This window comes from Endomicrobiales bacterium (genome assembly GCA_023228045.1).
Classification (GTDB): domain Bacteria; phylum Elusimicrobiota; class Endomicrobiia; order Endomicrobiales; family JALOBY01; genus JALOBY01.
The window spans coordinates 1-45,650 of sequence record JALOBY010000012.1 but is presented as its reverse complement, the minus strand read 5'-3'; the positions used below and the strand labels follow the sequence as shown (position 1 = coordinate 45,650).

Genomic DNA, 45,650 nt, shown 5'->3' with positions numbered 1-45,650 from the left:
CCCTATGGTTTTTATAAATCCTAAAATAGAAAAACGCGAAGGGGTATCGCACGCAGAAGAGGGTTGTCTTTCTTTTCCCGGAATTTACAGAAAAATAAAACGTGCTAAATTTGTGCGTGTTCGCGCTTTAGACGAAAACGGCAAAGTTTTTGTAGTAGATGCCCAAGATATGTTGCTCAGCAGGGCATTGCAACACGAAATAGATCATTTAAATGGCAAAGTGCTTTTAGACAATTTGCCACCGCTTCAAAGGCAGGAAGTTAAAAAAGAAATAGAAATAAGAAAGCAAGAGAATAAATGGTAAATAAAAAACTTAGAATTATTTTTTTTGGAACACCTGAAGTAGCCGCAAACTTTTTAAAAGATGCTACAAAAACTGAAGCCGTTCTTTGTGTTTTCACACAGAGCGATAAACCCAAAGGAAGAAAGCTTATGCTTACCGCTTCGGCCGTTAAAACCGCCGCTTTAAAGCTTTCTTTGCCTGTTTATCAGCCGGAAAAATTGTCGAATGAAGATGTAAAAATAATTAAAAATTTCAAGCCTGATGTCGGTGTGGTTGTGGCTTATGGTAAGTTAATACCTCAGAGTGTTTTTAGCATTCCGTTATATGGTTGCTTTAACATACATTTTTCGCTGTTGCCAAAATACCGCGGAGCGGCTCCGGTTCAGTGGGCATTAATAAATGGGGAAAGTAAAACAGGAGTTTCTTCTTTCTGGCTTGAAAAAACATTAGACAGCGGGCCAGTTTTAGTGCAAAAGGAAATGTCAGTTTTACCTCAAGATAGTGCAAAAGAACTTTTTGAAAAATTAACAACACTTGGCATAGAAGTTATGCATGAAACATTAGATAAAATAAAGAAAGGCGACTGTGCGGGCATAAAGCAAGAGGGCACTGTAACGGTTGCCCACTCGCTAAAAAAATCTGATGGTTTTATAAAGTGGCAAAAAAATGCTCAAGATATTTTAAACCTAATCCGTGGCACGAACCCTTGGCCTAGTGCTCACACTGCAATGGTGCTAAACGCTCAAACAACTACATTTAAAGTTATTGGCGCAAAAATATTTACCGGGCCAATTGGCGAAAATTTTGTTTGCGGCCAGCTTATCAGTATTTTGCCTAAAAAGGGGATTGTTATTGCTTGTGGTCTTGGCGCATTGCTTATAGAAACAGTGCACCCTGCAAACAAAGTTGTTGTCGGCGCGGACATTTTTGCAATTAACAACAAAATTCCATTGGGTTTTATTTTTGAACAATATGAAAGCGTAGAAAAGATTTTCGGAGGTATGAAATGAATATTTTTAGAACAGTTTTTTTGATGATGTTAATGACCATATTGCTAGTTGCAATTGGTATGCTTGTCGGCGGAAGAAGTGGCATGGTTATAGCATTCCTTTTTGCCGCTGTTATGAACTTTGTGTCTTATTGGTTTTCAGATAAAATTGTGCTTGCAATGTACAGGGCAAAACCGCTGGAGGAAAGCCAGATGCCATGGCTTTTTGAAGGTGTAAGAAAACTCACTCAAAATGCAGGTATACCAATGCCGAAGCTCTATATAGTAGAAAACCCTATGCCAAACGCTTTTGCAACAGGCAGAAACCCACAAAATGCGTCGGTTGCAGTTACAAACTCAATTGTAGAAATGCTAACAAAAGACGAGCTTCTTGGTGTGCTTGCGCATGAGCTTTCCCATGTTAAAAATCGCGACATACTAATTGGCTCTATAGCTGCAACATTGGCAGGCGCGATTTTTATGCTTGCTCGCTTTGCACAGTGGGGAGCAATGTTTGGAGGCAATAACCGTCAAAGTGGTAATTTCCGTTTGATTATGTTGCTTTTTGTTGGAATTATCGCTCCAATTGCTGCAATGCTTATTCAGGCGGCTGTATCTCGTTCAAGAGAGTTTGAGGCCGATGCAACAGGTGCCAGAATTTCACATAAACCTTTGGCACTTGCCAGTGCGTTAAGAAAAATTTCTGCTCCTGCCGCTCGCTATGGGGAGAATATAAACCCGACAACAGCGCATATGTTTATTGTAAGTCCTTTTAATTCACGCACATTAATGTCGTTATTTTCTACGCATCCACCAGTAGAAAAAAGAATAGAGCACTTAGAAACAATTAAATTAGATGAAATTTAATGCACGCAATTAAATTAAAACAAAATTCACGACTTCAAGCGGCGCAAATTCTTACAAAGTTTAAACCTGCAAAAGCAAATCTTTCTGCATTGCTATCAAAAGAGTTAAACTCAGATAGAAATATTTCCGATAAAGGTTTTGTCCGTTTTCTTGTTTGGGGTGTGGTTCGGCATTTAAATACACTTGACTGGTTTGCAAACAAACTGCTTAATAATCCGCAAAAAACGCCTAAGTTACTTAAAAACATTATTCTTGTTGGTTTGTCTCAATTGATTTATGCATCGCAACGAGTTGCACCTTACGCCGCCATATTTGAGAGTGTTGAGGCCGCAAAAATAGGCGTGTCAGAAACATCGGGCAAGTTAGTAAATGCGTTACTTCGCAAATATCTAAGAGAAAAAGATACGATTAAATTGCCCGATGATGCGCTTCTTAAAGCTTCTATTGAGTATTCATTTCCAGAATGGTTAATTGAGCGCTGGTTTGAAAGGTTTTCAAAAGAAGAAGCAATTAAACTTATAAACGCTTGCAATATATCGCCAGATCTAACTTTAAGGATAAATCAGCATAAGTCAACACCTGAGTTTGTATTACAAGAACTAAATAGTCAAGGCTACAATGCTACGCTATGCAAATACAGTCCGTATGGTTTAAATGTTGAAAAGCCGCCAGAGCTTGCATCAATAACTGGCATTGACCAAAAAAATATTTTTGTTCAAGACGAAGCTTCTCAGTTAGTTTGTCTTTTACTTCAAGCTAACGATAGTGATTTTATAGTTGATGTTTGTTGCGGGAGTGGCACTAAAAGTATATTTTTATCACAACTTTCAAAGGCAAAAATAATCGCTATAGATTCATCTGCGCAAAAAATTGCTAAGGCAAGAGAAACGGCAAAAATAGTTTTGGCAAATAATATTGAGTTTAAAATTGCTGATGCTCTAAGTGTTGAAATTCAAAATGCTGATAAGGTTTTGTTAGATGCTCCCTGTAGCGGTCTTGGAACCTTGAGAAGGAAACCCGACATTAAGTGGAATAAAACACAAGATGACATTATTGTAAAATTTCCGAAATTGCAAAAAGAACTTATTGAAAGTGCGGCAAAGATGCTTAAAGTTGGCGGGCAGTTACTTTATGTAACCTGTTCAACGGAACCGGAAGAAAATGAAGCCGTGGTTTCGCACTTTTTGAATAAAAATAAAAACTTTGTTGTCCAAAACATAGGTGAAAATAAAATGTTTGCTCAGTTTGTTACCAAAGAAGGTTATTTTAGGTCATACCCACACATACACAATATGGATGGTTTTTTTGCAGCATCGCTTAGGAGAGTATTGTAAATGAGGAAGTTGATATTAGATTACGACAAATTTGCATTAGAAGAATTTCTTTTGCATGGTAATTTTGAAACTTACCGTGTAAGACAATTATTACAATGGATATATGATAAAAAAGCGAATTCATTTGCAGATTTTAAAAATATACCTTTGGAGTTAAGGCACGCATTAGAAGGTAATTTTTTGCTGCGTTCAATGGGCATCGCTAAAGTATCCAATTCAAAAATAGATGCGACTAAACGCTTTGATTTCCTTCTTTCAGATGGTAATTGCGTTTCTGCAGTTTTTTTGCCAGCAAAGGATAAGTTTTCAGTTTGTATTTCTACGCAGGTTGGTTGTGCTATGGGTTGTGCTTTCTGCGCATCCGGTAAAGATGGTTTTGTAAGAAATCTTTCAAGCGGTGAAATTTTGGAACAAGTTTTGCAGATAGAAGAATACACAGGGCATCACATATCTGGAGTTTTGTTTATGGGCAGCGGCGAGCCGTTAATGAACTATACAAACTTGCTGATTGCTATAAAAACTTTAACTGACCCAAAAGGTTTTAATTTAGGCAGAAAGCATATTACAGTTTCCACAGTTGGAATAGTTGAAAAAATAAAGTCGTTTGAAAATGCATTGCCTGGCGTGCGCTTGGCCATATCACTTCACAGTGCCGATGACCGCAAAAGGCATTGCATTATTCCTTCCGCAATAAACAATGATATAGAAGATATTATGTCGTCTAGTATTTCGTACTGTGAAGAAAATAAAGTTCCATTGACTATTGAGTATATTCTTATAAAAAATATTAATGATGCAAAACAAGATGCAGTAAAACTTGCCGATCTTTTAAGAAAATATCAAACAGAAAAAGTTGAAGTTAAGGTGAACTTAATACCGTATAACAAAACACTTGGTAGAACTTATGAAGCACCGGACCTAAGCACAGTGGAAAACTTTTATAATTATTTAACGGAACGAAATATATTTACCGCTGTGCGCTTACCAAAAGGGGCAGATATTGGTGCCGCTTGCGGACAATTGGGTTATTAAATCTTTTGAGGATTAATTTATATGAAAAAAATTGGTCTTGCTCTTGGTAGTGGTGGTGCAAGGGGGCTTTCTCACATTGGCGTACTAAAGGTATTTGAACAAGAAAAGGTTCCAATATCTTATTTAGCAGGCGCGTCTATGGGTGCGATAGTTAGCGCGTGTTATGCAACAGATCCAAACATCGCAAATGTTGAGCAAAAAATTAAAACGGTGCTATCAAAATACATACCTCAGGCAAAAATGCGTATATTTTCCGATAAGCAAAACAATCAAAAGTCGTTTGTATCAAACGCGAAAGAGTTTATTAAGCAGGGTTATCTGCACTATGTTGAAGAAACTCAATACTCGTTATTTTCTTTAGAAAAACTAAAAGAACCAGTATATGAGTTAATACCCGATATAGATATATTACAAACTCAAATACCTTTGTGCATAGTTGTAACAGATTTGGAAAATGCTTTGCCGGTGTATCTAACTTGCGGCCGTTTGCGCGATGCAGTTTTGGCATCCTCCTCCATAGCCGGTATATTTCCTCCAGTGCGTATAAACGGATTTCTTTGCAACGATGGCGGCTATGTTGGTTCAACTCCTGTGCCTGCTATAAAAAGAATGGGTGCGCAATTGATAGTTGGTATTGATGTAAAAGGCAAGGTAACCAAAAACGCAAATTTGGAAAAGGCAGGGGAAACATTAGCTCGTTCAAAATACATATCTGCTATCTTACTTAACAACTTATTGCTTAAAGAGGCAAATGTAGTAATCTCTGCTGATGTGAAAAACTATAAATGGACTTCTTTTGATAAAATTGATTTGTTAATTTCTAAGGGTGAAGCATCCGCAAAAGAGAAAATAAAATTGATAAAAGAGTTGGCAAATGAGTCGGTTTTAAGCACCGCAGTTAAAAAGTTCTTGCGACTTAAAAATTGACAATTGACGGGGTATTTTAATATCATCTTTTTTTATATCGGCGTGGTACCCAAGTGGTTAAGGGAGAGGTCTGCAAAACCTTTATTCGTCGGTTCAACTCCGACCCACGCCTTAAATATTTATTAATAATGCCCGGTTAGCTCAGTTGGTTAGAGTACTTCCTTGACATGGAAGGGGTCAGAGGTTCGAGTCCTCTACCGGGCACCAAACTAAAATTATGTCAGAAAAAAAACCTATAGAACTCTCCACACTCAGACACTCCACTGCACATTTAATGGCAGCCGCGGTTGTAGAGTTATTTCCTGAAACAAAAGTCGCAATTGGCCCGTCAATTGACGATGGTTTTTACTACGATTTTGACCGTCCAACCAAATTTACTCCTGATGACTTAGAAAAAATTGAAGTTCAAATGCGTAAGCTGGCAAAAAATAATGACAAGTTTGTCTGTACTCCTATAAGCAAAAAAGAGGCAGAGGAGTATTTTTCTTCTCGTGGGGAAAAATATAAACTTGAGATATTAAATGATATAGCGGACGGCGAAATAACTTTTTATAAATCTGGCAATTTTGTAGACCTGTGTCGCGGCCCTCATGTACCTTATACATCAGGCATTAAGCACTTTAAACTACTCTCACTTGCGGGCGCTTATTGGCGCGGCGACGAAAAACGCGAACAGCTTCAACGCATATACGGTACTGCTTTTAGCACAAAAGAAGAACTTGAAGCATATGTATTTACGCTTGAAGAAGCAAAAAAACGCGATCACCGTAAAATTGGCAGGGAACTTAACCTCTACTCCACAGCTGAAGAAGTTGGTCCTGGCCTTATTCTCTGGCATCCAAAGGGTGCCAAAATCCGTATGATAATTGAAGATTTCTGGCGTGCCCAACATATAGAAAATGGTTATGATATAGTTTATACGCCACACATTGGCCGAGCAAACCTTTGGCAGACCAGCGGCCACCTTGATTTCTATAAAGAGAGCATGTATGCCCCTATGGAAGTTGATGGAGATGATTATTTCGCCAGGCCCATGAACTGCCCATTCCACATAATGATTTATAAAAGTTCGCTCCACTCCTATCGCGACCTGCCTCTGCGTTGGGCTGAGCTCGGCACTGTTTATCGCTATGAGAAAAGCGGAGTGCTGCACGGTCTTATGCGTGTCCGCGGATTTACGCAGGATGATGCACACATTATATGTCGCCCGGACCAGATGCCAGATGAAATTCGCCGGGTACTGAGATTTTGTTTGAGCATGCTCAACGCGTTCGGGTTCAAAGAATTTGCCGTTTATCTTGCCACAAAACCTAAAGAAAAATCAGTCGGCGATGTAGCACTTTGGAACGATGCTACCAAAGCGCTTGAAGAAGCTGTTAAAGCTGAAGGCCTTACCTGTACGCTTGACGAAGGCGGCGGCGCTTTCTACGGCCCTAAAATAGATATTAAGATAAAAGATGCTCTTAATCGCGAATGGCAATGCTCCACTATCCAATTTGATTTTAACGAGCCTGACCGTTTTGATATGACATATGTAGACCAGACCAGTAAAAAAGTACGCCCGTATATGATTCACCGCGCGCTTCTGGGCTCGCTGGAGCGCTTCTTCGGTATCCTTATTGAACACTATGCAGGTGCTTTTCCATTGTGGCTTGCTCCGGTTCAGGTTTCAATTTTAACAATAACTACCGATCAAAGTGCCTATGCAACATCTATATTAGACAAACTTAATAAGTCAGGTTTTAGAGCTGAAGTTGACGATAGAAATGAGAAAATCGGTTTTAAAATTAGAGAAGCAACACTTAGTAAAACCCCATATCTTTTAGTTGTAGGATATAAAGAAATGGAAGCAAATACAGTAGCCATTCGTGCCCGCAATGGCGAAGACCTTGGTGTTAAATCAATAGAAGAATTTATAGAATTTGCGAATAAAATTATAGAAGAAAGAAAGTAGTTTTGATAAGTAATTTTGACAAATATCACAGACATATTGGATAAGATGGACAAGAAAGAAGGATAATTCAAAAAATAAGCATGGTAAAAGCTAAACCAAGCGGTTTATCAATGATAATAGATTCACAGAAGGAATCATGGAACTATTATCAATGGGTTTTCTCAACAGTTAAGAAATATATAGGAAGAATCAAATGAGTGTTGTAAAGTCAAAAGTATCGGTTATCATACCCGTATATAACGAAGAAAAATTCATTGAAATGATATTGCTTAAGGTCTGTGATCGTCCGGAAATATCTGAGATCATAGTCGTTGATGATGGTTCCAGTGATGAAACCTATGAAAAAGCTGAAGGCATTCTAAGGGATCATCAAAAAATATTACTCAAGCGGTTGCCGTCAAATAGAGGAAAAGGAGTGGCAATCAGAGAGGGGTTAAAGTTTGTAACGGGAGATATCGTTATCATACAAGATGCGGATTTAGAATATGATCCGAATGATTACGAGGGGTTATTACAGCCGTTTAATGATAATGGCATACAGGTAGTTTATGGTTCAAGAATGTTGAAAAAGCAACATAAAATTTCGTATTTATCGTATGCTATTGGCGGTATTTTCCTTACCTTTCTTACGAATATGTTGTATTTTTCAAAATTAACAGATGAAGCAACGGGCTACAAGGTTTTCAGAACGGCTGTGCTTCGTGGTATTGATCTGCAAAGCAAACGATTTGAATTTTGCCCGGAGATAACCGCAAAATTATTGCGAAAAAAAATACATATAGTTGAAGTGCCTATTTCATACAATCCGAGGAAATTTGAGGAAGGAAAGAAAATCAGGCTCAGAGATGGGCTTATGGCGGTTTGGATATTGCTTAAGTATAGAATTTTTCTATGAAAAATGATGTGTTGCTTATTAATCCTCCATGGATAATTGAATCAAAAAGTAATTTCTGGAAAAACATCGGCAGTTGTCTTCCGAGTTTAGGAATTGCCTATATTGCAAGTTGTCTTGAAAAACATGGGTATGCGGTTTCTATTCTTGATTGTACGGCTGAAAAGCTTGGACTGTTCGCTATTGAAAAAAGACTATTTGACATTCAGTCATTTCCCGCATTTATTGGCATAACATCTACAACCCCACTCATCACACATGCGCTTAAGGTTGCAGAGATATGTAAAAAAATATCTCCTAAAACAACAATTATTTTCGGGGGTGTGCATCCAACTGTTTTGCCCGATGATGTGTTGTCTAATGCGTGTGTTGATATAGTTGTGCGTGGAGAAGGTGAAATGACGATGTTGGAGCTGGTATCGGGTAAAGCGATAGAAACAATTCTCGGGGTATCTTACAAGAAAGATGGTCGCATTGTTCATAATGCCGAACGGCCATTGATAGCAGATATTAACGAAATCCCTCCGCCTGCGTATCATTTGCTTCCAATGAAAAAGTATTTTCCCGCGGTTGGATCTTATAGGCAGCTTCCAGCCATGAGTATTTTTGCAACGCGCGGATGTCCCGGGAGATGTACATTCTGTTATCGAACATTCCAAGGTAAGGTACGGAAGCGTTCTCCTGAAAATATTTTTAATGAGATAAAACTGCTGCATCGGGAATATGGTATTATGGAAATTGCTTTCTATGACGATGCTTTTACGGCATTTCATGATACAGTTACCGGTTTGTGCGATCAATTGATCAAAAGTAAACTAAATATCAGTTGGTCCTGTTTTACTCGTGTTGATTTGATTAATGAAGATATGATGAGAATTATGAAAAAAGCTGGATGTCATTTGATTCTATTCGGCGTGGAAAGTGCGGACCCGACAATTTTAAAAAACATACGGAAAAATATTGACTTGGCAAAAGTAATTGAAATGGTAAAAAAAGCGAGGAGAGTCGGCATAAATACCAGAGCATCGTTTATGTTAGGAAATCCCGGAGAGAATGAAGAAACGATCAGAAAGACAATTGATTTTGCTTTCAAACTTGACCCTGACCAGGTCCATTTTAATATTACGACCGCATATCCAGGGACAGAACTTTTTTGTTGGGCAAAAGATAATGGATATCTCTCAGATCTTGATTGGTCAAAATATAATATGTCCGAATTGAATCTTAATTTGCCGACTATTAGCCAAGAACGATTGCAGTATTATTATAATATCGTACATAAAAATTTTTATATGCGGCCCCGTATCATATTGCGGAGGTTGTTGCAGATTCGCACCTATCATCAGTTTATGGAAGAAATAAAGGGGTTTTTTGGCATTCTTAAAGTACACCATAACAAATCATGAAAAGCACTCTGATACAATACTTTAAAAAAACACACATTATTCTTGTGGCAATTATCCTAGTTGGGTTTTTATTGCGGCTTTCATTTTTTATGGCTGCGAAACCTTGGGACCCAATCATTGAAAAAGAAAAAATTATTGTTAGTGACGCTATTACATATCATGAATATGCGGTTAATATTGTGCAAAACAAAATAATCGCGTCTCCTGACGAATTTTATGATGCGTTCAGAACTCCAGGATACCCTCTTTTTATTGCTAGTGTATATAGTGTTTTCGGCGTAAAACCGTGGGTAGTCCTTTTATTTCAGATAGTGCTTAATATATTAGGTCTGCTATTGGTTTTTATGCTGGGGAACATTATTTTTAAAAGTTCCAAAATATCCCTCATTGCAACTTTTATGTGCGCGATTGACCCCCATATGATTATGTATTGTTCTTATTTGCTTGCAGATATTTTGTTTACTGTTGTGTTTCTGGCCTCAATTACCAGTTTTGTCTATTGGCTTAAAGAACGGAAGCTGTGGTATGTGCTTTTTGCTGGTTTATTTCTTGGGATAGCTGTTTTGGTCAGACCAATTGCCCAGTATTTTATTTTTGTATACATTATTATCATGCTTCTGGATAGAAAAATCATGTTTCGAATTAAATCAAAGGCGATAATATGTATAACTGTGGCATTTTTTTTCATAATATCTTTTTGGATGGTTAGAAATTATCACGATTATGGGGTTTTTGCCGTTTCGCATATAACCGGATACAATCTCCATTTCAACACGATATATACTGAGGTTGCAAGGACGGGCAAAACATATGAGGAAGTCTCCGATGAATTCTATAAGCGAGCACAGGATAGAGGGATAGAAAAAATAGAAAACCCTATGATGCAATCGCAGATATATAAAGAGCTTGCCGTAGAGTATATTCACAAATATCCATGGACATATTTTAAACGCCATTGTGTGGGTATCGTTAATATGTTTGCCAATCTGACGGCATCTCAGACCTGTGATATGTTAGGAATAAAGAAAACAGAAAAGAAATATGATTTTTGTTCATTTAATAATTATTTCGAAATGATTAGATGGTTTTTCGCGAATAAAAATATCTATGAAATTGGAATAGGACTGGTTATAGCGTTGTATCTTTTTTTCGTATATTTATTTGCGGTTGTAGGGTCATTGAAAATGATCAGAAAGGATTTTTTTTCATGGGCTGTTTTAATGGCAATAATTGTATATTTTAGTCTTTGCACAGGCGTGATAGGAGTTTCCCGTTACAAAATACCAATAATTCCGTTCTATGTTCTTATAAGTGCATATGGGCTCGTCAATTTTTCTGAGTGGATGAAGAATATGAAGGTGCGGGTTCCGCCACATAAACAATGATAATGTTTAGAGGAATATCTGGTTAATTGCCTTATAATTCTTTTGAAAGTTATTGCCACATATTGTACATAGTTTTGACAATACTGGCGGCTTTTGCTACACTGCACCTGTCTAAATTCATTACCAATAAAAGAAGTGGCCAACTTGGCTCACCTTCACCCGATAATTGTGGAAAAAGGTAAAAGCGTATATCAAGGATGGCGTTATTATGCCATCCTTTTTTTATTAAACTGTCCGTTTGGACAATAGGGGGATTACCGTAGATAGAAAACTTAGAATCAATCATCAAATTAGAGTGCCGCAAGTGCGCTTAGTGGATTTTGATGGAAGTTTAATTGGTGTTAAAACTATTAACGAGGCTTTGGCATTAGCACAAGAAAGAGGGCTTGATTTAATTGAAATTGCCCCAGCGGCAACACCTCCAGTTTGCAAAGTAGATGACTTTACGAAGTTTCGATATGAAATGGATAAGAAAGCCAAAGAAGCAAAAAAGAAACAAAAAATTGTACATCTAAAGGAAATAAGAGTTCGCTTAAAAATTGGTGAACATGATTTGGCAATAAAAATTAAACATGCCAGAGAGTTTCTTGAAAAGAAAGACAAAGTGCAAATCAGCGTAATATTTATGGGCAGAGAAATGCAACACAGGGAGTTAGGTACTGCCTTAATAGAAAAGATAAAAGCATCACTTTTAGATATAGCGGTTGTAGAACGGTCGCCGTTAATGTTTGGTACAAGATTAATAATGCACCTTGCACCTAAAAAATAATCAAACCCGAACTTTGCAATAGGTTTGAGAACCAATGCAAAATCCGGGTTAAATGGAGGGCTTTAAATGCCTAAAATAAAATCACACAGTGGAGCAAAAAAACGTTTTAAAGTAACAAAAAGTGGTAAAGTTGCACACAAAAAACAAGGTTTGAGACATTTAATGACAGGTATGAAGTCAAGCAATGGCAGAAAACTTCGTCGTCAAACAATAGTAAACAAAATGAATGAAAAACTAATAAAAGCACTTATTCCATACGCTTAAACTTATCCAATTAAAAATGTTGTTTCAAACCGAAGTGAAATACAATGTCTCGCCGCAGGCGGACTAAGTCCGCAGACAGGCGAGACGCAATAAAATGATCTTTTTACAACTTAAGAAAGGGTTCAGCGCAGTCCCGCCGTTGGCGGGACAAGCGACGACGAAACGGGAAAACCATAGGTTTTCCCTTGTAGAGCGGTTTGGCGAAATCATATTAGCCAAACCAAGTATGAACGAAGTGAATACTAAGTCCCGCCGATGGGCGGGACGCGAAATTAGGAGAAAAAAGATGAGAGCAAAAAGTGTAGTTGCAACCAGGCAAAGCAAAAAAAAGTACTTTAGAATGGCAAAGGGCTATTACGCCACAAAGAAAAATCGCTGGAGAATGGTAATTCAGCAGATAGAAAAATCTTTGGTTTTTGCCTATGAACATAGAAAAGACAGAAAAGGCGATTTTAGGTCTTTATGGATAGTGCGCTTAAACGCGGCTGCCCGTGAAAATGGTTTGTCATACAGCCGCTTAATATCAGGCCTTAAAAAAGCTAATGTATTAGTAGATAGAAAAATGCTTGCAGAACTTGCAGTAAATGACCCAGCGGCATTTACAAACATTGCACAAATAGCAAAAGATGCAAATGTAAAAGTAGTTGCCTAAAAATTACAATGACAGTAATAAAAACTATTAGAAACAATGTCTTAGAAGCGTTAAAAACCGCATCCACCCACGCAGAGCTTGAAAGAATCAAGATTTCTTACTTGGGTAGAAGTGGTTTTATAACGGAACTTCTTCGTACGCTTTCAACAATACCCGTGCAAGAAAGAAAGGTTTTTGGTGAGAGTGCAAATCAACTAAAAGAAGAGATTGCGTTACTAATTCAGTCAAAAATAAATGAAATTGAAGTTGTTAAACTTAAAGAAAAGCTTGCGGCCGAAAAAATTGATGTCGGCTTGCCAGGTTTTCCTTTTTTAAAGGGAATAACTCATCCGTTAAGAAAAACACTTCAGGATATATCATCAATTTTTGAAGCTATGGGTTTTGAGGTCGCGCTTGGCCCGGAAATTGAAAATGAATGGTATAATTTTGAGGCGCTAAACATTCCTAAAAACCATCCGGCGCGGGACACTCAAGATACATTTTACCTTTCTGGTGAGCTTGAAGGTCAAAAACGCCTTCTAAGAACACACACATCACCAGTTCAAATTCGTGTAATGAAAGAAAAAAAGACTCCGCCAATTAAAATTATTGCGCCAGGCAGGGTTTACAGAAACGAAGCAACCGATGCAACCCATAGCGCTATTTTTCATCAGGTGGAAGGTCTATTGGTTGATGAAAATGTAACCTTTGCCGACTTAAAAGGTGTACTTACCTCTTTTGTAAGGCAGTTTTTTTCTGTTTCTGGGTATAATGTTCGCTTTAGGCCATCTCATTTTCAATTTACGGAACCATCTGCGGAACTTGATGTACAGTGTATTATGTGCGGTGGCAAAGGTTGCAGAATTTGTAAAAATGAAGGTTGGCTTGAAGTGCTTGGTTGTGGAATGGTACACCCAAATGTGCTTAAGGCAGTTAATATAGACCCCGAAAAATATTCTGGTTTTGCGTTTGGTATAGGTGTTGAAAGGTTTTGTATGTTAAAGTATTCAATAGACGATATGCGCCTGCTTTATGAAAATAACTATCAGTTCTTAAAACAATTTAACAAACTATGAAAATATCCTACAACTGGCTAAAAGGCCATGTTAATTTTGATTACCAGCCAAAAGCGCTTGCCGAAATGCTAATGTTGCAAGGTATAGAGTCAAAGGTTTTAATGGATAGCCCAAAATGGGTTGGTGTTGTAACTGCTAAGGTTTTAGAGGTTATTGCTCATCCAAATGCCGATAAATTAACTTTGTGTCGTTTAACAGATGGAACAAGTGAATATTCGGTTGTTTGCGGCGCAAAAAATGTGGCACAAGGCCAAGTTGTTGCCGTAGCTTTAATTGGTGCTGTTTTGCCTGGTGATTTTAAAATTGAAAAAGTAAAAATTCGTTCAATAGAATCTCAGGGTATGATTTGTTCCGAAAAGGAACTTGCATTAAAGTCGGAATCTGAAGGCATAATGGTTTTAGACCCAAATCAACCTCTTGGGGTTGATATAAACAATGTTATTGAAAAAGATGCGATACTAGAAGTTGAAATAGCAACAAACAGGCCGGATTGTTTAAGCCATAGCGGTATAGCAAGAGAAATTGCTGCAAAGTTAAAGAAAAAAATAGACAAACCAGATGTTAAAGAATTTAAATTCTCGTCTAAAAAACTCTCCGTTAAAATAAATGATTCTGCCATCTGTTCAAGGTACATGGGTGTTAGCATAGACAATGTTTGCGTTGCAAAATCACCTAAATGGCTTTCTGATAGAGTTGAAAAATGTGGAGTTAGAAGCATAAACAACATTGTGGATATAACAAACTATGTTATGTTTGAGCTTGGCCACCACTCCATGCCTTTGATGCTTCGGTTGTAAGTAACGAAAATATAATTGTTAGAAATGCGCTTGATGGTGAAAGCATATCTGCATTGGATGGTAAAAAGTACTTATTAACTAAGGAAGATATTATAATAGCAGATAGTTTAAAACCACTTGCGATAGCTGGTGTTATGGGCGGGGAAAGTTCCGGAGTCACAAATTCAACAAAAAAAATAATTCTTGAAAGTGCGGTCTTTAATTCTGGTATGGTGCGTAAAACATCTAAAAAAAATGCACTTTCAACTGATGCTTCTTACAGGTTTGAAAGAGGTGTTTCTTTTGAAGTTTGCGAGCTTGCTTTAAGGCGTGCGGCAAAATTGATAGTGGATATAGCAGGTGGCGTAATAACTGACAGTGTTGACTGCATAAAAAATAAATTTACTCCAGTAACTTTAACACTTAGGCCACAAAGAATTACAAAACTCCTTGGAGTTGACATACCTATAAAAGATAGTGTAGAAATTCTTAATGCCTTTGGTATTAAGGCCAAAATAGATGGTGGTGTAATTAGTGTTGTTGTCCCATCGTGGAGAAATGATATATCGCAAGAAGCAGACCTAATTGAAGAAATAGCCAGAATTTATGGTTACGATAAAATACCAACTAACAATGCACTGATAAGCTTTAGCGGTTTGCCTATTGTTACAACAGAAGTTTTGCTTAGAAATAAACTTCTCTCTTTTGGTTTTTCTGAGGCAATGAACTACAGCTTTACTACTCAAAAAAGACTAAACGACATCGGAGCTGATGCATTTGAGTTTGTACCAAACCCTTTATCAAAAGAAAATGAAGTTCTAAGGTCAACTCTTTTAGAGGGTCTTTTAAGAAACTTTTCGCTGAATATTTCTGAAGGTCTCTCGTCATTTAGATATTTTGAGTTTGGAAAAGTTTTCTTAAAAGATAGTGAGAGAAATCATCTTGGAATACTTTTAAGTGGAAAAGTATTTGATGAGTGGTGGGGTTTTGAAAAAAATAGAGTCACATTAAATATGGATTTTTATTATTTATCTGGTTTGATTTCAGAACTATTGGGCAATGTTAGTAACTCTGCGATTACATTCACCAACTCAAATTTACCATCTAATTTCCACCCTGGAAAAGCCGCCTCTATATTTGTTGATAATACTTTAATTGGAAGTTTTGGTGTTTTAAGGCCGGATTTAATTACTCAAACAAAAAATGAAGTTCTTTATGCTCAAATAGATTTGGACATATTAAAAAATTTTGTAAAAGATTCAGCGATAAAGTATGTAGGTATCAAACGTTTCCCTTGCGTAAAACGCGACATTTCAATTGTTGTAAATAAGAATGTAGCGTTTTCAGAAATAAATTCGGCTATCGTGCAGAAGTTTCAAGGTCAAAGTAATTTTGATTCCCTTGACCTTTTTTCTGTTTATACAGATGAAAAGCTTGGGCAAGATAAAATAAGTTATTCATTTAGAATTTCTTTTAGAAGTGCTGAAAAAACTCTTACAGACCAGGAAATCAACACACAGGTTTCATCCCTCATAGATATGCTTTCCAAAAAGTTTGGCGCTTCTTTAAGATAAAATTTATATATGTAATTTTTTAGGCAAGTCATACAATTACAAAATTGATTAAAACCGCGGGGCTATCCTGCCCCTGCATCCCTGTGATACTTTTCTTTTATTGCCAATAGAAAAGTAACCAAAAGAAATGCACCCACGATGGCTATTCATTCGCATTTTTTTGGCGGCTGTGGAACTCGCCACTTTGTTGGCGGGCTAAGACAGTCCTCGCCGAAACCTCCACAAAATGCTCATTCATTATCAGCCAAAGTGGGAGAGTATAGTTAGCAAAATAAAAGGTCCGTCATTCCCGAATGTCCCCCGATTAAAACACTCGAGGGCAAGCTTAAGCGGGAATCCATTCACAATGATTCAAGAAACTTTTGATACCCGTTTTCACGGGCATGACAACTAATTTTGACCGCAATAATGCAATTTAATAAGGGAAATATAAATGATTTATAAAAAAGACAAAGACATAATAAAATCTTATTTTTCAGATTATTCCGGCATAACAAATGGTTTCGCCGATGCAGTTGTTTTAGTTGAGTCGGAAAAAGATGTAATTTATTTTTTAATTGAAGCAAGCAAATCTAAAACACCTGTTACCATTTCAGGTGCCGGTACAGGAGTGACAGGTGGGAGAGTTCCTTTTGGTGGTTTTGTGCTTTCAATGGAGTTGCTTAATAAAATATTAAACATTGATATAATTCGCCATACAATAACTGTTCAGTCAGGAGTAAGTGTTAAAACAATAAAAGAAACAGCCGCAGCTATTGGTTGTATTTTTGCGCCAGACCCAACCGAACAAAACTCAAGCATCGGTGGTAATTTAGCCACAAATGCTTCTGGTAGCAGGGGTTTAAAGTATGGTCCTACGCGAAATCATGTGCTTAGAGTTAGAGTTGTTTTATCAAATGGGGAAGTTCTTAATTTAACCAGGGGTCAGTATATATCCGATAAGAATGGTCAGCTTAAATTGTCAACACTTTCAGGTAAAACAATAAGTGTTACGCTTCCAAAGTACACCTTGCCTCAAATTAAAAACGCCGCTGGTTATTACAATAACAATCCTGTAGACGCTGTAGATATTTTTATAGGTCAAGAGGGGACTCTTGGTGTTATAACAGAGGTAGAGCTAAAGCTTTTGCCACAAAAAAACAAACTCATTGGCGGTGTTGTTTTTTTTAAAGATATGCGCCAATCATGGAAGTTTGTTGAGAATGCTAAAAACACTTCAAAGAGTTCGGATAAAAACCAAATTGAGCCTATGTCTTTAGAGTATTACGATAAAAATGCCCTTGGTTTGCTAATAAGTTCATATCCCTTAATACCTACCTATGCCGATGCCGCAATCTTTTTTGAACAGGAAATAGATACACAAATACAAGACGAAGCGCTTATAAGTGTGCAGTGGGCAAAATTAATTGAAGAATCGGGCGCATCTATAGATGATGTATGGTTTTCTTCATCAACATCGTCTGTACAGGAAACATTCAGGCAAATGCGCCATAGCTTGCCTGAAAAAGTAAATGAGATAGTTGCAAAAAATAAACTTCCAAAAGTCGGCACAGATATAGCGGTTCCAGATAAGTCATTTGCTGAAATGTTAGAGTTTTATTATGCTCAATTTGGTTCTTGTGCTATGCAATGGTTAGTATTTGGGCACATAGGTGAAAGCCACCTGCATGCAAACATTTTGCCAAAAACACAAGGTGAGTATTTAAAAAGTAAAGAGCTTTATTTACGCCTGGTAAAAAAAGCCATATCTCTTGGCGGCACTGTTTCCGCGGAGCATGGTGTTGGTAAATTAAAACACTTATTTTTATCAGAAATGATTGGCGAAAATGGCATGAAAGAACTATCAATTTTTAAAAAACAACTTGACCCTGCCTCTATTCTTTGCCTGGATAATATATTTCCTAAAGAACTTCTTTAACTCTATCCTTTTCCCATTCTGTTTTTTCATGTCTTATTAAATTTGACACCTATTGGCATTTGTTATAAAATTAAACTACAAATGAATAAAATAGATATGTTAGAAACAAAAGTAAAACTAGCTGTAGGAAAGATTAACCAGTTAAATGCAGAAAAAGAGAAATTATACGCTGAACTTCGTTTCCAACAGGAGGATAACGAAAGGAACAGGTTGGTTTTTGCTCAAAGTGCTTCTTGGAAAGAAGAAAAAAGAAATTTAATTTTAAAAGTAGAAAAGGTTTTAAAAAAGATTGATGTACTTAAGCTTTAAACTATGGAAAAAGTTATTGTTAAAATTTTAGGTTTTGAGTATGAGGTTGACACCCTTCCGGGTGATGAGCTTTTTATTGCCCCAATAGCACGGTATGTTGAAGATAAGATTAATGAGCTAAAAAGAGACACCAACATCGTAGACACCCAGAAACTTGCGGTTATGGCGGCGTTAAGTATTGCAGAAGAGCTGTTCCGCTTAAAGAACACAAAAGAAGTAACCTCTGGAATAATGGATAAAAAAACCGAAGAGTTAATTACAATGCTTGATAGGGCAATTTCAACATAAAAGCATTGCTTTGTGTGTATTTATCCCTGCGTTGTTGGTGTATGTTTAATTAGTTTGAGGCCACAGGTTCCTTAAAGGGGAGCAAAATGGTAGCTACGGCTTTATTGCCGCTGCTCCAAGCACCCACTAAATAACGGGACTTCAAACTATTAAATATTACGGCAACGTGGGGTTTTTTATTTTTATGGACCAAATTGATTTTTTTTCTACTTCTAAAAAAAATTCAGACAAGATTTTTGCGCCGCTTGCTTTACGAATGTCGCCAAAAACACTTGAGGAGTATTTTGGTCAAACTCAAATATTGGCAAAGGGTTCCCTGCTTTGGCGAATGATTGAGGCCGATAGGTTAAATTCAGTAATTTTCTTTGGCCCTCCGGGTTCCGGCAAGAGTGCGCTGGTTAGAATAATTGCCAATAAAACAAAATCTGCTTTTGAGCAGATGAATGCGGTTACAGCAGGGGTAGATGATATAAGAAAAGCCATAGCCCGCGCGCGCTTACGCCAGGCTGATGGCAAAAAAACAATTTTACTTGTTGATGAAATTCATCACTTTAACCGCAGTCAGCAAGATGCGCTTTTGCCCGATGTGGAAAAAGGAACTATAACACTTATAGGCATAACTACAGAAAACCCTTATTTTTATGTAAATCAGGCGCTTATTTCGCGCTCAACTGTCTTTGAGTTTAAACTTTTGCAAAAGCATGATTTAGAAGGCATATTAATGCATGCTTTGAGCGACAAGCAAAATGGTTTTGGAGCACTTAACATAAATATTACTGATGAGGCAAAAGAGCATTTGCTTTCTGGTTGTGCAAATGATGCCAGGCGGCTTTTAAATGCTTTAGAAATTGGTGTGCTTTCAACCCTTAACGCCAATGCTCAAGCGGCAGTTTTTGATTTGTCTGTGGCAAAAGAGTCGATACAAAAAAAACCGTTGCTTTATGATAAATCTGGTGATGGTCACTACGACCATATATCGGCATTTATCAAATCAATGCGCGGTTCTAACCCCGATGCGGCTCTTTATTGGATGGCTAAAATGTTATCTGCCGGCGAAGATCCGCGTTTTATCGCTCGCAGGGTTGTTATTTGTTCAAGTGAAGATGTGGGCAATGCAGACCCAAACGCGCTTGTTGTTGCTATAAGTGCATTTAAAGCAGCTGAATTTTTAGGTATGCCAGAGGCGCGAATCCCATTAGCGCAAGCAGTAGTTTATGTAGCCACGGCGCCAAAATCTAATGCGGCTTACCTTGCAGGTGAAAAGGCATTTGAAGAAGTGGAAAAAAATCCGTCAAGAGCAGTTCCCATACATTTAAAAGATGCTAACCTTGACGGCAAAAAACTTGGGCATGGCGCTAATTATCTTTACCCGCACGATTACGAAGGCGCTTTTGTTGCCCAAGAGTATTGGCCGGATCCTAAAGTATTATTTGAACCTACGGAAAATGGTTATGAAAAAGAAATCAAAAAGCGTCTTGAGTATTGGCGAGCAAAAAGCGCAGTTAAGAAAAATAATTCTTAAACGCAGAAATGAGTTGACTGCGACTGAAGTAGAGCAAAAAAGTGCCGCCATTGCGTCAAAACTTTTTAATTTGGATTTCTTTAAAGAAGCAAAAACAGTAATGTTTTATTGTTCCATGCCATGTGAAGTTGATACAAAAAGTATGATTAGAAAAGCGTTAAATTTAGGTAAGAGAGTGTTTTTGCCTTGCATAAATGAAAAATCAAAAACACTTAAAGCACTTGAATTTAATGCAAAGTGTGATGTGTTAGAAAAAGGCCCTTATGGCATTTATCAGCCGAAAAGTGATGCTAAAAAAAGAAGTGCGGTTAAACATTTTGATATTGTTTTTGTTCCGGCAATAGCTTTTGATGAATGCGGTTACAGGGTTGGTTTTGGGCATGGCTATTACGATCGTTTTCTTGCCACAAACGACTTTACGGTTAGTGTTGGTCTTGCTTACAGTTTTGCGGTTGTTGAGTTTGTGCCAAGAGAATATTTTGATGTGTCCGTTAATGTTTTATTAACGGAAGAGAAAGTAGTTTCTGTAACCCGGAGTTTGCAATAGGGTTTAATAAATTAAAAGAGGAAGTCTAAATGAATGTTTATTCTATGATGTTGATTGGTTTAGTAGTTGGTATTGTTGTTGGTTATTTAGCGCGCTTTATTTATGGCAAGATGCACATGAAGTCAACGGAAGTAAAGGCTCAACAGTTATTAAAAGATGCTGTAGCTGCTGTCGATAGCAAAAAGAAAGAGGGTATGCTGGAAGTTCGCGAAACAATGGAACGGGAGCGCAAACAATTTGAAAATGAAACGCGCGAACGCCGCCAAGAACTGCAGGCAACAGAAAGGCGCTTAAATCAAAGAGATGAAACTTTAGACAGAAAGCTTGAAATACTAGATAAAAAAGAGCGCGATCTAACTATATTTGAACGCACATTAGTTGCCTTAGAAAAATCCCTTGAAGAGGAGAAAAAACAACTGGTTCTTGCGCGTGAAGAACAGCGTAAAGTACTTGAGCGCATATCTGGCATGAGTGCGGAAGAGGCCAAAAAGATACTTATGCAGTCGTATGAAGATGAACAGAAAAAAGACGCAATAATACTTGTTAAAAAAATAGAGCAGGAAGCAAAAGAAACAGCTGATAAACGCGCAAAAGAAGTGCTTTCTATAGCAATACAAAGGGTAGCCGCGGAGCATACGGCAGAAATAACCGTATCATCTGTACCAATTACAAATGATGAAATAAAAGGCAGAATTATTGGCAGAGAGGGTAGAAACATAAGGGCATTTGAGCAGGCAACGGGTGTTGATTTGATTATTGATGATACCCCTGAAGCAATAACAATTTCGGCTTTTGACGGTGTACGCAGGGAGATTGCGAAAATTTCTCTTCAACGCCTTATTGCTGATGGTAGAATTCACCCAGCAAGAATTGAAGAGGTTGTAAATAAAGTTAAAAGTGATATGGAAACAAACCTGCGTGAAGTGGGAGAGCAGGCAGCACTTGAAGCCGGGGTGACGGGCCTTAACCCTGAAATTCTTAAACTTTTGGGAAAACTTAAATACAGAACTTCTTACGGTCAAAATCAGTTACAGCATACATTAGAAGTAACATGGCTTGCAGGTGCAATAGCCGGAGAGTTAGGTGCCGATATTGCATTTTCTAAAAAAGCGGCATTAATGCATGACATTGGTAAAGCAATAGACCATGAAATGGAAGGCACACATCACCAAATATCGGCCGATTTTGCAAAAAAATATGGTGAGTCACCTAAAATGATTAACGCAATTCTTTCTCATCACGAAGGTTTTGCTGTTCCTGAAAGCGTGGAGGCATTTATAATTGCCGCGGCAGATGCAATTTCTGCGGCAAGGCCTGGCGCAAGAAAAGAGTCGATGGGGCATTATCTTAAGCGCTTAGAGAATCTTGAGAAACTCGCAAAATCATTTCGTGGCGTAGAAAGTGCTTATGCAATTCAGGCAGGAAGAGAAGTTAGAATACTTGTAGAACCGGAAGATGTTAATGACCAGGAAGCCCAAATTCTTGCAAGGGACATTGCAAGAAAAGTAGAACAAGAGCTTGAATACCCCGGTCAAATAAAAGTAACTGTAATTCGTGAAGTGCGCGCCCAGGATGTGGCAAAATAAATGAAAATCCTTTTTATAGCGGATATAGTTGGCAGTTCAGGCAGGCAGATGTTTGCAGAAAATATTGGCAGGCTAAAAAATGATTATCACCCTGATTTTACCATAGTCAACGCTGAAAATGCGGCCGGGGGCAAGGGTATTACAAGGGAGATAACAAGAGAGCTCTTTACTTGTGGTGTAGATGTTATAACTTCAGGTAACCATGCTTTTGACCGCAAAGAATCTGCTGATGCTTTTGGTGATGAACGCGTTTTAAGGCCTGCCAATTACCCTTTAGGTGTTTTGGGCAAGGGCCATGGTGTTTATGAAGTAAACGGGCAAAAACTTGCCGTTATAAACTTAATGGGCCGCATATATATGCCTCTTACCGATGATCCTTTTACAAAGGCAGACGCCTTGTTAAATGAGTTTTTAGGACAAACAAAAAACATACTTGTTGATTTTCACGCGGAGGTCACATCTGAAAAAGTTGCTATGGGTTTATATCTTGACGGAAGGGTTTCTGCTGTACTTGGTACGCACACCCATATACAAACCGCAGATGCCAAAATACTTACAAACGGTACGGCTTATATTACAGATGCTGGTATGACGGGCCCTGCTGGAGGCGTTATTGGAATGGACAAAAATGCTGTTTTTAAAAAGTTTCTTACAGGACTGCCGCAACATTTTATTATATCAGAAACACCGGCATTTATGCAGGGCTGCCTTATTGAAATAGATAATAAAAGCGGCCATGCAATTTCTATAAAGAGCATTACATTGCAAAGTTGAAACTATGATTAGTGACGGCAGAAAGGTTTATTCCGTAACGGAAATCAACACTGAACTGCGTTGTGTTCTTGAAGACACATATCCACAAATATGGCTTGAGGGCGAAATTTCTAATTTGAAAATTTACCCATCAGGCCATGCCTATTTTTCATTAAAAGATGACCAATCCACTATTTCAGCTGTGTGCTTTAGTGCGTCGTTAAAAGCACTAAGGTTCGCTTTAGAAGATGGGTTAAAAATTATTGCCAATGGTAAAATATCACTTTACCCAAAGAGTGGCAGATACCAGTTTTTGGCATTTTATATTGAGCCATCTGGAGCAGGGGCACAAGCTGTTGCATTTGAACAGCTAAAAAATCGCTTGCAAAAAGAGGGGCTGTTTGACCAATCAAGAAAAAGAAAACTTCCGCAGTTTCCTAAAACAATAGCCATTGTTACATCTAGCGCAGGTGCCGCTTTGCACGATATGCTTTCTGTAATTAACCGCAGGTTTATGGGTGTGAATATTTTGTTTTATCCAGTAAAAGTGCAAGGCAAAAATGCAAAGCATGAAATTGTTTATGCTTTAGAACAACTGAACAAACATTTTCAGGAAACAGATGTTATTTTGCTTGGGCGAGGTGGCGGAGCGCAGGAAGATTTGTGGGCATTTAATGAAGAAATTGTTGCCCGTGCAATTTGTGCTTCAAAAATTCCGATAGTATCTTGTGTTGGCCATGAAACAGATTTTACAATTGCAGATTTTGTTGCTGATATGCGTGCTCCAACGCCTTCTGCCGCGGCAGAATTAGTGGTTAAAAACAATGTTGAGGTAATAGAAAAATTTGCATCCTTAAAGAATAGAATAACATTTGCTTTGTCAAATAAAGTTGAAAATATCAATTATCGCCTTGCGACCGCTAAAAATTGCAGGTACCTTAAAAACCCTCAAGAACTTTTGTTTAATTACCAGCAACGCACTGACGAGTTTTTTGGCAGGATTGAAAACTCGTCAAAGAGAATTTTTGATAGCAAAGTTGTTGGTTTTGGCAGCTTAAGTGAAAAATTAAATTTACTTTCGCCATTGTCAGTTTTAGGCAGAGGGTATGCGTTTTGTACAAATGAAAAATCACAAAACCCGCTAAAGGATATTAAGTTGTTAAGTTTAGGCGATAGGGTTAATGTTCGTTTATCAAACGGTAGTTTTGTTTCCGAAGTTAAAGAAATTGAGGTGCAATAAAATGAAAAGTAAAATTAAGTTTGAAGATGCTCTTAGTGAGTTAGAAAAAATAGTGGAAGAATTAGAAAGTCCCGCGACCGAGCTTGAACGGTCAATTGAACTGTTTGAAAAAGGTGTTGCTCTTGCGCGCTTGTGTACAAAAACTTTACAAGATGCAAAAAACAAAATTGAAATGATTAGCGTTAACGGTGATAAAGTTAAAAAAACTAAATTTTCCGCTAAAGAAAGAGCCGCATATTCTCAGCAGGAGAGCTCAGATGAACTTTAATGAACAATTAAAGTTAAAAATGCTCGCCTTTGAAAGGTGCTTGCCGCAGTTCCTGCCTAAGGGGAATGATATTCTTGATTGCGCAATAAGGTATGCGGTAAGTGCGGGTGGCAAACGGTTGCGCCCTGTCCTTGTATTGGAGGCTGCAAAAATTTTTGCCTTGTCAATAAAAAAAGCACTTCCTGCCGCTTGCGCAATAGAGTTTATACACACTTATTCGTTAATTCACGATGACTTGCCGTCAATGGATAATGATGATTTACGCCGCGGTAAGCCAACACTTCACAAAAAATTTAATGAGGCAACCGCAATTCTTGCAGGCGATGCTCTGCTTACAGATGCTTTTGGCCTGCTTGCCTCATGCGCAAAAAATTTACCGGTTGAGCGTGTTACTAAAGCAATAGAGGTTCTTTCAAATGCCGCTGGTAGTAATGGAATGGTTTTTGGTCAATTAAAAGATACATTAGAAGCAGGTGCTTGGAATAAAAAAGTAAAACAGTATTAAAAACCCACCTTGAGCTAATTCATAAAAATAAAACCGCAGCTTTGTTAGCGGCAAGTTTAGTTGTAGGCGCAACACTTGCCGGAGCTGATCAAAAACAAATTGCATCATTAAATAATTATGGTTATAAAATAGGGTTTGCTTTTCAAATTACCGACGATGTTCTTGATGTTGTTGCTAATAAGAAATTGCTTGGGAAATCTGGCAGTGATGCTAAAAACAATAAACTCACTTTTGTGACACTTTACGGCGTTGACAAATCAATTTTAGAGGCAAAAAAATTAGTTGCGCAAGCGAAAATAGAGCTTAGCAAACTTGGCAGTAAGGCAGATTTTTTAATGGCTCTTGCTGATTATGTTGTTGATAGAAAATATTAGTGTCTTGCTTAGATGTTCTTTTCAACTTAGGAAAGGGTTCAGCGAACGGAAGTGAGCGACGACGAAACGGGAAAACCATAGGTTTTCCATTGTTAGCGGTTTGGCTATTCCACTTTGAGCCAAACCAAGTATGAAACGAAGTGAAATACTAAGTCTCGCCTTCGGCGGACTAAGTTCGCCTACTGGCGAGACGCGAAATTAGGAGAAGAAATGAGTTTGCTTGATAAAATTAAAGAGCCATCTGACTTAAGAGTGTTAGATAAAACTCTTTTACCGGAACTTGCAAAAGAAATAAGAGAAGAGCTTATTCAAACTGTTTCTAAAACAGGCGGCCATCTTGCTTCAAGCCTTGGTGCCGTTGAGATTGCTTTAGCAATGCATTTCGTTTACGATAGTCCCAAAGATAAATTTATATGGGATGTTGGTCACCAAGCCTACGCTCATAAGCTTTTAACAGGCAGAAAAGATAGCTTTTATACACAAAGAACTTACGGCGGAATAAGTGGCTTTCCTAAAATAGCTGAGTCAAAACACGATGCTTTTGGTGCAGGGCATTCGTCAACTTCAATTTCTGCCGCTCTGGGTTTTGCGGTTGCCCGCGATTTAAATGGTTCAAACGAAAAAATTGTTGCTGTAATTGGTGATGGTTCTATGACAGGAGGGCTTGCTTTTGAAGGGTTGCAAAATGCAGGACACATCGGCAGTGATATGTTAGTTATATTAAACGACAATGAAATGTTTATATCGCATAGGGTTGGCGCAATTGCCGGATACTTTGCAAAATTGCTTACGGCAGGGTCTATTAGAAATGTAGAAAAAAAGATAGAGCAGTTTTTTAAACGAATGCATTTTTGGGGGGCAAACATAATTAAAGTGGCAAAACGCTTTAAGGTTTTGTTGTTCCCGGGTATGCTTTTTGAAGAAATGGGTTTTGCATATCTTGGCCCAGTTGACGGGCACGATTTATTTGGTTTAATAGATATTCTTTCAAATATAAAACAACTTAAAGGACCTGTGCTTTTGCATGTAATTACAAAAAAAGGTAAAGGGTACAAACCTGCTGAAGATGCTCCAACGAAATTTCATGGTATTGGAAAATTTAACATAATTACCGGAGAAAATGAAGAAAAAAGCAAAGGTGGTCTAAGTTATACCGAGGTTTTTAGTAGAACAATTGTCAAACTTGCCAGGGAAAACGAAAAAATTATTGCTATAACAGCCGCAATGCCCGATGGAACTGGCCTTTCAAGTTTTGCAAAGGAGTTTCCAAAAAGGTTTTTTGATGTAGGTATCGCCGAAGGGCATGCTCTAACATTTGCCGCAGGCCTTGCTGCTGCAGGATATAAGCCGGTTTGCGCGATATACTCAACATTTTTGCAACGCGCTTACGATCAGATAATTCACGATATAGCACTACAAAACCTAAATGTGGTTTTAGCTATAGATAGGGCGGGGCTTGTTGGTGAAGATGGGCCAACACATCATGGAATGTTTGATTTAAGCTACCTGCGTTGCGTGCCAAACCTTACAATAATGGCTCCGTCAAATGAAAACGAACTTGCGTATATGTTAAAAACAGCATTTGAAATAAATGGACCTGTTGCAATTCGTTATCCGCGCGGCTCGGGTGTGGGTGTGATTGTTGAAGAAAACCTAAAAATATTAAGTGTTGGAGTATCAGAGGTTTTAAAAGATGGAGCTGATATCTGTTTTTTGGCAATCGGTAATATGGTAGAGCCAACAATGCGTGCCGCAGAAATTCTTGAGAAAAAAAATATTAAAAGTACAGTTATAAATATGCGCTGGCTAAAACCCATAGATGAAAAACAGGTGCTTAAATGCGCGAAAAAGTTTAAAAAAATAATTACGGTTGAAGATAACTCCATTGTTGGCGGACTTTATAGTGCTGTTAGTGAGTTAATCGGATCAAGTGGTGAAAATATATTAGCAATCGCCTTGCCCGATGCTTTTGTTGAACATGGTGATATTGCTTCTCTAAGAAAAAAGCATGGGTTAGACCCGGAATCTATTGCGCGATCTGCCGAGAATTTCTACCGCAAATGAAAGTAAAAAAGAAAAAACGTTTAGATGTATTGTTAGTTGAAAAAGGCCTGGCGGCTACAAAAGATAAGGCACAGGCACTAATTCTTGCTGGACAGACCTCTGTTGATGGGGAGGTTTGCGCTCAGGCATTTGCTTTATTTGATGATAGTGTTTCCATTTCACTCATTATTAAAAATAAATATGTTTCAAGGGGTGGGCTTAAGTTAGAGTCGGCCTTAGATGGCTTAAACATATTAGTTGATGGTAAAGTTTGCCTTGATGTTGGTGCCTCAACTGGTGGTTTTACGGACTGTCTGCTTACTCGCGGAGCAAAAAAAGTTTATGCTCTTGATGTAGGAGAAAAACTTTTGGACTGCAAACTATGTTCCGACCCAAAAGTTGTTAATATTGAAAATACAAACTTCAGGCACTTTAATCCAATTACCTTGAAAGATACGGTTGAATTTATTACAATCGACACATCTTTTATTTCGCTAACGGCGTTGCTTCCTATTGCCGATAAATGTTTAAACAAAAATGGTGAAATTCTTGCAATGGTAAAGCCTCAGTTTGAAAGCCTCCCTTCACAAATGCAAAAGGGTGTTGTGCGCAAAGACAGCGTTAGACAAGAAGCAATTGAAAAAATAAAAAACTGCGCGCAGGGTCTTGGTTTAAGTGTTCTTGGTGGTGTTGACTCGGCGATTAAAGGACCGAAAGGTAACTTAGAATATTTTCTCTGGTTAAAAAAAGGTTGATTCTATGGCAAATTATGATTTTTCAGTTATTGAAAATAAGTGGCAAAAGTTTTGGGAAGATAAAGGCACTTTCTGTGTAAAAAATAGAGACAAAAGGCCAAAGTACTACTGCCTTGTAATGTTTCCATATCCTTCCGGCAAATTGCATATGGGACATGTTAGAAACTATGTGCTTGGCGATGTTTTTGCCAGGTTTTATAGCTTAAAAGGGTATCAGGTTATACAGCCAATTGGATGGGATTCATTTGGCTTACCGGCAGAAAATGCCGCAATAAAAAACAATGTTAACCCAGGCGCTTGGACAAAGCAAAATATAGCCCAAATGACTACTCAGCTAAAAGCACTTGGTATTGCCTATGACTGGGATAGGGAAATTGCCACTTGCACACCGGAGTATTATGGGTGGAATCAGTGGTTTTTTATAAAAATGTGGGAGAGGGGCCTCGCATATAAAAAAAGTGCAAAGGTTAACTGGTGCCCTTCTTGCGCTACAGTGCTTGCAAACGAGCAGGTTACACAAGGGCAGTGCTGGCGCTGTTCTTCAACTGTTTTAGACCGTCAGCTTGAGCAATGGTTTTTAAAAATTACCGACTATGCCGATGAACTTCTAAGCGGACATGATGAGTTAAAAAATGGCTGGCCTGAAGAAGTTTTGTTAATGCAAAAAAACTGGATAGGCAAATCATTTGGTGCGGAACTTAACTTTAATATCGTTGCGGATAATGGGGAAAACAAAACTAAATTAACAGTTTTTACTACAAGGCCTGATACTTTGTTCGGTGTTACATTTATGGCATTAGCTCCGGAGCACGAGCTTCTCACAACTTTTCAATCACCAATTAAAAATATTTCGGAAGTTAATGCTTATATTGCGAAAGCAAAACAACAGGCAGTTACAAACCGAACAATTTCCGGTAAAGAAAAAACGGGAGTAAAGTTAGAAGGTCTTTATGCAATAAACCCTGTAAATGGCAGTAAAATACCGCTATTTGTTACAGATTATGTTTTAATGGATTATGGCACTGGAGCAATTATGGCTGTGCCGGCGCATGACCAGCGCGACTGGGAGTTTGCAAAAAAGTACTCAATGCCAATAATTGAAGTTATTAAAGTTGATGGCGCAAACTTAAATGCCGGCGCCAGCGAGGGTGAAGGTGTAATGGTTAACTCCGGCGAGTTTAACTCAATTCCTTCAGAAGATGCAAAAGAAAAAATTGCCAAGTGGGTGGAAGCAAAGGGTTTTGGCAAAAAAACAATTAAATACCGTATAAAAGATTGGCTTATTTCAAGGCAGAGATATTGGGGTACTCCAATACCTATGTTAAATTGTCCATCATGCGGTATAGTTGCGGTACCATTAAGCGATCTTCCGGTAAAACTGCCCGATAACATAAAACTCACAGGGGAAGGGCAGTCGCCGCTTGCAAGTTGCAGTGAGTTTGTAAACGCAAAATGCCCGAAATGCGGTGGTTTTGCAAAGCGCGAAACCGATACTATGGATACATTTGTTGATTCATCTTGGTATTATGCCCGTTATTGCGACGCAAAAAATACCAAAATGCCTTTTGCTAAGGAATTTGCAAACCAATGGTTGCCGGTTGACCAGTATATCGGCGGCATAGAACACGCCTGTATGCACCTTATATACTCTCGTTTTTGGCACAAAGTAATGCGTGATCTTGGCTTAGTAAATTGCAATGAACCATTTGCGAAGTTGTTAACTCAAGGAATGGTTACTTTGGGCGGTAGCGCTATGTCAAAGTCGCGTGGGAATATTGTAACGCAAGATGAAATTATCGCTAAATACGGCACCGATACCGCTCGTTTATTTATTATGTTTGCGGCACCGCCAAAAAGCCAGCTTGAGTGGTCTTCTGACGGGGTTGAAGGTGCTTGGAGGTTTTTAAATAGAGTTTGGCGCTTATTTGATAAATTTAACCAACCATATACCGCAGGCACAGCCGACAAAAATGACATCAAAGAACTTCTTAGAATAACTCACTACACAATTAAAAAAACAACTGATGACATTTCTGCAGAGCAACAGTTAAACACAGCCATTTCTTCTATAATGGAGCTTGTTAACGCATTATATGCGTATAAGTTTATTGGTGATGAAACATCTAAAAATGCTTACGAGGTTGTTGTGCTTTTGCTATCGCCGTTTGCGCCACATATGTGCGAAGAACTTTGGCAGATGCTTGGCTATGGAGGTACGCTTAGCAACGCAAGTTGGCCTGTGGCAAATAAAGAGTACCTGGTTTGTGATACTTTAGAGATACCGGTTCAAATAAATGGAAAGCTTCGAGGAAAAGTTAAGGTTGCATCAAGCGCAACTGAAGAAGTCGTAAAAAGCACAGTGCTTTCTTCTTTAAATTTAAAACAATATCTAAATGGTAAAACTGTTGTAAAGTTTATATATGTAAAAAGTAAGATCGTAAATTTAATTTTAAAGTGAAAATTAGTCAAAAGTTCTTTTTACAACTTAGGAAAGGGTTCAGCGCAGGCCGAAAAAGGAGGCCAAGCGACGACGAAACGGGAAAACCATAGGTTTTCCGTTGTTAGCGGTTTGGCGAAATCATCTTAGCCAAACCAAGTATGAACGAAGTGAATACTAAGTCTCGCCTTCGGCGGACTAAGTCCGTCTATAGGTGAGACGCGAAATTATGGAGGCAATATGTTGAAAAATCGTCTTATTGTTTTATTTTTGTCGGCATTGTTTCTTTTTTCATGTGCTGGTCCGTACTCTCCTGCGCCTCAAATAATGCCTGCGAATATTAAAAAAATATCTGTTAGGCCATTTACCAATAACACTTCACAGTATGGTCTTGAAGAAAAACTTACACTAAGCGTGTCAAACGAGTTTATAAGTGACGGCCGTCTTGCAGTTGTTCGCGATGAAAATGGAGCCGATGGTATTCTGGTTGGAGAGATAAATAAATACATACTTCAGCCGCTTACTTATGATTCAAACCTTGTAACAACACAGTACAAGCTTTGGATTTTGCTAAATGTTTACTTTATTGACAAAAATAACAATGTAACTTTGTGGTCTGAACCAAATATGGAAGGCCTTGGCGTGTTTTTTGACGCAAGCCAGCCCGGCGGGAAAACTGAAGAAGAAGCAAGAGAAGAAATATGGGAAAATCTCTCAAAAGATATTGTTAAAAGAACAATTGATGGTTTTGGCTCTGTCAGCGGTGTGTCTGATAAAAAGGTTCCAAAATAAATATAAATGCCTCAATTATCTGTCTTGGATTTCCTTTCTAAACTTAAATTAGAAACCACCCCGCCTGTATATATTTTTGCCGGCGAAGAGACATTTTTGCAAGAAGATGCCCTATCTAAGCTGGAACAAAAAATAGGCACAACAGATTTAAATAAAGAAGTTTATTATGTTGGTTCTTGTTTGATAAGCGACGTTGTAATGAGCGCGCAAACACCAACATTTTTTGGCGGTAAAAAAATTGTTGTGTTAAAAGAAATTAAAAAGTTAAAACAGGCAGATGTTTCTATGCTTGTTAATTACACGCAATCTCCGTCAGATGCCTCTTGCCTTGTTATGTTTTGCAATGAGAAAATAGGCAAAAAGAAAATATCAGGTGTACTCGCGAATTTCGTTGACAATGTAGAAATTGTAGATTTTAGACAATTATATGATAATGAAATTCCAAGGTTTATAGTAGATAATTTTGCGCAAAAAGGCAGAAGTATTCCTATTTCTGTGGCGCAGAAACTTGCCGATATGTGCGCCCCTTTGCTTAATGAAATAATAAGTGAAATAGATAAAATAATTCTATACTGTGGCAATAAAAAAACAATTACCGCGGATGATATTGAAGCCGCATGTGGCAGGGGAAAAGATTTAAATTTAAATGATTTAGCGAATTATATTGAACAAAAAAATTTAAAAGAATCGCTTAAGGCGCTCCAGATTGTTCTTGCTCAAGGCGAGTATCCTTTAATAGTGCTTAGTTGTTTCTACCGTATTGTAAGGCGGCTTTTAAACGCAAAGGCACTGCAGGAAGATGGTTTAGGTAATAGCGAAATTTCCAGGGCGTTAGGTATTAACAGCTATTTTGGCAGGGATTTTTTTGATAACTTGCGGAAGTTTTCGTCCGACGATCTTAAAGAAACCGTTTATGCCATAGCTAAAGCCGACATTGAACTTAAAACCTCTTTAAAACCGTCGGAAATTGTTTTCCAGGATCTTTTACTTCTTATTTGCAGAAAGTGAGTTAACAAGTTTTGCCATACGGGCTTTTTTATTGTTTGCGGCATTTTTATGTATTACATTTCTCTTTGCTGCTTTGTCCCACTGAGAAGAAACTTCTTTAAGAAGGGTTTTTGCAAGCTCCATATCTTTCTTAATTACAGCGTCATGCAATTTTTTTGCCAGTGTTCTTATGTTGCTTTTCACTGATACATTGTGCTCGGTGCGAACAACAGTTTTTCTGGCTTCTTTTTGTGCCGATTTATGTCTGCCGCTTCTAAATTTACCCATTTTTCCTCCGGTTGTGTCTGTTTGAATTTTTGAAATTTTACTTATTTCAGGATATATAGTCAAATAAATGCTACATGCCAAGTTGTTTAAGAGCAAATATGAAAACAGAAAACACTAAATTATCCAAACATGCAGGGCTTTTTTCTTTTGGAACTGCCATATCTAGGGTTTTGGGTTTTTTACGCGATATGATGGTTGCAAATTTTTTTGGCGCCGGATTATTTGCCGATGCTTTCTATGCGGCGTATAGAATACCAAATTTATTTCGTCGTCTTTTTGGTGAGGGGGCGCTTTCTGCTTCGTTTATTCCTGTGTTTAGTGAGTATTTGCACACAAAAACAAAAGAAGAAACGCAAGACCTTCTTAACTCCATTTTCTCAAGCCTGCTTGTTGCGCTTGCCGTGATAACCGCTCTTGGAATGATTTTTGCCCCGCAGTTAGTACATTTAATTGCATACGGTTTTACAAATGATCCCGATAAGCTTGGCCTTACAACAGAGCTTACGAAGCTAATGTTTCCATTTTTGCTTTTTGTGTGTTTGGCTGCTTTGTGCCTTGGGGTACTTAGCGCGCTTGGATCATTTTTTATACCTGCTGTGGCGCCAGCTTCTTTGAGCGTTGCCGAAATTGCATTCCTTTTAGTTTTTGGTGTTTTTATGTCTCCCCAAAATCAGATAAGAGGGCTTGCCATAAGTGTTATAGCCGGCGGTGCTATGCAGTTTTTTTGGCAGTATCTTGCAATGAAACGGCTTGGCTGGACATTAAAATTTAAACTGAATTTTTCAAACCCGGGTATGAAAAGAATAATGCTTTTAATGGTGCCGGCAACAATTGGTCTTTCGGTTGACCAGGTAAATGCTTTTGTAGATACAATTTGTGCATCGTTTTTGCATGAGGGTTCTATAACAGCGCTTTATTACTCAAACCGCGTTATGCAATTGCCGTTAGCTTTATTTGGAATAGCTCTCGCAAGTGCGGCTTTGCCAAATATGTCAAAATCGGCCGCGCAAAAAGATTTTAGTTTAATGAAAGATACTTTAAATTTTTCACTAAGGTTAAATATATTTACGCTTGTGCCCGCGGTTGCCGGTTTTGTAGCAATTGGTATAAGTATTATTCGTGTGCTCTTTGAGAGAGGGCACTTCTCATACGACGCTTCGGTAATTACTAATGTTGCGCTTGTTTTCTACGCTCTTGGCCTGCCGGCTTATGCTTTTGTAAAAGTGCTTGCAAGCGGATTTTATGCTCTGCATGAAACAAGCAAACCTGTAAAAATTGCTGTTGTTTCTATGTTGTTAAATGTTGTTATGGTTGTTCTTTCAATTCGCTTAACTGATATGGGCGTTGGCGGGCTTGCGCTTGCGGCATCAATTTCTTCGTGGTTCAATGCTTTTGTTCTTGCATATTTTTTAAGAAAACGCATTGGGGCATTTGGCGGTAAAAAAGTACTCTTTTCAATGCTTTCAACTTTAGCAATTTCAGCGTTTATGGGATTGTTTGCTTTTTTTGCCATGAATAATGTTTTCGGTCAAAAATCTGCGGCTGGACTTTTTGTTGTAATAATTCTCTCGGCGGTTTTATACCTGTTCTTAAGCAAGGTTTTTGCTTTTGAAGAGGCAAAAGTTATTTTTGCCGGGATAACTCACCTCAAGAATAAATTTTTATTTTTGTTTAAAAACGATGACCTTTAACTTCCAAAACTCTGCGTTTCCTTCTTCGCCTGGCGTATATTTAATGAGGGATGGCAGTGGCAAAATTATTTATATTGGGAAAGCAAAAAACTTAAGGAATAGGTTAGGTTCATATTTTAAAAACAAAAACAATGACTATAAAACATTTTATTTATTAAAAACCTTAAAACATATTGACTATATTTTAGCCGTATCAGAAAGAGAAGCCCTTGTTATAGAAAGAGAGTTGATTCATAAGTTTCAGCCATTCTATAACAGAATGTGGAAAGACGATAAATCATACCCGTTAATTAAAATATCAGACAAAGAAGATTTTCCAAGAGTTAGTTCAACAAGAAAACGCATTAAAGACGGCTCAAGTTACTACGGGCCATATCCAAACTCCGGCGACATGGGTCGTTTCGTGCGCTGGTTAAGGGGTTTTTTTGGCATAAGACAGTGTAACTTAAACTTTACCGGGCAGTTGTTGCCAAAAGAAGATAAAATTAAAACATGTTTTTACCTTCATACCAATAAATGTCCGGCCCCTTGTGTTGGTAAAGTTTCTGTTAGTGAATATAAAAAATCATTAAGGCCGCTAAAACTTTTGCTTAACAGGAAGAGCAAATCGCTTTTAGTGCTTTGGCAAAAACAAATGAAAGATGCAAGCGCTAAGCTTGAGTTTGAAAAGGCCGCCTCATTACGAGATAAACTAAAAACAATAGGTGCAATTTCTGAGCGTTTTAGTGTTAGGGAGCTAAAGGCAGACGATTTGCTTTATGCCACCGGCGAGAAGGATGCTCTTTTAGAGTTAAAAACCGTGCTTAAATTAAATAAACTGCCATATATAATAGAGGGAATAGATATATCAAACCTTCAGGGAACCCACCCTGTTGGATCGCTTGTGCGTTTTGTTGCCGGTAAAGCAGATAAAAGTGGCTACAGGCGCTATGGCATAAAAAGTGTGCTTGGGCAAAATGATGTTGCAATGATTGCTGAAGTTGTGCGCAGAAGATATTTAAAACTTATAAAAGAGAAGAATTCCTTGCCTGATTTAATTTTAATTGATGGTGGTCCTGCGCAACTTTCTTTTGCGTATAATGCTTTAAAAGATACCGGTGCAAAATGTCCAATAATATCCCTTGCAAAAAGAAACGAAGAAGTTTTTTTGCCTGAATCGCAAAATTCAATAAAACTAAAAAGATCTTCTTTGGCTTTGCAATTGTTACAACGAGTACGCGATGAAGCTCACAGGTTTGCAGTAGCGTTTCACCGTGCGCGAAGAGAAAAGATAGCAACTTAGATTTTGTTTTCTATTGTAAATTCAGGGTTCATTTGTGGGGTTTTAATTGATAAAGAAATTTAAAGCAAAAGTGGAAAAGCTGATTTTTGGTGGTCAGGGTTTTGCTCATATTGACGGTAAAGCGGCGTTTATTTGGAATGCTCTACCAGGGGAAGAAGTGGAGTTTTGCGCAACAAGAGTTAAACGCGATTTTATTGAGGGTGTGACAGAAACCGTAATAGTGCCGTCGCCTCATAGAATTGAGCAGGTAGAAGAACACTTTACATCTTGCAGCCCTTGGCAGGTGCTTGAATTTTCACAGGAAAATTACTGGAAACAAGCCATAGCGCGCGAAACATTTGAGAAACTTTCTGCAATTAAACTAAACGAACTGCCACAAATAGAGTCAAACCCAAATGAGCAGTATGGTTACAGAAATAAAATTGAGTATAGTTTTACTGTCAACGAAAGCGGTGGGGTTTCGTTCGCTTTTTTCGGCAGAGCATCACACAGGAAAAGGCCAATAAAAAATTGTCTTCTTGCCACGGAAAGCATAAATAAATCGGCCTCAATTTTGCTTGATTGGTTAAATCAGCAAAAGGCGCCATTGGCTATATTAAAAACGCTTATTCTTCGTTCAAGCAGAAATGGACAGGTTTGCGCCGCTCTTTTCGTAAAACATGAATTTGAGTTTTCAAACTATCCTCAACTTTCAAATGAGTTGTGTGCTTTTTCTATACATTTGTCAAACCCGCTCAGCCCTGCTTCTGTTTCAGATGCAGTACTTTACTCCAGCGGCAATGACTTGCTTAAAGAAAACATTTGCGGCAGGCAATTAAACTTTTCATCAGATAGTTTTTTTCAGATAAACCCTTCACTTTTTGAAGTTGCCTTAAAAGATATTGAAAAATTTGCCGGCAAAACAAAAGACGCGGTAGATTATTACAGCGGAGTCGGTGCCATTGGTTTATTACTTAGCCAATATTTCCAAAATATAAAACTTGTTGACTCATGCCAAAGTGCAATTGAAAACGCCAAAGAGAATATTAAGCTTAACAACATTAAAAATTGCGAGGCATTTGCCTTGCCTTCAGAAAAAATAATTGAACTTATAACCCCCGATAAAACTATAATATTTGACCCGCCCAGGTCTGGCCTACACCCAAAAGTTGTTGAAAAAACAATTGAGCAAAAACCGCAAATGATAATATACCTCTCTTGCAACCTATCAACACAAGCACGCGACATTAGCTTATTAAAAGAATTCTATGATTTAAAATTCATTAAACTTTACAATTTCTTCCCGCGTACTCCGCACTTTGAATCGCTTTGTGTATTAGACGTAAAACAATGAATAAAAAATTAAGCAAGAAAATTATTGACGAAATGAAAAACTACCCGCAATTTTACAGGCGTGTGTGGCTTGCCTGCGCAAAAATACCTGAAGGTACTACTTGTTCATATAGCGCGCTTGCATTACAAATTGGTTTGCCCGGCGGTGCCAGGGCAGTTGCAAATGCACTTGCCAAAAACCCGTTTGCTCCGCAAGTACCATGTCATAGGGTTATAAGAAAAGATGGTTCCATTGGCGGCTACTCAGCTAAAGGTGGTATAAAAAGAAAGAAAGCACTGCTCAAAATGGAGGCTAGATGACACAATCCCGAATAATTATTTCAGGGCCTGCCGACGGAGCAGAAAATATGTCAATAGATGAAAGCATATTTGAAAGTACACTCCTTGGCACTTCCTTGGGTGCTACTCTGCGTTTTTATACATGGAGCACTCGCTGTGCAACAATAGGTTATTTTCAGCCATATTTTCAATTGCCTAATTTTCAAACGGTCCGCAGAATAACCGGCGGTCTTACCGTTGATCATAAAACCGACATTTCCTACTGCTTTTGCGCCGCTAAAACTGCTTGGCCATATGTTTATGACCAAGAGGCAAATTATCAAAAGTTGCATTTGGCAATTAAAACAGGGTTGGAACTTTCCGGGTATAAAACTGAGTTTGCAAAACCATCCTGCAAAACAAATCAGACCAATATGTGTGTTGAAAAGTTTTTTGAATATGACCTGTTGCTTAATGGTAAAAAGGCTCTTGGCTCCTGTCAGAGAAGAAGGGGAGATTGTTTGATAGTTCAGGGCTCTTTGCATCTGCCGGCAAATTATAACGCGCAAGAGGTAATAAAAAACCTGGTTTTGGGTTTTCAAAAAGAGCTTGGGTTTGAATTTGTTGGCTCACAGCTTACTAGTGCCGAAGTTGAAGTTGCCTCAAAGTTAAAAGAAAGTCGTTATCAGCTTGAACGATGGAACAAAAAGTATTAAGTTAATGTGAAAACAGGGTTAAACCTGCTAATAAATGGTAATAGATGGAAAATTGACAATAATTTAGAAATTTGTTAAAGTTCCTATCATAAAATAAGACGGAGCTTGCATTAAGGGGCATTAATGTATTTAAAACGGCTTGATGTTTGTGGGTTTAAATCGTTCGCTGATAAATTACGCTTAGAATTTGATAAAGGCATAACTGCAATTATTGGTCCAAATGGTTGCGGCAAGTCAAATACATCAGATGCTATCCGCTGGTGTCTTGGTGAGCATAGTGCTCGTTCATTAAGAAGCCACCAGATGTTAGATGTGCTCTTCAGTGGTTCAAACTCGCGTCAACCTACCGGAATGTCTGAAGTTTCTCTAACCTTTGATAATTCTGATAAAGCCATACAAATTGATTACTCCGAAGTAATGGTCACAAGGCGTCTTTTTAGAAGTGGTGAAAGCGAGTACTTTATAAATAAAACCCAGTGCCGCCTGAAAGATATAAAAGATATGTTCCTTGACACTGGTGTAGGCACAGAGGGCTACTCTGTTATGGAGCAAGGTCGCGTAAAATTTTTACTTGAAGCAAAGCCGGAAGAAAGGCGCGAGATATTTGAAGAAGCCGCGGGTGTTGCAAAGTTTAAAGCTCGCAGAGAAGAAACTTTGCGTAAACTTGAAAAAATAGAAATAGATATGAACCGTGTAAACGATATGCTTGCTTTGCTAAAGGAACAGCGTTCATCGCTTGATGCGGCGGCACGCAAAGCAAAACTATACAAAAAGTATGCAGAAAACCTTAAACGCTTTGAAACCGCTGTAATTGTAAAACAGGTCACCGAATCGCAAAAAGGTGTTCAAGAGGCAAAGGTCAAATTAGCTCCAAAAACACTTTCATATGAGCAGTTAAATGCTCAGTATAACTCTATAGAGGTAGAACTTAGCGCTATAAGAGTTGAACAACTCGAAAAAGAAAGAGTGTATGAATTGTTGCAAGACGAATACTCAAAAATACATTCAGCTATGAACTTAGCTGATGAAAGAGTAAACCAAAGCGGAGTGCGCGAAACGGAAATGCTTGAACGGAAAGCGCAATTAGAAAGTGAAATTAATGCCCTATCTGCACGAACTGATAATACGGCAAATGAAATAGCTAATATAAATAAAATAATTGCAGAAATTGGTTCTTCTGTTTCAAAGTACGAAGTTGATTTTAAGGAAAAAAATGCAAAAAGCGAAATAATAAAATCAGAACTTTCCGCCCTTGTTTTGAAAGTTGAAAACTCTAAAGGTGCGCACTTAGAGCTTATAGCGGCAAAAACTACACAAAGCAATGAACTTAACCGAACAATTTCAATGCAGGCTCGTTGTGGCGCGCAATTAGAAAATGCGCAAAAAGAAAAATCAAAAATAGAAGAAAAAATAAAACCATTAAATGTTGAACTGGAATCAAAAACAAGCATGGTTAATGAGGTCGCTTTTAATTTTGAAAGCGCTTCTTCACAAAAGCAACAGCTTGCCAAGCGCATAGTTGATTTAGAGGGTGAGCTTACGCAAGAAATGCGCAACATGGCCCAAAGCAGAGAAGTGCTTGTAAAGTTTCAGGCAAAATTTAACGCACTAAAAGAGTGGGAACGCAAAGATATAAAAAGGAAAACATTAAATGATGTGCTTGCACAAAATATACCCGGAATTCGTGGAGCGTTGAGCGCGTTGATAAGTATAAACGAAACGCATAAAGATGTAATTGTTTCAACTCTGGCAGAAAAACTTGACTATATTGTTTGTGACACTTCCCAATCTGCCGAAGCGGCAATAGATTTCTTACGTTCTAACTCGTTGGGTTGGGCTTCATTTTTGGTTTTAGATTCACTCAAACAAATAAATAAAAATGCACAATTTTCACTACCAAGTGGTTCAAAGTACTTATCAGATTTCATAAAAGCCCCATCGGAATTGCAAAATGCCATTAGTTTTTTACTTGCTGGCGCGGCAATGAGTGGTAAAAATGTTTATTCAAACGCGATTATCAGCGGTGGTGGCAAAGTAGAGTTTGATAAACCAATGCTTATAGAAGAACAATACAAGGAAATGCAAACTGGCATTAAAGATGCAAACGCAAACTCCGAGCGTTCAAGCGCGGCAATTGTAAAAATAGAAGAAGAGTTAAAAAAAGTTCGTATAGAGTCGGAAAACGCCATAATGCAAGCGCAAAAAATACATGGTCAAAAAGAATATTTAGAAAACACAGTTAAAACAATGTCTTTATCGTTAAGTTATTTGCAGAAAGATCTTTTACTTGCAACCGAAGATGCCCAAAAAGCACTTGACGAAGAACAAAAACTTAAAAATTCTTTAGAGCAGACAAAACTAAAAATTTCAAAGTTTGAACAAGAAGAAGCTGCGTTAAAGCAAATACTAAGTACATTAGAAAAAGAAGTAGAAAACGCAAGGCAGAAAGACGCTCAGGCCACGCCATTGCTTATGGAGGCAAAAGTAGTTTGGCTAACACACCAAAAAGAGTTTACATCTCGTCAGCGTGAAGGTGAAACATTGGAAGGTGTTTTGCTGTCGCAGAAAGTACAAATTGAACAAGATAAAAAAGAAATTAAAGTTATTGTGCAAAAAATTGAAGAACAAAAACTTACCCGTGAAAGAGAATCGGCAAAGTTTAAAGAGTTAAATATAAAGTTAGAAGAAAAACAAGCGCAGATAAGGCAATTTTACGACAATAAACAAAAAATTAACAATGCAATAGATGAAAAAAATACTCATGTAAAAGGGCTTAGGCAAAAATTAGATGAATTGAACTTAGAAATAAATGAACTGCGTATGAATGAAAAAAGTTACTCGCTGCAGCTAAACAGCGCACAACGACGCCTCCGTGAAGACTTTGGTTTGGAGTATGCAGATATAGCCGCAGAGTTTGAAAAAATAGAAGTTGCTATAGAAGACATAGCGCGTTTAAAAAATAAAATTGAATCAATTGGCGCTGTAAACCTTGCCGCGCCCGAAGAGTATGCCGCGCTTGAAGAACGCTACAACTTTTTGCTAATCCAACAGCAAGATTTGCTAAAAGCAAAAGATGACCTTAGGCAGGCCATAAGCAAAATAAACCAAAGCACAATAGAAAACTTTAAAAAAACATTTGAGCAAGTGCGAGAAAACTTTAAGGGCCTTTACAAAACACTTTTTAGCGGAGGCGAAGCTGAGCTGACTCTTACAGATGAAAGTAACCTCCTTGAATCCGGCATAGATGTTTTTGCACAGCCGCCGGGTAAAAAGTTGTTAAATATCAGTGCTTTGTCGGGCGGTGAAAAAGCGCTTACCGCTATAGCTTTGCTGTTTGCGTTCTTTATGGTAAAACCATCTCCATTTTGTATATTAGACGAAGTTGATGCTCCATTAGACGAGGCAAACCTTGGAAGGTTTATAAATTTATTAAAAACATTTTCCGAAAAAACACAATTTTTTGTAATTACTCATAGCAAAAAAACTATGGAGTCGGCCGATGTACTCTATGGCATAACTATGGAAGAGTTTGGTGTTTCAAAAGTAATTTCTGTAAAACTTCAAAAAAGCGAAAATATAGTTCAAACGGCCTAAAAATGCCGCTTTTAAAAGCTAAAGCCATAAACGCAAACCTAATAGATAAAACCTCATTATTTGAAAAAATTTGCTTTGCCTTTGCACTAAAACAACCAATTTCAGTTTGTTTTTAGAATAATCATAATATGAGCAGGAGGTCGGCTTGGAAAAAAAAGTAGCGTTAGCTAATTGCAACTCATACGACACTAACGAAGTTTTTACGGCCGTCTGTAAGGTTGTAAACCAACTTGGCGGTATAAATGCTTTTATAAAGCCGGGTGAGCGTATTTTAATAAAACCAAATCTATTAAGTGCTAAAGCTCCGGAGCGCGCAATAACCACTCATCCCGAAGTTGTAAGGGCGTTAATACGGCTTGTAAGAAGTGCGGGAGCAATTCCAATAGTTGGTGATAGTTCTGGCGGCGCAATAAAAGGTGTTGAGCGGGTTTGGGTTGAAACCGGTATGAAAAAAGTTTGCCATGAAGAAAATACAGAACTTGTAAACTTTGAAACATCTGGCGTCGTTGAAACAAAAATAAACCACAAAATAGTAAAAACTGTGTATATTTCAAAAGTTGTTTTAACTGTTGACGGTATAATAAACGCACCCAAATTAAAAACTCACGGGCTTACAACCTACACAGGTGCCGTAAAAAATTTTTATGGCACAATACCGGGATTGAGGAAAGCAGAGTATCATAAACTTGTTCCGCCAGGTGCAAATGATTTTGGTGCTTTAATAGGTGAGATATTTTTGGCAGTAGAAAACAAGGTGCGGCTTAATGTAATAGATGCTGTACTATCTATGGAAGGCAATGGTCCATCAGCAGGAGAAATTAAAAAACTTGATTTTATAGCAGGGTCTAATGATGCCAATCTTCTTGACTATAAAATGGTTGAGTTACTTGGTTTTAAACCAAAAAGAGTCGGCACAATTAAATATATCGCATTACAAAAAGGTTACATGTTTCCATTTGCAAAAAATGAAATTTTAGGCGATAAACCCGATCAGGCAAAGCTTGCGGGTTTTAAATTTCCTTCAACATGGTTTTTTAATATAATACCTCGCTGGTTCATAAGCATACTTGGCAGGTTTGTATGGCTAAAGGCAGAAGTTATAGAAGATATTTGCACCTCATGCCTTGTTTGTGTTAATTCTTGCCCTGTAAAAGCAATAGAAAAAAAGGATGGCAAGAAACCTTTTGTTATAAGCAAAAATTGTATAAGTTGCCTTTGTTGCCACGAAATGTGCCCATCAAAAGCAATTGCATTTAAAAAAAGTTTTTTAGCAAAGTTTTTAATACGAGGGTGAATTGAAAAAGTTACAACGAGAAGTTGAATATATACTGTTGCAAATATTTGGCACATTATTGCGCTTACTGCCATTATCAGTAGTGCGCTTTATGGCCCGTTCAATTGGGAGCTTTGCTTATTACTGTGTGCCAATAAGAAAAAAAGTAATTTTAACTAATCTGCGCAATGCTTTTTTAAAAGAAAAATCAGAAAAAGAAATTCGCGCAATAGCCAAAGCAAACTACCGTCAATTTGCCGTTACATTTATGGAATTGGTTTGCTTTCCAAAAATAAAAAAACAAGAGTTGTTAAATATAACAAGGTTTAAGGGTTTTGAGCATGTTGAAAAAGCAATAAATGATGGCAAAGGGGCTGTATTGGTTGGCGCGCATTTTTGCAATTGGGAAATTATGGGTGCGGCAATTGCGCAAAGGTACCCTTTAACATTTGTTATAGGCCAACAGGAAAATTCCAAAGTTGACTCGTTGCTAAATGAATATCGCGCAGAAAAAGGTATAAAATTAATTCCATTAAAATTCGCGTTACGCGGAGTAATGAAAACTCTTAAGGCAAATGAACTTATTGCCATACTTGCCGATCAAGATGCACACGAAGATGGTGTGTTTGTGGAGTTTTTTGGCAGGCCTGCGTCAACTCCAAAGGGCCCGGCGATGTTTGCACTAAGGCAGAATTGCCCTATGATTGCCGGGCACATATTCAGAGCGCGAGACGGCAAATTTGATGTTGAGTTTGAGGTTGTACAAAAGCCGCAGGCACAAAATCAAGATGAGTTAATTGGTATGTATATGGCAAACTTCACAAAAATTTTAGAGAAAAATACAAGAAAAGCCCCAGACAATTGGTTTTGGATGCACAAACGCTGGAAAACAAAACCGCAATTGGGCACCAAAATATACAGCTAACAGTTTTATTTGTGTAATAAATTGCTTTATTTGACATTTCACACATCAAATTTGTAAACTCAAAGCGTATTCTTCGGGGAAGGGTGAAAAACCCTATCGGTAGTAAGCCCGGTTTCGGGCGAGCCTACAAGCCATAAAAAACTATGGCAGAACCGGTTTAATTCCGGTGCCGACGGTAATTATCGCTTAATTGCGGTATAAGTCCGGATGAAAGAAGAAAATACGATTTCATTACCCCGTGAATATTTATTTATTCATGGGTTTTTTATTTTAAGGTTGATATGATTAACAAAAATGACAGTTACTTTATGAAGCTTGTTCTTAACCTTGCAAAAAAAGGGGAAGGCAGAACTTTTCCAAACCCGCTTGTCGGCGCTGTTGTGGTTAAAGACGGGATTGTCGTTGGTAGCGGCTACCACAGCGTTTTTGGCTCAGATCATGCAGAGGTTGTTGCTATTTCGGATGCCGGTGCTTTGGCAAATGGCGGTGATATGTATGTAAACCTTGAACCGTGCTCGCACTTTGGTAAAACACCGCCATGTGCAAATTTAATAGTTAAATCAGGTATAAAAAGGGTTGTAATTGCCAATGTAGATCCAAACCCATTGGTTTGCGGCCGAGGCATTGAAATACTTAAGAAGGCAGGAGTAAGTGTGAAGGTTGGTGTTCTTGCTGCGGATGCTAAAAAACTTAATAAAGTTTTCTTTAACAGTGTTAGAAAGGTGGGTAAAGCAAAATCATATGTAGCAGTTAAAATGGCATCGTCTTTAGACGGTAAAATCGCTTCAAAAACCGGTGATTCCAAATGGATTACATCTCCTAAGTCAAGAGAGTTTGTACATAAGCTGCGTTTGAAATTTGACGCAGTTTTGGTTGGTATTGCTACAGTTTTAAAGGATAATCCAGCGCTTACTTCACATGGTTTTGGCAAAAACCCAGTCAGGATTATTATTGATCCTGAACTTAAAATACCGCTTACAGCCCAGATATTGAACGATTTTAAAAGCGCTATTATACTTTTTGCGGACTCTAATAGTGTCAGTAAGGCAAAAACATCAATGCTAAAAAAGAAAGGTGTTTACATTGTTTTTATTGATGGTTTATTTGGTGAAAATAAGTTTAAGTATATAATTGATAAATTAAACAAAATGCATATATATAAGGTATTAATAGAAGGTGGTGGCGAAACAGTTGGAAATGCTATTGAGGCAAAAATAGTTGATGTTTTTTACCAGTTTGTGGCTCCTAAAATAATTGGTGGAAGGGATGCAAAAACCTCAGTTGAAGGGAGTGGTGTTTCTCTAGTTAAAAATGCTGTTCATATAAAATTAAGTATAAAAAAAATTGGATTAGATTATCTTTTGATAGGAAAGTTAAAGTAAATGTTTATGTGGTAAATTTTTAGATTGTTTGGTTGGTTATTTGTAGTTCTAAAAAGTTTATATTGTCAAATAATATATATTTATAAAATATTTTATAGCAAGGGTTAAAGTTAATGTTTACAGGTATTGTTGAAAAAATTGGGGAAGTAAGTTCTATTTCTGGCAATGTCTTGTCAATTACAGCAGATTTTGACAACTTGGTAATTGGTGAAAGCATCGCTGTTGATGGTGCTTGCCTAACATTAAAATTGTTTTCTGGAAATAACTTAAGTTTTGACCTAAGTGGGCAAACCGTTAAAACGATCTCTGTTCACTCTTTTGAAAGAGGGAAGAAAGTAAATTTAGAAAGGGCTATGCCTGCCAATGGTCGCTTTGGCGGGCATTTTGTAAGCGGGCATATAGATACGGTTACAAAAGTAAAAAATGT

The 45,650-nt window shown here is 37.8% G+C and carries 39 protein-coding genes, 2 tRNA genes, 1 other RNA gene, 2 pseudogenes and 1 riboswitch; of the genes and pseudogenes, 43 read left to right on the top strand and 1 reads right to left on the bottom strand.

All coding sequences use genetic code 11. The features are described 5' to 3' along the window. The 33 genes and pseudogenes from M0Q46_03995 to holA all read left to right on the top strand — a co-directional run. The coding region (locus M0Q46_03995; GenBank protein ID MCK9582766.1) for a peptide deformylase at nt 1–304 on the top strand (304 nt) is incomplete at its 5' end. Then, the gene (fmt, locus tag M0Q46_03990) at nt 298–1,293 is read left to right on the top strand and encodes a methionyl-tRNA formyltransferase (protein MCK9582765.1); all 996 of its coding nucleotides are present in this window, start codon (nt 298–300) and stop codon (nt 1,291–1,293) included. The genes M0Q46_03995 and fmt, both read left to right, overlap by 7 nt. After that, a complete protein-coding gene (locus tag M0Q46_03985) occupies nt 1,290–2,138 on the top strand; it encodes a zinc metalloprotease HtpX (protein ID MCK9582764.1) in 849 nt (282 codons plus the stop codon). The genes fmt and M0Q46_03985 overlap by 4 nt, the downstream gene beginning before the upstream one ends. Next, a complete protein-coding gene (gene rsmB / locus M0Q46_03980; GenBank protein MCK9582763.1) occupies nt 2,138–3,472 on the top strand; it encodes a 16S rRNA (cytosine(967)-C(5))-methyltransferase RsmB in 1,335 nt (444 codons plus the stop codon). Before M0Q46_03985 ends, rsmB begins: the two co-directional genes overlap by 1 nt. Beyond that, entirely contained in the window at nt 3,473–4,504 is a 1,032-nt protein-coding gene (rlmN, locus tag M0Q46_03975) for a 23S rRNA (adenine(2503)-C(2))-methyltransferase RlmN (protein MCK9582762.1), read from the top strand. A 21-nt stretch (nt 4,505–4,525) separates the two neighbouring features. Beyond that, nucleotides 4,526–5,431, top strand: coding sequence for a patatin-like phospholipase family protein (locus tag M0Q46_03970; GenBank protein MCK9582761.1), 906 nt, complete (start codon nt 4,526–4,528; stop codon nt 5,429–5,431). A 39-nt stretch (nt 5,432–5,470) separates the two neighbouring features. Then, nucleotides 5,471–5,543 (top strand) — tRNA-Cys (locus tag M0Q46_03965). Between the two features lie 18 nt (nt 5,544–5,561). Then, a tRNA-Val gene (locus M0Q46_03960) sits at nt 5,562–5,638 on the top strand. A 10-nt stretch (nt 5,639–5,648) separates the two neighbouring features. Next, on the top strand, nt 5,649–7,385 hold the full coding sequence (gene thrS, locus M0Q46_03955) for a threonine--tRNA ligase (GenBank protein ID MCK9582760.1): 1,737 nt from the start codon (nt 5,649–5,651) through the stop codon (nt 7,383–7,385). A gap of 193 nt (nt 7,386–7,578) precedes the next feature. Beyond that, the gene (locus tag M0Q46_03950) at nt 7,579–8,280 is read left to right on the top strand and encodes a glycosyltransferase family 2 protein (GenBank protein MCK9582759.1); all 702 of its coding nucleotides are present in this window, start codon (nt 7,579–7,581) and stop codon (nt 8,278–8,280) included. Then, the gene (locus M0Q46_03945; protein ID MCK9582758.1) at nt 8,277–9,683 is read left to right on the top strand and encodes a B12-binding domain-containing radical SAM protein; all 1,407 of its coding nucleotides are present in this window, start codon (nt 8,277–8,279) and stop codon (nt 9,681–9,683) included. The genes M0Q46_03950 and M0Q46_03945 overlap by 4 nt, the downstream gene beginning before the upstream one ends. Then, nucleotides 9,680–11,068, top strand: coding sequence for a glycosyltransferase family 39 protein (locus M0Q46_03940; GenBank protein MCK9582757.1), 1,389 nt, complete (start codon nt 9,680–9,682; stop codon nt 11,066–11,068). The genes M0Q46_03945 and M0Q46_03940 overlap by 4 nt, the downstream gene beginning before the upstream one ends. A 238-nt stretch (nt 11,069–11,306) precedes the next feature. After that, the gene (gene infC, locus M0Q46_03935; GenBank protein ID MCK9582756.1) at nt 11,307–11,837 is read left to right on the top strand and encodes a translation initiation factor IF-3; all 531 of its coding nucleotides are present in this window, start codon (nt 11,307–11,309) and stop codon (nt 11,835–11,837) included. Nucleotides 11,838–11,903: 66 nt separating this feature from the next. Then, a complete protein-coding gene (gene rpmI / locus M0Q46_03930; GenBank protein ID MCK9582755.1) occupies nt 11,904–12,101 on the top strand; it encodes a 50S ribosomal protein L35 in 198 nt (65 codons plus the stop codon). Nucleotides 12,102–12,387: 286 nt separating this feature from the next. Then, entirely contained in the window at nt 12,388–12,753 is a 366-nt protein-coding gene (rplT, locus tag M0Q46_03925) for a 50S ribosomal protein L20 (GenBank protein MCK9582754.1), read from the top strand. A gap of 8 nt (nt 12,754–12,761) precedes the next feature. Further along, entirely contained in the window at nt 12,762–13,808 is a 1,047-nt protein-coding gene (gene pheS, locus M0Q46_03920; GenBank protein MCK9582753.1) for a phenylalanine--tRNA ligase subunit alpha, read from the top strand. Between the two features lie 101 nt (nt 13,809–13,909). Further along, a pseudogene (pheT, locus tag M0Q46_03915) lies at nt 13,910–16,158 on the top strand (phenylalanine--tRNA ligase subunit beta). A gap of 433 nt (nt 16,159–16,591) precedes the next feature. After that, entirely contained in the window at nt 16,592–18,076 is a 1,485-nt protein-coding gene (locus M0Q46_03910) for an FAD-binding oxidoreductase (protein ID MCK9582752.1), read from the top strand. An 81-nt stretch (nt 18,077–18,157) separates the two neighbouring features. Continuing rightward, a complete protein-coding gene (locus M0Q46_03905) occupies nt 18,158–18,385 on the top strand; it encodes a hypothetical protein (protein ID MCK9582751.1) in 228 nt (75 codons plus the stop codon). Nucleotides 18,386–18,388: 3 nt separating this feature from the next. Then, the gene (locus M0Q46_03900; GenBank protein MCK9582750.1) at nt 18,389–18,673 is read left to right on the top strand and encodes a cell division protein ZapA; all 285 of its coding nucleotides are present in this window, start codon (nt 18,389–18,391) and stop codon (nt 18,671–18,673) included. A gap of 20 nt (nt 18,674–18,693) precedes the next feature. Beyond that, a non-coding RNA gene (gene ssrS / locus M0Q46_03895) (6S RNA) lies at nt 18,694–18,850 on the top strand. 7 nt (nt 18,851–18,857) lie between these two features. Beyond that, a complete protein-coding gene (locus tag M0Q46_03890) occupies nt 18,858–20,195 on the top strand; it encodes a replication-associated recombination protein A (GenBank protein MCK9582749.1) in 1,338 nt (445 codons plus the stop codon). Further along, a complete protein-coding gene (locus tag M0Q46_03885; protein MCK9582748.1) occupies nt 20,125–20,742 on the top strand; it encodes a 5-formyltetrahydrofolate cyclo-ligase in 618 nt (205 codons plus the stop codon). The genes M0Q46_03890 and M0Q46_03885 overlap by 71 nt, the downstream gene beginning before the upstream one ends. 29 nt (nt 20,743–20,771) lie before the next feature. Beyond that, entirely contained in the window at nt 20,772–22,328 is a 1,557-nt protein-coding gene (gene rny / locus M0Q46_03880; GenBank protein ID MCK9582747.1) for a ribonuclease Y, read from the top strand. Then, nucleotides 22,329–23,102, top strand: coding sequence for a TIGR00282 family metallophosphoesterase (locus tag M0Q46_03875; protein MCK9582746.1), 774 nt, complete (start codon nt 22,329–22,331; stop codon nt 23,100–23,102). It begins immediately after the preceding gene. A 4-nt stretch (nt 23,103–23,106) separates the two neighbouring features. Beyond that, on the top strand, nt 23,107–24,321 hold the full coding sequence (gene xseA / locus M0Q46_03870) for an exodeoxyribonuclease VII large subunit (GenBank protein MCK9582745.1): 1,215 nt from the start codon (nt 23,107–23,109) through the stop codon (nt 24,319–24,321). A gap of 1 nt (nt 24,322) precedes the next feature. Next, on the top strand, nt 24,323–24,589 hold the full coding sequence (locus M0Q46_03865; protein ID MCK9582744.1) for an exodeoxyribonuclease VII small subunit: 267 nt from the start codon (nt 24,323–24,325) through the stop codon (nt 24,587–24,589). A 19-nt stretch (nt 24,590–24,608) separates the two neighbouring features. Then, a pseudogene (locus M0Q46_03860) lies at nt 24,609–25,468 on the top strand (polyprenyl synthetase family protein). A 210-nt stretch (nt 25,469–25,678) separates the two neighbouring features. After that, nucleotides 25,679–27,532: a 1-deoxy-D-xylulose-5-phosphate synthase gene (gene dxs, locus M0Q46_03855; GenBank protein MCK9582743.1), complete on the top strand. Its 1,854-nt coding sequence runs from the start codon at nt 25,679–25,681 to the stop codon at nt 27,530–27,532. Further along, on the top strand, nt 27,529–28,266 hold the full coding sequence (locus tag M0Q46_03850) for a TlyA family RNA methyltransferase (GenBank protein ID MCK9582742.1): 738 nt from the start codon (nt 27,529–27,531) through the stop codon (nt 28,264–28,266). The genes dxs and M0Q46_03850 overlap by 4 nt, the downstream gene beginning before the upstream one ends. Nucleotides 28,267–28,270: 4 nt before the next feature. Continuing rightward, entirely contained in the window at nt 28,271–30,724 is a 2,454-nt protein-coding gene (gene leuS / locus M0Q46_03845) for a leucine--tRNA ligase (protein MCK9582741.1), read from the top strand. Nucleotides 30,725–30,943: 219 nt separating this feature from the next. Then, entirely contained in the window at nt 30,944–31,495 is a 552-nt protein-coding gene (gene lptE / locus M0Q46_03840; protein ID MCK9582740.1) for an LPS assembly lipoprotein LptE, read from the top strand. A 6-nt stretch (nt 31,496–31,501) separates the two neighbouring features. Then, nucleotides 31,502–32,503: a DNA polymerase III subunit delta gene (holA, locus tag M0Q46_03835; protein ID MCK9582739.1), complete on the top strand. Its 1,002-nt coding sequence runs from the start codon at nt 31,502–31,504 to the stop codon at nt 32,501–32,503. On the opposite strand, the gene rpsT is transcribed toward holA, so the two are convergent. Further along, the gene (gene rpsT, locus M0Q46_03830) at nt 32,480–32,770 is read right to left on the bottom strand and encodes a 30S ribosomal protein S20 (GenBank protein MCK9582738.1); all 291 of its coding nucleotides are present in this window, start codon (nt 32,768–32,770) and stop codon (nt 32,480–32,482) included. The genes holA and rpsT overlap by 24 nt on opposite strands. 98 nt (nt 32,771–32,868) lie before the next feature. Between rpsT and murJ the strand changes: the two genes are divergently transcribed. The 10 genes from murJ to M0Q46_03780 all read left to right on the top strand — a co-directional run. Continuing rightward, on the top strand, nt 32,869–34,461 hold the full coding sequence (gene murJ / locus M0Q46_03825) for a murein biosynthesis integral membrane protein MurJ (GenBank protein ID MCK9582737.1): 1,593 nt from the start codon (nt 32,869–32,871) through the stop codon (nt 34,459–34,461). Then, nucleotides 34,451–35,743 (top strand): excinuclease ABC subunit UvrC, encoded by a 1,293-nt coding sequence (locus M0Q46_03820; protein MCK9582736.1) that lies wholly within the window; start codon nt 34,451–34,453, stop codon nt 35,741–35,743. The genes murJ and M0Q46_03820 overlap by 11 nt, the downstream gene beginning before the upstream one ends. Before the next feature lie 46 nt (nt 35,744–35,789). Continuing rightward, on the top strand, nt 35,790–37,076 hold the full coding sequence (gene rlmD / locus M0Q46_03815; protein MCK9582735.1) for a 23S rRNA (uracil(1939)-C(5))-methyltransferase RlmD: 1,287 nt from the start codon (nt 35,790–35,792) through the stop codon (nt 37,074–37,076). Continuing rightward, nucleotides 37,073–37,375: an MGMT family protein gene (locus M0Q46_03810; GenBank protein MCK9582734.1), complete on the top strand. Its 303-nt coding sequence runs from the start codon at nt 37,073–37,075 to the stop codon at nt 37,373–37,375. Before rlmD ends, M0Q46_03810 begins: the two co-directional genes overlap by 4 nt. Next, nucleotides 37,372–38,049, top strand: coding sequence for a hypothetical protein (locus M0Q46_03805; protein ID MCK9582733.1), 678 nt, complete (start codon nt 37,372–37,374; stop codon nt 38,047–38,049). The genes M0Q46_03810 and M0Q46_03805 overlap by 4 nt, the downstream gene beginning before the upstream one ends. A gap of 123 nt (nt 38,050–38,172) precedes the next feature. Next, nucleotides 38,173–41,643 (top strand): chromosome segregation protein SMC, encoded by a 3,471-nt coding sequence (gene smc, locus M0Q46_03800; GenBank protein ID MCK9582732.1) that lies wholly within the window; start codon nt 38,173–38,175, stop codon nt 41,641–41,643. Nucleotides 41,644–41,788: 145 nt separating this feature from the next. Continuing rightward, entirely contained in the window at nt 41,789–42,937 is a 1,149-nt protein-coding gene (locus tag M0Q46_03795; protein MCK9582731.1) for a DUF362 domain-containing protein, read from the top strand. 1 nt (nt 42,938) lies between these two features. Then, nucleotides 42,939–43,841: a lysophospholipid acyltransferase family protein gene (locus M0Q46_03790; protein ID MCK9582730.1), complete on the top strand. Its 903-nt coding sequence runs from the start codon at nt 42,939–42,941 to the stop codon at nt 43,839–43,841. A 65-nt stretch (nt 43,842–43,906) separates the two neighbouring features. After that, nucleotides 43,907–44,064: riboswitch (FMN riboswitch) on the top strand. 58 nt (nt 44,065–44,122) lie between these two features. Further along, the gene (gene ribD, locus M0Q46_03785; protein ID MCK9582729.1) at nt 44,123–45,223 is read left to right on the top strand and encodes a bifunctional diaminohydroxyphosphoribosylaminopyrimidine deaminase/5-amino-6-(5-phosphoribosylamino)uracil reductase RibD; all 1,101 of its coding nucleotides are present in this window, start codon (nt 44,123–44,125) and stop codon (nt 45,221–45,223) included. A 113-nt stretch (nt 45,224–45,336) separates the two neighbouring features. Continuing rightward, a partial coding sequence (locus tag M0Q46_03780) for a riboflavin synthase (protein ID MCK9582728.1) occupies nt 45,337–45,650 on the top strand: 314 nt, incomplete at its 3' end.

Bases quoted from the DNA above. Each gene is read 5' to 3' on its own strand.
- xseA (MCK9582745.1), top strand. From the start codon at position 23,107: ATGATTAGTGACGGCAGAAAGGTTTATTCCGTAACGGAAATCAACACT.
- lptE (MCK9582740.1), top strand. From the start codon at position 30,944: ATGTTGAAAAATCGTCTTATTGTTTTATTTTTGTCGGCATTGTTTCTT.
- holA (MCK9582739.1), top strand. From the start codon at position 31,502: ATGCCTCAATTATCTGTCTTGGATTTCCTTTCTAAACTTAAATTAGAA.
- rpsT (MCK9582738.1), bottom strand. From the start codon at position 32,770: ATGGGTAAATTTAGAAGCGGCAGACATAAATCGGCACAAAAAGAAGCC.
- M0Q46_03900 (MCK9582750.1), top strand. From the start codon at position 18,389: ATGGAAAAAGTTATTGTTAAAATTTTAGGTTTTGAGTATGAGGTTGAC.
- M0Q46_03850 (MCK9582742.1), top strand. From the start codon at position 27,529: ATGAAAGTAAAAAAGAAAAAACGTTTAGATGTATTGTTAGTTGAAAAA.
- rplT (MCK9582754.1), top strand. From the start codon at position 12,388: ATGAGAGCAAAAAGTGTAGTTGCAACCAGGCAAAGCAAAAAAAAGTAC.
- ribD (MCK9582729.1), top strand. From the start codon at position 44,123: ATGATTAACAAAAATGACAGTTACTTTATGAAGCTTGTTCTTAACCTT.
- leuS (MCK9582741.1), top strand. From the start codon at position 28,271: ATGGCAAATTATGATTTTTCAGTTATTGAAAATAAGTGGCAAAAGTTT.
- M0Q46_03945 (MCK9582758.1), top strand. From the start codon at position 8,277: ATGAAAAATGATGTGTTGCTTATTAATCCTCCATGGATAATTGAATCA.
- thrS (MCK9582760.1), top strand. From the start codon at position 5,649: ATGTCAGAAAAAAAACCTATAGAACTCTCCACACTCAGACACTCCACT.
- M0Q46_03875 (MCK9582746.1), top strand. From the start codon at position 22,329: ATGAAAATCCTTTTTATAGCGGATATAGTTGGCAGTTCAGGCAGGCAG.
- M0Q46_03810 (MCK9582734.1), top strand. From the start codon at position 37,073: ATGAATAAAAAATTAAGCAAGAAAATTATTGACGAAATGAAAAACTAC.
- M0Q46_03950 (MCK9582759.1), top strand. From the start codon at position 7,579: ATGAGTGTTGTAAAGTCAAAAGTATCGGTTATCATACCCGTATATAAC.
- M0Q46_03820 (MCK9582736.1), top strand. From the start codon at position 34,451: ATGACCTTTAACTTCCAAAACTCTGCGTTTCCTTCTTCGCCTGGCGTA.
- M0Q46_03890 (MCK9582749.1), top strand. From the start codon at position 18,858: ATGGACCAAATTGATTTTTTTTCTACTTCTAAAAAAAATTCAGACAAG.
- fmt (MCK9582765.1), top strand. From the start codon at position 298: ATGGTAAATAAAAAACTTAGAATTATTTTTTTTGGAACACCTGAAGTA.
- smc (MCK9582732.1), top strand. From the start codon at position 38,173: ATGTATTTAAAACGGCTTGATGTTTGTGGGTTTAAATCGTTCGCTGAT.
- M0Q46_03940 (MCK9582757.1), top strand. From the start codon at position 9,680: ATGAAAAGCACTCTGATACAATACTTTAAAAAAACACACATTATTCTT.
- dxs (MCK9582743.1), top strand. From the start codon at position 25,679: ATGAGTTTGCTTGATAAAATTAAAGAGCCATCTGACTTAAGAGTGTTA.
- M0Q46_03885 (MCK9582748.1), top strand. From the start codon at position 20,125: ATGAAAAAGAAATCAAAAAGCGTCTTGAGTATTGGCGAGCAAAAAGCG.
- M0Q46_03905 (MCK9582751.1), top strand. From the start codon at position 18,158: ATGAATAAAATAGATATGTTAGAAACAAAAGTAAAACTAGCTGTAGGA.
- murJ (MCK9582737.1), top strand. From the start codon at position 32,869: ATGAAAACAGAAAACACTAAATTATCCAAACATGCAGGGCTTTTTTCT.
- rny (MCK9582747.1), top strand. From the start codon at position 20,772: ATGAATGTTTATTCTATGATGTTGATTGGTTTAGTAGTTGGTATTGTT.
- rlmN (MCK9582762.1), top strand. From the start codon at position 3,473: ATGAGGAAGTTGATATTAGATTACGACAAATTTGCATTAGAAGAATTT.
- M0Q46_03970 (MCK9582761.1), top strand. From the start codon at position 4,526: ATGAAAAAAATTGGTCTTGCTCTTGGTAGTGGTGGTGCAAGGGGGCTT.
- M0Q46_03910 (MCK9582752.1), top strand. From the start codon at position 16,592: ATGATTTATAAAAAAGACAAAGACATAATAAAATCTTATTTTTCAGAT.
- M0Q46_03805 (MCK9582733.1), top strand. From the start codon at position 37,372: ATGACACAATCCCGAATAATTATTTCAGGGCCTGCCGACGGAGCAGAA.
- pheS (MCK9582753.1), top strand. From the start codon at position 12,762: ATGACAGTAATAAAAACTATTAGAAACAATGTCTTAGAAGCGTTAAAA.
- rpmI (MCK9582755.1), top strand. From the start codon at position 11,904: ATGCCTAAAATAAAATCACACAGTGGAGCAAAAAAACGTTTTAAAGTA.
- M0Q46_03865 (MCK9582744.1), top strand. From the start codon at position 24,323: ATGAAAAGTAAAATTAAGTTTGAAGATGCTCTTAGTGAGTTAGAAAAA.
- rsmB (MCK9582763.1), top strand. From the start codon at position 2,138: ATGCACGCAATTAAATTAAAACAAAATTCACGACTTCAAGCGGCGCAA.
- M0Q46_03985 (MCK9582764.1), top strand. From the start codon at position 1,290: ATGAATATTTTTAGAACAGTTTTTTTGATGATGTTAATGACCATATTG.